This is a genomic window from Flavobacterium johnsoniae (genome assembly GCF_001879205.1).
Lineage (GTDB): Bacteria > Bacteroidota > Bacteroidia > Flavobacteriales > Flavobacteriaceae > Flavobacterium > Flavobacterium johnsoniae_A.
This window is the reverse complement of record NZ_MLFK01000011.1, coordinates 173,015-230,685: the sequence shown is the minus strand read 5'-3', so window position 1 is coordinate 230,685 and position 57,671 is coordinate 173,015. Positions and strand designations below refer to the sequence as shown.

28 protein-coding genes (2 of these 28 running past the window's edge) are annotated in these 57,671 nt (G+C 35.1%); 19 read left to right on the top strand and 9 right to left on the bottom strand.

Annotation, left to right across the window (positions count from 1 at the left end; translation table 11 throughout):
* From BKM63_RS21640 to BKM63_RS21565, 16 genes are all read left to right on the top strand, one after another.
* On the top strand, window positions 1-306 hold the final stretch of the coding sequence (locus tag BKM63_RS21640) for an HlyD family secretion protein (RefSeq protein WP_071638666.1). 741 nt of this gene lie to the left of the window's left edge; only the last 306 of its 1,047 coding nucleotides appear in the window; its start codon lies beyond the left edge, outside the window; the stop codon is at window positions 304-306.
* Window positions 307-308: 2 nt separating this feature from the next.
* Entirely contained in the window at window positions 309-1,898 is a 1,590-nt protein-coding gene (locus BKM63_RS21635; protein ID WP_071638717.1) for an MFS transporter, read from the top strand.
* A 335-nt stretch (window positions 1,899-2,233) separates the two neighbouring features.
* Window positions 2,234-3,265: a LacI family DNA-binding transcriptional regulator gene (locus tag BKM63_RS21630; protein WP_071638665.1), complete on the top strand. Its 1,032-nt coding sequence runs from the start codon at window positions 2,234-2,236 to the stop codon at window positions 3,263-3,265.
* Between the two features lie 590 nt (window positions 3,266-3,855).
* Window positions 3,856-6,945: a SusC/RagA family TonB-linked outer membrane protein gene (locus BKM63_RS21625; RefSeq protein ID WP_071638664.1), complete on the top strand. Its 3,090-nt coding sequence runs from the start codon at window positions 3,856-3,858 to the stop codon at window positions 6,943-6,945.
* 12 nt (window positions 6,946-6,957) lie between these two features.
* Window positions 6,958-8,901 carry a RagB/SusD family nutrient uptake outer membrane protein gene (locus tag BKM63_RS21620; RefSeq protein ID WP_071638663.1) on the top strand — a complete coding sequence of 648 codons (1,944 nt, stop codon included), beginning with the start codon at window positions 6,958-6,960 and terminating at the stop codon, window positions 8,899-8,901.
* A 146-nt stretch (window positions 8,902-9,047) separates the two neighbouring features.
* The gene (locus BKM63_RS21615) at window positions 9,048-10,766 is read left to right on the top strand and encodes a glycoside hydrolase family 43 protein (protein WP_071638662.1); all 1,719 of its coding nucleotides are present in this window, start codon (window positions 9,048-9,050) and stop codon (window positions 10,764-10,766) included.
* A 51-nt stretch (window positions 10,767-10,817) separates the two neighbouring features.
* A complete protein-coding gene (locus BKM63_RS21610; RefSeq protein ID WP_071638661.1) occupies window positions 10,818-12,050 on the top strand; it encodes an SGNH/GDSL hydrolase family protein in 1,233 nt (410 codons plus the stop codon).
* Window positions 12,051-12,126: 76 nt separating this feature from the next.
* Window positions 12,127-14,844 (top strand): alpha/beta hydrolase-fold protein, encoded by a 2,718-nt coding sequence (locus BKM63_RS21605; protein ID WP_071638660.1) that lies wholly within the window; start codon window positions 12,127-12,129, stop codon window positions 14,842-14,844.
* A gap of 6 nt (window positions 14,845-14,850) precedes the next feature.
* Window positions 14,851-17,388, top strand: coding sequence for a glycosyl hydrolase 115 family protein (locus tag BKM63_RS21600; RefSeq protein WP_071638659.1), 2,538 nt, complete (start codon window positions 14,851-14,853; stop codon window positions 17,386-17,388).
* Window positions 17,389-17,414: 26 nt separating this feature from the next.
* Window positions 17,415-19,712, top strand: coding sequence for a glycoside hydrolase family 127 protein (locus BKM63_RS21595; protein WP_071638658.1), 2,298 nt, complete (start codon window positions 17,415-17,417; stop codon window positions 19,710-19,712).
* A 33-nt stretch (window positions 19,713-19,745) separates the two neighbouring features.
* The gene (locus BKM63_RS21590) at window positions 19,746-21,314 is read left to right on the top strand and encodes a glycoside hydrolase family 43 protein (protein ID WP_071638657.1); all 1,569 of its coding nucleotides are present in this window, start codon (window positions 19,746-19,748) and stop codon (window positions 21,312-21,314) included.
* A gap of 43 nt (window positions 21,315-21,357) precedes the next feature.
* Window positions 21,358-23,952 (top strand): xylan 1,4-beta-xylosidase, encoded by a 2,595-nt coding sequence (gene xyl3A / locus BKM63_RS21585; RefSeq protein WP_071638716.1) that lies wholly within the window; start codon window positions 21,358-21,360, stop codon window positions 23,950-23,952.
* A gap of 49 nt (window positions 23,953-24,001) precedes the next feature.
* Window positions 24,002-25,948 (top strand): glycoside hydrolase family 97 protein, encoded by a 1,947-nt coding sequence (locus tag BKM63_RS21580; RefSeq protein WP_071638656.1) that lies wholly within the window; start codon window positions 24,002-24,004, stop codon window positions 25,946-25,948.
* 60 nt (window positions 25,949-26,008) lie between these two features.
* Window positions 26,009-30,145: a hybrid sensor histidine kinase/response regulator transcription factor gene (locus BKM63_RS21575; protein ID WP_071638655.1), complete on the top strand. Its 4,137-nt coding sequence runs from the start codon at window positions 26,009-26,011 to the stop codon at window positions 30,143-30,145.
* A 618-nt stretch (window positions 30,146-30,763) separates the two neighbouring features.
* Entirely contained in the window at window positions 30,764-33,772 is a 3,009-nt protein-coding gene (locus BKM63_RS21570) for a SusC/RagA family TonB-linked outer membrane protein (protein ID WP_071638654.1), read from the top strand.
* Window positions 33,773-33,785: 13 nt separating this feature from the next.
* A complete protein-coding gene (locus BKM63_RS21565; protein ID WP_071638653.1) occupies window positions 33,786-35,279 on the top strand; it encodes a RagB/SusD family nutrient uptake outer membrane protein in 1,494 nt (497 codons plus the stop codon).
* A gap of 271 nt (window positions 35,280-35,550) precedes the next feature.
* Here BKM63_RS21565 and BKM63_RS21560 read toward each other — a convergent pair whose 3' ends face one another.
* The 8 genes from BKM63_RS21560 to bglX form a co-directional block, all read right to left on the bottom strand.
* Window positions 35,551-37,053: an MFS transporter gene (locus BKM63_RS21560; RefSeq protein WP_071638652.1), complete on the bottom strand. Its 1,503-nt coding sequence runs from the start codon at window positions 37,051-37,053 to the stop codon at window positions 35,551-35,553.
* A gap of 456 nt (window positions 37,054-37,509) precedes the next feature.
* On the bottom strand, window positions 37,510-38,436 hold the full coding sequence (locus BKM63_RS21555) for a glycoside hydrolase family 16 protein (RefSeq protein WP_071638651.1): 927 nt from the start codon (window positions 38,434-38,436) through the stop codon (window positions 37,510-37,512).
* Window positions 38,437-38,492: 56 nt separating this feature from the next.
* On the bottom strand, window positions 38,493-39,884 hold the full coding sequence (locus tag BKM63_RS21550) for an endo-1,4-beta-xylanase (RefSeq protein ID WP_071638715.1): 1,392 nt from the start codon (window positions 39,882-39,884) through the stop codon (window positions 38,493-38,495).
* Window positions 39,885-40,020: 136 nt separating this feature from the next.
* On the bottom strand, window positions 40,021-41,124 hold the full coding sequence (locus tag BKM63_RS21545; RefSeq protein WP_071638650.1) for a hypothetical protein: 1,104 nt from the start codon (window positions 41,122-41,124) through the stop codon (window positions 40,021-40,023).
* An 8-nt stretch (window positions 41,125-41,132) separates the two neighbouring features.
* The gene (locus tag BKM63_RS21540) at window positions 41,133-42,656 is read right to left on the bottom strand and encodes a RagB/SusD family nutrient uptake outer membrane protein (RefSeq protein WP_071638649.1); all 1,524 of its coding nucleotides are present in this window, start codon (window positions 42,654-42,656) and stop codon (window positions 41,133-41,135) included.
* A gap of 60 nt (window positions 42,657-42,716) precedes the next feature.
* The gene (locus BKM63_RS21535) at window positions 42,717-45,776 is read right to left on the bottom strand and encodes a SusC/RagA family TonB-linked outer membrane protein (RefSeq protein WP_242661211.1); all 3,060 of its coding nucleotides are present in this window, start codon (window positions 45,774-45,776) and stop codon (window positions 42,717-42,719) included.
* Between the two features lie 485 nt (window positions 45,777-46,261).
* On the bottom strand, window positions 46,262-50,416 hold the full coding sequence (locus BKM63_RS21530; protein WP_071638647.1) for a two-component regulator propeller domain-containing protein: 4,155 nt from the start codon (window positions 50,414-50,416) through the stop codon (window positions 46,262-46,264).
* A 216-nt stretch (window positions 50,417-50,632) separates the two neighbouring features.
* Complete coding sequence (gene bglX / locus BKM63_RS21520) at window positions 50,633-52,924, bottom strand: beta-glucosidase BglX (protein WP_071638645.1); 2,292 nt, start codon at window positions 52,922-52,924, stop codon at window positions 50,633-50,635.
* A gap of 694 nt (window positions 52,925-53,618) precedes the next feature.
* Between bglX and BKM63_RS24005 the strand changes: the two genes are divergently transcribed.
* Window positions 53,619-53,762, top strand: coding sequence for a DDE-type integrase/transposase/recombinase (locus BKM63_RS24005; protein WP_083572307.1), 144 nt, complete (start codon window positions 53,619-53,621; stop codon window positions 53,760-53,762).
* Window positions 53,763-53,967: 205 nt separating this feature from the next.
* Here BKM63_RS24005 and BKM63_RS21510 read toward each other — a convergent pair whose 3' ends face one another.
* On the bottom strand, window positions 53,968-55,545 hold the full coding sequence (locus BKM63_RS21510; RefSeq protein WP_071638644.1) for a helix-turn-helix domain-containing protein: 1,578 nt from the start codon (window positions 55,543-55,545) through the stop codon (window positions 53,968-53,970).
* 335 nt (window positions 55,546-55,880) lie between these two features.
* Between BKM63_RS21510 and BKM63_RS21505 the strand changes: the two genes are divergently transcribed.
* Together BKM63_RS21505 and BKM63_RS21500 are read left to right on the top strand one after the other, a co-directional pair.
* Window positions 55,881-56,372, top strand: a complete 492-nt coding sequence (locus BKM63_RS21505; RefSeq protein ID WP_123907107.1) for a hypothetical protein — start codon at window positions 55,881-55,883, stop codon at window positions 56,370-56,372.
* Window positions 56,373-56,682: 310 nt separating this feature from the next.
* Window positions 56,683-57,671 carry the 5' portion of a collagen-like triple helix repeat-containing protein gene (locus BKM63_RS21500; protein ID WP_242661210.1) on the top strand. Its footprint extends 862 nt past the window's final position, so only the first 989 of its 1,851 coding nucleotides appear in the window; it begins with the start codon at window positions 56,683-56,685; its stop codon lies beyond the right edge, outside the window.

Below are 57,671 nucleotides of genomic sequence, written 5' to 3'. Positions count from 1 at the left end.
AGCAAAGCCGAAGAGAAATGGGTAATCGCAAACTTTAAGGAAACACAAATTAGCTGTTTTAAGACAGGGCAGACCGTATTCATAGAAGTTGATGCTTTTCCAAAAGAAACATTCAGCGGCATTATTGAATCGCTTTCTCCAGCAACTGGTTCCCGTTATTCATTACTTCCGCCTGATAATGCTACGGGTAATTTCGTTAAAATCATCCAGCGTATTCCTGTTAGAATTAAACTTACCGATGTTCCTGAAAAATTAGCGAAACTATCTGCAGGAATGAATGCGAATGTTTATGTTGTAAAAGAGTAATGATGCAGGCACATAAAATATCGGTTTTTAAAGCCTGGGTATCCGAATGGATGGCAAGGTCAGTCATATCTGCCATTTTAATGACCTGTCTGTTTAGCTTTGCTTTTTACGGCAGTCCGGCAGCAACGATGGGCTTCTATGGTATACAGCCTTCGGATGTTCAGTTCGGCATGGTGGTTATTTATGGATCTACGGTCGCCTTTTTGGCGCTTGATTTTCGCATTGTAAAGTATTTTGCACCACGTAAGTACTTGCTCACAGCACTCACTGTAAATGCAGCCTGTTCGATTATTTGTTTTCATTTCAAAGATTGGACACTGTTTCTTATCAGTCAGTTTTTACAGGGCATTACCTGCGCATTGATGTCAGGTATCGTCTTACAGCTTATTTTTCCGAGATTACATTCTGTACGTGCTCGTGTTATTGCTTACAGTTTACTTTACGGAAGTATACAAATTGCAGTACCATTTTATTCCATCTATTCCAGCGTAATACTTCATTTCTTTGATTTTAACTGGCTATTCTATAGTTTCAATATCATACTGATCATTCTAACTTTTGTAGTGTTACTCACGATGAGCGATAAAGCAAGATTTACCAAAAAAATACCGCTTTATCAGGTGGATTGGACCGGCTATCTGTTTTATGTCTTATTTATTTTAATATTAGGATACATCCTGGTTTATGGACGCCAATTGGGATGGCTTGACAGTCCATTAATACTTATTTGCAGTTTAGGTAATCTGGTCATTCTTTTGCTTTTCATAATTAGAGAAAAAAAGCTCAAAAGACCATTAATCAACCTGCAGATTTTTAAGACAGAAAATTTTGTTATTGGACTGTTGCTCCTTTTTACATTCTACATTTTCAAGGGAAGTACGGGACTGGCTTACGGTTATCTTGATGTTATTTTAGGTAATGACCCGCTCAGTACTATTCCGATATGGACTGCGGTGATTTTAGGAACCATAGTAAGTATGTTTGTCACTTCCCGATTTGTCTTGATGGGTTTTAACCTGATAAGAATTATTATGGTTGGTTTTGGGATTATGGCCATATTCTATACCTATATGATACTATTTGTTTCGATACAGGGTGAAACAATTGATTTTATATTTCCTATGTTTATCTATGGTGTTGCAACAGGTGTTTTATTTGTTCCAATTGTTTCGTTTACTTCCTCATCAGCTCCTTCTAAACTTGCTGTTAACGCATCACTTATTGGAATATTTGCCAGATTCACCGGATTTACCGCCAGTCTTGCATTTAGTAACGAACTTCAATTAATTGCAAAATCATCAGTAAGGGAAAAGGTTCGGGAAACACTCACTGAAATTAACCCTCAATTACAAGTTACTTTACTGGATATCCAAAACCAATATATGAATGCAGGCAGTGATATCTATACTTCAAAAAGCGTATCGACAGGTTATTTCAATCAAATGACAGCTCACCAAATATTGGCTCGTGCAACCCGGGATTATTATGAGCTGATGTTAACAGGTGTGATTTTCGTAATCGTTATTTTACTGCTCCTGCCTCATATTCAAAACGTTGTTTTGAAATTAAGAAAATGTATAATTCCATATTAAAATTTTATTATGGCGCAAAATATCGGTTCTGTATTATTTCATATTTTTAAAATGTCGAATTATTTCATTCGTTCGTTTTACAATTTATCTAATTTAAAAAGTAAAACGTATTTTATAAAACCGCCTAGCTGAATTCTGATTTATTCCTATAATCTAAAAACAACCGATTGTGTAAAGTGTAGATTTTTTTTAAAGTAAAAAATAATGTTAGCAAAAATTGTTAAAGAATATTTTACCATAATATTCCCAATGTAAGTATCCAGGAGGCTTAGTTCTTAAAGAATTTTCTATTGTTCGTTAAAATAATTACATTTACTAATTATAGATTTTAATTTATGGAAGAGCACAAGCATGTAACGATTTATGATATTGCCAAGAAACTTAATCTGGCAACATCAACAATTTCAAGAGCTCTAAAAGATCACCATAGTCTAAGTGATAAGACAATAAAAAAAGTAAAGCAAACTGCTAGGGAAATGGGGTTTGTTCCTAATACTTTAGCGGCTGGTCTGCGCGGTAATAAGTCTAGAACTATTGGTATTTTAATTCCAACAGTTACACAGCCTTTTTTATCTTCTCTAATCAGCGGTATTGAGATTGCGGCACGCAAATCAGAATATTCGGTTATTATTATGCAGTCGCATGACTCTTATGAGGTAGAAGTAGACCTGGCTAAATCATTATATAGTAACCGTGTAAGCGGGGTTATTTGTTCTCTGGCAATGGAGACAAAAGATACTTCGCATTTTAAGCAGTTTTCAAATAATAATATTCCGCTTGTATTTGTTGACAGAGTTCCCAGGGATTATGACACTTTTAGGGTCGTAATTAACAACCATCTGGCTGGTTACAAGGCAACTAAACATTTAATAGAACAAGGATGTAAGAGAATAGCCTACTTAACTGCCAAGTCAGAATTTGGTACTCTTTATAATGAAAGAAAAAGAGGGTATGTTGATGCTTTGCTAGAGCATGATCTGCCTGTCGATGAAAATTTAATCATAAGCTTAAAAGAAATGACTTATGAAGAAGGTGTAAAGGCCTGTAATCATTTATTTGATCTGAAAGAAAGACCGGACGGCCTATTTGCTCCGGGAGACATTCTAGCGGTAAGTGCCGTTCAGACTGCTAAAAAAAGAGGTATTAAAGTACCTGAAGAGTTTGCGGTCATAGGATTTAATAATGACCCAATCTCAGAAATAATTGAACCTAACATTTCTACTATAACCCATCCTGCAGAAAAAATGGGAAAGGCTGCTGCTGAGTTAATTATTAAAAATCTAAAATCTCTTAAGGAAGAGGATGCAAAAGAAATTACTTTTTTGAATACACAAGTATTAATTCGTGAGTCCTCAAGGAAGATTTAACGAGCAGCATTTTAAATTTAAATAAGAGCTGTTAATATAATTTATCAGCAGTTTTTTTTGAAACTTCTTACTGCAGATATTGGTTTAATGATTATATAATTTTTTATAAAAAAAGAGTATAATTATCCCAGAAAAATTCCCTTTCAAATACTTACCAAAGGATTTTTAAAGTATTAAACGAGCAACCGATTGCTTTTTTCTGCTTAATTTTTGCTTTGCTTTTAAAAACCTCGTTAGCTGTTGTCTACTTAAGCAACCAGTTGTATTTTTTGTTTTTTAACAATATTTATATTTCACTAATGCCAATTATGCTAAAAAATAATGGGCTTTGTGCTGTTTTATGATTTTTTTAATAAATAGCCACTTACCTCTTTAACTTTTTAATTTTTAGGTCAAAACAACTCGTTTGAATATTTATAATCTATTTTTTTAGTATAAAAAATAGATATAATGTTTTTTAATATGCTTTTTTTTTGGTAATTCGTAAATAAAAATTTAAACAACCGATTGTGTATTGATTGTTTTTTTTATATTTGTTTTCAATACACTTATTAACTAAACCAAAATTTTAACTATCTAAATCAATTTTTATGACTAACTTTTTTGTTACAAGTAAATCAAAGCATCTATTATGCTTTTGTTTTTTGATCTTTACGCTTTTGCTGTCGCTCCAATCGAGAGCTCAGACAAAAGTCACAGGAATAATATCGGATGCAGGTGGTCCAATTCCTGGAGCAAATGTGAATTTAAAAGGCACCAAAAATGGGGTAAGTACCGGTTTTGATGGTACTTATACTATTGACGTACCTTCCAATGGTATTCTTGTTTTTAGTTTTATAGGTTTAAAAAGCAAAGAAGTAGCTGTAAATGGACAAACCAAAATTAATGTAACCCTTGAAGAAGATTCGGCTCAATTAAAAGAAGTAGTTGTTATTGGGTACGGAACGCAGAGAAAAGAAGCAGTAACAGGATCTGTTGCTTCTATTGGAGGCAGTGAATTAAATGAGGTGCCCGCTGCCAATGTAACTCAGGCATTGCAGGGAAGACTGGCAGGTGTCGATTTAACCCAGACTTCTACAAAACCGGGAGCAGCTATGCAGATACGTATACGCGGAACGCGATCTTTAACAGGAAGCAATGACCCTCTAATTGTTTTGGACGGAGTTCCGTTTGCAGGTTCTATAGGCGATATAAATCCTGTTGATATCAAATCTGTAGATGTTTTAAAAGATGCTTCTGCAACGGCTATTTATGGTTCGCGTGGAGCAAATGGAGTAATATTAATTACAAGTAATAAAGGACGCAAAAATCAGAAAGCAACATTTAATTATAATGGATTTAGCGGTATCAAACAAGTTTTTGGTAAATACGATATGATGGACGGAACCAAGTTTGCCGCACTTCGTGATTATTCGACTCTATATACAGACGGAGTTGATGAATCAAGAAATACAAATACAGACTGGCAGGATTCACTTTATGGAGCTGGTGAAATGATCAGCCATGATGTGAGTGTTTCGGGAGGTACCGAACACGGTGCTTATAATGCAGGTTTAGGTTATTATAAAGAAGAATCGGTTCTTCCGGGCCAGCGATACGAACGTTTTAGTCTTAGAGCAGGTTTAGATCAGCAGCTGAGCGGGGCTATTCGTATGGGATTCAATACAAATAGTAACTATTCTGTTACTAATGGAGATAATATTGGTACAGGTACAATCTTAGCAACCTCTCCTTTATCTAACCCATATAATCCGGACGGGTCTTTGAAAAGAACAGTTAAAATGGGAGCAGATGAAAATTGGGTTTACACGAGAGAATCGATTAATAATCTGGGAGAATCTTATGTTAATCAGACAAGAGCTTTTAGTTCGTACAATAATATTTTTGCCGAAGTGAAAATACCAGGCGTTGATGGTTTAAAATATCGTATGAATACTGGATTAAATTTACGTCTGTCTAATAGTGGTTACTATGAAGGACAAGGAGTCTTTGATGTAAATCCAACTACTATCTCAAATGCATCTATCACTAATACATTATCTACACAATGGCTTATAGAAAACCTGATCACATATGATAAGACTTTTGCTCAAAAACATACTGTAAATTTTGTTGGATTATATTCAAATGAGCAGTTTACAGGAAATACTTCGCAGATATCAAGAAACGGGATAACTTCTGATGCATTTCAGTTTTATAACCTGGGACAGAGTGAAGAAGAAGCTGTTATAAATCCTGCAAATCAAGATTATACACAGTGGGGTTTAAGCTCATATATGGCCAGAGCGATGTATTCTTACGATAATAAATATTTTATTTCTGGAACAATTCGTTCAGATGGTTCATCAAGATTAGCCAAAGGAAATAAATGGGTAACTTATCCGGCTGTTTCTGCAGGATGGACAATTTCAAATGAATCTTTCATGAAAAAACTTTCTTGGGTTAATTTATTGAAATTCCGTGCAGGATATGGAGAAACTTCTAATCAGGCGGTAGATCCGTATCAGACTTTGGGAGCTTTAAGTACAAGACCTTATAATTTTGGAAATACAAATTCTACAGGTGTATACGTGACAACATTACCTAATCCTGATTTAGGATGGGAATATTCAACAACATGGAATTACGGATTGGATTTTGCATTTTTTAATAATCGTTTATCAGGAACAATCGAGTATTACAAAACAAATACAAAAGATTTGCTGCAAAGAGTAAATCTTCCGGCAACATCAGGAGTTAGCAGCTACGTTGGTAATGTTGGTGAAACTGAAAACAAAGGTTATGAAATAGCCTTAAACGGAGTTATTCTTGACAATCCAAAAGGGTTGAGCTGGACTGTTGGGGTTAATTTATATGCCAACCAAAATAAGTTAGTTAAACTTGCTTCTGGAGCGCAAAGAGATGAGAGTAATTCATGGTTTGTGGGGTATAATATTAATTCTATCTACGATTATGAAAAGGTTGGTATCTGGCAGGAAGGCGATCCTTATATGTCTGTATTAGAACCAGGGCCAACAGGTATCGGCCAGCAGGGAACTGTAGTAGGATCTATCAAAGTTAAATATACAGGAGATTTTAACCCAGATGGTTCACCAACTCGCGCCATTAACGCAAGTGACAGACAAATAATAGAAACTGACCCGGATTTTCAGGGAGGTTTCAACACCAATTTAACTTATAAAGGTTTCGATTTTTCTGCTGTTGGAGCATTTAAAAGCGGGGGTGTTTTAATTAGTACACTTTATGGCGGCAACAGTTACTTAAACCTTTTAAATGGTAGAAGAAGTAATGTTGATGTAGATTACTGGACACCGGATAACAGAGATGCTGAGTTTCCAAATCCAAGAGGAATCAGAAGTGGTGATAACCCAAAATACATGTCAACAATGGGTTATTTTGATGCCTCTTATGTAAAAATCAGAGCCTTAACACTTGGATATACTTTAGATCAGGAATTTATGAGAAACTTAGGGATTGAAAAATTGAGACTTTATTTTACAGCTCAAAACCCTTTTGTACTTTTTTCTCCTTATAACAAAAAGTCTGGAATGGATCCTGAAACAAATTCTTATGGAGATGAAAATCAGGCAGTAAATTCATACCAACGCAGGTTCTTGGTTATTGGAACAAATACACCTTCGACCAGAAACTTTTTATTCGGACTTAATTTAACATTTTAATCAAGAAGAACTATGAAACGATATATTTTTAAAAATTTAATTATAGGATCAGTAGTACTGTTCTCCTTTGCGGGCTGCTCTGATATTTTAGAAGAAAAACCACATGATTTTTATGAGCCTGGCTATTTTAAAACAGAACAGGGAGTAATACAAGGACTGACATCGCATTATGCCCATTTACGCTGGATTTACGGACAAGCATACTATTACAATTCTGTGCAAACCGGTACAGATGAAAACACTTATGGGCAGCAAGCCGACGGAAATTTCAAAGATCATGATTTATCCGGAGTGGGGGTAATTAATGCCACCTCGAGCAGGGCCGATGTTGTATGGAATAATTCATACAATGATATCAATACTGCAAGCGGTATTATCGAAAATGCTGCAGCCGTGGGTATAGCAAGCAGTTTAATTGCAGAGTCTAAATTCTTCAGAGCTTTTGATTACTTTTTATTAGTGCAGACTTTTGGAGGTGTGCCTTTAGATTTAGGAGCAGGTGAACTGAAATTTAACAGTAAACCCTCAAGATCTTCAAAACGAAATACGGTAACAGAAGTATATACCAAAGCTATTTTTCCGGATTTAGTAGCAGCAGTAAAAGAATTGCCTGATGCGCCAAGATTAACAGGTACAGCAACTAAAACTTTAGCCCGTTTAATGTTATCAAAAGCTTATCTAACATATGCATGGTGGTTAGAAAATCCAAATAATATTCCTACCTATCCTGATACGCCAAGAACAGATCCTGACGGACACAATGCGCAATGGTATTTTCAAGAGGCTTATAATATAGCTTTGGAGGGAATTAATAACCCGGGATCTTATGGATTACTGCCTTATTATTATGACGTAAACTTAGGATCTAATGATCGTAATAAAGAATTAATGCTTTATGCAGATCATACAGAAGCCAGCGAATATTATAATGGAGCAAGTCTTACTTACGGCAGCGGAGGATCACCTGATAATTTTGCAGGCTGGATGGGAACATGGAATTATACTTCTATAAGAAGTAAAAATGCTTCCGGTGCTGCTGTTTCTACTGTGCAGCGTGCAGCTGATCAATTCTTAGGACGTCCGTGGGTAAGAATGGTACCGCCTATTGAAGTTTTTACAAAAACTTTTGCGGATAAAACAAATGATTCAAGATACGACGGAACGTTTGCGGCTGTTTATCGTGGAAACTGGAATTTACTTGGAACAGGATTAACCGACGTAGCAACATTATACAATGCTAACGGATTACCGGTAAAACCGGGAGATGCTATTTTAAGTTTCCTTAATGATGAACCTGTTACTCCAATTGCATATCCTGCCGGAGCAGGTGATAATGGTGTTGGGGCAGGAGTTTTACCAGGCAGATCTGATTATGTAATTTCTCCATTAGGAATAAGCAGAATTGTATATCCGGGCTTATGGAAACTGGGTCCATATCGTACTGATAACGCAGGTGGATTAGGACAGCCGAATGCAGGAAGTACAAGACCCTATCCAGTAGCTAAATTTTCAGAACTTTATTTTGTTGCCGCGGAAGCTGCAGTAAAAGGAGCAACAGGTTCAATGAGTGCCAGAGATCTTATCAATGTAATTAGAGCACGCGCAGGAAAATGGCGATGGGATAATAACGGTAAAGTAGCAAAAACAGCTGACAACAGTGTTTTATTAACAAGTGCAACTCCTGCAGTAATTGATATTAATTACATCCTTGCAGAACGTTCTCGTGAATACTACGGAGAAGGATATCGCTGGTATGATTTAGTAAGAACTCAAAAATGGAATGAAATTGCTGGTAAATATTCAATTGGAGGATCAAATTATGGCCAGCATACACCAGAAATTATTACAAGAACTATAGAAAAATATCATTATCTGCGCCCAATACCACAAGGACAATTAGATGGTATGGAAATGAGTGCCGATGAAAAAGCGGCATATCAAAATCCGGGTTACTGATTTTAAGTTTTTCAGCAAGATTTAGATCTTAATTATGAGAGTTGATTTTACGGTTAATTTATAATGATCTTAATCTTGCTTGCTAGAAGCCGAGGGGCATTCTCTCGGCTTTTTATATTTTTTGAATAAATAAAATAGTATAACAAATGATTAAAAGAAATATCTTTTTTTTACTGTCGGTAGTGCTTGTATGTTTTTATACGGGTAATGCCCAGCAAAAAAAACAATCCAAAAATACCGCTGTTTTTTCCAATGTCATTTACAATGGCAATGATCAGATTTATAAAAACAGTCCATTAAATCAGGATGAATTTTACACACCAATTTTGCAGGGTTGTTATCCTGATCCGGCCATTACCAGAAAAGGAGATGATTATTACATGGTCTGTTCTTCATTTGCCATGTTTCCCGGTGTGCCTATTTTTCACTCCAAAGATTTAGTAAATTGGACAGATTTAGGAGGAGTTTTAAATAATGCAGCAGAATTTAACCCTCATGATACAGGGATCAGTGCAGGAGTATATGCACCCGGAATTACATATAATCCCCACAATGATACCTTTTACATGATTGTTACCGCATTTTCCGGTGGTCTTGGAAATATCATTGTTAAGACAAAAGATCCGATGAAAGGATGGGGGAGCCCTATTAAATTGGATTTCGGCGGAATCGATCCTTCTATATTTTTTGATGAAAATGGCAAAGGGTATATTGTTCATAATGACGCACCGGATAAAGGAAAAGAATTATATGAAGGTCATCGCGTAATTAAAATTTGGGAATATGATCTTAATACAGATAAGGTAATTCCCGGTACAGATAAAATTATTGTTGATGGAGGCGTAGACCTTTCTAAAAAACCAATATGGATTGAAGCCCCGCATTTATATAAAAAAAATGGAAAATATTATTTAATGTGTGCAGAAGGCGGTACAGGAGGAAATCACAGCGAAGTTATTTTTAGCAGTGACAATCCGAAGGGACCTTTTAAACCAGCATCAAATAATCCAATTTTAACCCAGCGCTATTTTCCAAAAGACAGAGTCAATAAAGTAGACTGGGCGGGTCATGCAGATTTAATCCAGGGGCCGGATAATAAATATTATGGCGTTTTCTTAGGCATTCGCCCTAATGAAAAAGACAGGGTAAACATAGGAAGAGAAACTTTTATACTGCCTGTAGATTGGTCTGGTGAGTTTCCAGTTTTTGAAAACGGATTGATTCCCATGCAGCCAAAATTAAAAATGCCTGCCGGAGCTACAAATAAAACGGGCAAAGACGGATTTTTTCCGAATGGTAATTTTACGTTTACTGAAAACTTTACTTCCGATAAATTAGATTACAGATGGATAGGACTCAGAGGACCACGAGAAAATTTTATTGCTGTAACCAAAAAAGGACTTCAGATTAATCCTTTCGAAGTAAATATTAAAGAAGTTAAACCTACTTCGACACTTTTTTACAGACAAATGCACAACACGTTTTCTTTCGCAGCAACAATAGATTATAAACCTCAATCGGAGAAAGATCTGGCCGGAATTGTATGCCTGCAGAATGAGCGTTTTAATTATGTTTTTGGAATAACAAAAAAAGGAAAAGATACTTACATCTTGCTTGAAAGAACAGAAAAAGGAGAGTCAAAAATTATGGCAAGCACTAAAATTGAGATCAAAAAACCATTGCGTCTGCAGGTAAAAGCAGCAGGAGACAGTTACGAATTTAGTTATGCGACAAACGGCGATGATTTTAAAAATTTAGGAGAAAGCGTTTCAGGAGACATTTTGTCAACAAATAAGGCAGGAGGTTTTACCGGAGCACTGGTAGGATTGTATGCAACGGCAGCAAATGATGCCCGTCCACAATAATAAACTACAGCAAAAAGTACCAAATAGATAATAACCTTTAAAACGTTAAACATGCAAAAGGAATATTTAAAATGGCTGTTATTTCTGCATCTCTTTTTTTTAGGATGTATATCAAATCAATCATCTTTAATAGCACAAAACAAAGCAAATAATGAGAATTGGGTTGGTACGTGGGCTTGCGCACAGATGCAGGTAGAACCAAATAATATGCCTCCTGCTCCGGGGCTTTCAGAAAATACGCTTCGGCAGATTATTAGAGTTTCTATAGGAGGAAAGCGTATGAGATTGCGTTTCTCTAACATTTTCAGCGATCAGCCCACAGTTTTAAAATCTGTAAGTATTGCAAATGTTATCAACGCACCCATTATCGATCTAAAAACTCAAAAAGTACTCAGCTTTAATGGAAATTCTAAAATAACAATAAGCCCGGAGCAGGAAGTATTTTCAGATGCTTTTGATTTTGAATTACAGCCGGGTCAGCTTCTTGCCATTACCATTCATTATGGAGCAACTTCGGTAAAAACATCCGGACATCCGGGTTCACGCACCACTTCTTACATTCTTGAAGGAGATAATATCCAAAATGCATCTTTTGAGGGAGCCATAAAAACAGATCACTGGTATTCGATTATGGGATTAGATGTCATTGCCAATAAATCTGCTGCAGCAATAGTTTGTTTAGGAAATTCTATTACAGACGGACGCGGATCAGGCACCAACAAACAAAATCGATGGACAGATATTTTATCCGCTAGATTACTGGAAAATAAAAAAACACAAAATATAGGAGTCTTGAACTTAGGAATAGGAGGAAATTGTGTCATTAAAGGCGGGTTAGGACCTACTGCATTAAATCGTTTTGATCGGGATGTACTTTCACAAAAAGGCACAAAATGGCTCGTAATTCTGGAAGGTATTAACGATATCGGAGGAATTAAAAATCCTGAAGATGCCTCTGTTAAAGCTCAGGAACTTATTGAAGCTTACAAAGTGATGATTGATAAAGCGCATGCCAAAGGAATTAAAGTATACGGTTGCACTATTTTGCCTTTTGCGAAGTCATTTTATGACGCACCACACAAACAAGAAGCACGCGATATTGTAAATGACTGGATTAGAAACAGTAAAGCCTTTGATGCTGTTATTGATTTTGATAAAGCAATGGCTTCAGAAGAAGGTTCAAAAACCATTTTGTCTAACATGCATGATGGTGATTTTTTGCATCCAAACCAAGCAGGTTATCTGAGAATGGGAGAAGCGATAGATCTGAATTTGTTTAAATAGCAGCTTCTCTATTTTAATTATTTCCCTGTTTCAATTCACAATTAAAGTGATTTTTTGATCATAAAACAGCTATAAAATGAAATCAATAATTAAGTTTTTCGTATTTATTTTTCTTTTTTCAATAGTACAAAAAGGGTATTCTCAAGATGCTGATTTTCATATTTATTTGAGCCTTGGCCAATCAAATATGGAAGGATATGCTAAAATAGAGGCACAAGATAAAGTGGGTGTCGACGATCGGTTTCAGGTTTTGCAGGCAGTTAATTGTCCGGAACTTAATCGCACGATGGGAAACTGGTATACCGCCATACCACCCTTATGCCGTTGCAATACCGGATTAACACCTGTAGATTATTTTGGGCGAAATATGGCTGCCAATCTTCCTAAAAATATAAAAGTAGGCGTTATCAATGTAGCTGTTGGAGGCTGTAAAATTGAACTTTTTGATAAAGACAAGTCGGCAGATTATATTGCTGCAGCCCCAGACTGGATGAAAGGCATGATTAAGGAATATGATGGAAATCCGTATCAGCGACTGGTGGAATTGGCTAAAACAGCCCAAAAGAAAGGAATTAAAGGTATCCTGCTTCATCAGGGAGAATCGAATACGGGTGATACACTTTGGCCGAAAAAAGTAAAAATTGTCTACGATAACTTAATGAAAGATCTGAATCTAGATCCTGAAAAAGTGCCTTTACTTTCAGGCGAAACCGTAAATGAAGACCAAAACGGCAAATGTGGAAGCATGAATAAAATTATTGCCACACTGCCAAAAACTATAGCTAATTCCTATGTAATTTCATCTAAAGGATGTACTGCTGAAGCTGATTTTTTGCATTTTAATGCCGCAGGTTACAGAGAATTAGGAAGACGTTATGCCGATAAAATGCTTTCATTATTGGGATATAAATTATCAGAAGGCAAAGTACCTTTCATAGTTCAGGCGCCGCTTGGTTTTGATCAGATAAATACAACTATACCAACGGGTAAAATTGAAAGCATCAGTTACGAATCCAAAACTGTTGGGTCTATTAGAAAAGCTGCCGTTTACACACCTCCGGGATTCAATAAAAAGAAAAAATATCCTGTGTTATACCTTTTACACGGAATAGGCGGAGATGAAAAAGAATGGCTCAATGGAGGAAGTCCGCAGATTATATTAGATAATCTTTATGCCGAAGGAAAAATCGAACCCATGATCGTCGTAATGCCAAACGGAAGAGCTATGAAAGATGACAGTGCAACCGGAAATATAATGGCACCGGATAAAGTACAGGCATTTGCTGCTTTCGAAAAAGACTTATTAAACGACCTGATTCCTTTTATCGAAAAAAAATATCCAACTTACAAAGACAGGGAACACCGTGCTATTGCAGGTTTGTCTATGGGCGGAGGACAATCCCTAAATTTTGGATTGGGGAATCTGGATAAATTTGCCTGGGTAGGCGCTTTCTCAGCGGCACCAAATACTAAAGTACCGCAAGAACTGCTTCCTAATTCCGAAGAAGCAAAAAAGAAATTAAAACTGCTTTGGATTTCCTGTGGTGATAATGACTGGCTTATAGAGAATAGTAAAAGAACTCACGATTATTTATACAAAAATGATGTGCCGCATATCTATTATATCGAGCCTGGAGTCCACGATTTTAAAGTGTGGAAAAACGGCTTATATATGTTTTCACAGTTTTTGTTTAAACCAGTCGATCAGTCGGTTTTTTCAGCATATACCATTTTAGGCAATCCCGCACAAACCAATATCCGTAATGCAAAATATCCTCAAATATTACCGGATAACAGGGTGATTTTTAAGATCGCGGCTCCCCAAGCTTCAAAAGTACAAATCGATTTAGGAAGAAAATATGATCTGACAAGAGACTCAGAAGGATTTTGGACTGTAACGACAGATGTTATAAACAAAGGATTTAATTATTATTCCCTGCTGATTGATGGCGTGGCTGTTGCCGATCCTGCCAGCCAGACTTTTTATGGAATGGGTCGTATGGCAAGCGGTATCGAAATTCCAAATAAAGAAGGAGATTTTTATGCTTTAAAAGAGGTTCCGCACGGTGAGATTCGAATAAATAATTATTTTTCAAAAGCAACTAATTCTTGGCGTGAAATGTATGTTTACACACCGCCGGGTTATGAAAATTCTACAGAAAAATATCCGGTTTTATATCTGTTACATGGCGGAGGCGAAGATCAAACCGGCTGGACAGCACAAGGTAAGGCTAATTTAATTTTAGATAATTTAATTGCCGAAAATAAAGCAAAGCCAATGATAATTGCCATGCTTGACGGTAATATGGGAAACACAGGAGGAATTGCAGGTTTTAATGAAAGTGCACTTAAAGCTTTTGAAAATGAATTAAAAACAGGAGCAATACCTTTTGTAGAAAACCATTTTAAAACTGCGAAAGACTCTAAAAACAGAGCTTTGGCTGGATTATCAATGGGAGGATTGCAAACACTTTATGCGGGTGTCAAAAATTCAGACCTTTTTTCTTATATAGGCGTATTTAGTTCAGGCTGGTGGGCAAATAATACCACCTTGTCAGAACCTCAGTACGAGTTTATGAAAAATAATGCCCAGAAGATCAATTCTAATATCAAAGAATTTTGGATTTCTATGGGAGGCAAAGAAGATATTGCGTTTGAAAATTGTAAAATAATGAGAAGCAAGTTTGACCAGTTTGGAATAAAATACAAATACAGTGAATATTCAGGTGGACATACCTGGCCGGTTTGGAGACACGATTTATTTATGTTCGCGCCATTATTATTTAATAAATAAAGTATAATGAATAGATTTTCAATACATATCCTAATATTTTTTATCACCTTTAGTTTTAATAGCTTAAAGGCCGCGCAGCCGTTTATAACAACTCAAAAAGTTGGAGATGTTGTCGTACTGAAAGAGAAATCTTTACCTCTTTCGTTTTTTGTTAGTAACGGAACAGATGCAGGTATTTTACGTGCGATTGGTAATTTACAAGTTGATTTTGAAAAAGTAACGGGCGAAAAGCCTGCCGTTTTTAGTCAGAAGCCAAATTCTTCGGCACCGTTAATTATCATTGGAACAATAGGAACCAATTCTATAATTGATGATTTAATTAAAGAAAATAAAATCGATGGAAAATTGCTTAAAGGCAAAAATGAAAAGTTTATTATTCAGAACATAAAAAATCCATTTAAAGGAGTAGAAGAAGCTATTGTTATTGCCGGCAGTGACAAACGCGGCACAATTTACGGAATTTACGAATTGTCCGCACAAATTGGTGTTTCGCCCTGGTATTACTGGGCTGATGTTCCAGTAGAGAAAAAAGAGACTCTTTATTTTATAAAAGGAACCTATAGTGATGGAGAACCTGCCGTGCAATACAGGGGAATTTTTATCAATGATGAAGCTCCTGCATTAAGCGGTTGGGCAAAAGCAACATTTGGAGGTTTTAATAGTAAATTTTATGAAAAAGTTTTCGAATTACTGCTTCGGCTAAAAGCCAATTATATGTGGCCGGCCATGTGGGGAAATGCTTTTTATGATGATGATTCGGCAAGCGGACCTTTGGCCAGTGAAATGGGAATTATCATGGGTACCTCACATCACGAACCAATGGCTTTGGCACAGACAGACTGGCATCGGTACATTAAAAAAAATAATCTCCCAAATGTTTGGGATTATTCTAAAAATAAAACCGTTTTAGATGAATTCTGGAAAAGCGGCATAGAACGCAGTAAAAATTGGGAAAAAGTCGTAACCGTAGGAATGCGTGGAGACGGTGATGAAGCAATGAGCGAAGGAACCAACATAAGTTTACTGGAAAATATCGTAAAAGAACAACGTAAAATTATTGCTGAGGTGACTCAAAAAAAAGCAGAAAAAATACCTCAGGTTTGGGCTTTATACAAAGAAGTTCAAGACTATTACGATCAGGGAATGCGTGTTCCTGATGACGTTGTTTTACTATTTTGTGATGATAACTGGGGCAATGTACGTAAACTTCCCGATCTCACTAAACCACTGCATAAAGGAGGATATGGGATGTACTATCACTTTGATTACGTTGGCGGTCCAAGAAATTCAAAGTGGATTAATATAAGTCCGATACAAAGAGTTTGGGAACAGATGAATCTGAGCTACGAACACAGTGTCGATAAAATCTGGATAGTTAATGTGGGAGATCTTAAACCAATGGAATTTCCAATCAGCTTTTTTTTAGAAATGGCATGGAATCCCAAAAAGTTCAACTCGCAGAATCTTTTTGAGTTTACCCAGAAATGGGCAGCGGATCAATTTGGAACAAAACACGCCAAAGAGATTGCGAGTCTGTTAAATACCTATCCAAAATATAACCGAAGAGTGACTCCCGAAATGCTGGACAGCAAAACCTACAGTCTTGAAAATTATAATGAATTTCAAACCGTAGTTAATGACTACAAGAATCTGGCACTTGATGCTTACAGAATTTACAATGACATTCCAGAACAATACAAGGATGCCTATTTTCAACTGGTTTTATATCCTATAGACGCCTGCAGCAATCTTTATGAAATGTATTTTGCACAGGCGAAAAACAGAAAACTGGCTTCAGAAAAAAATATTTTAGCCAATGGTTTTGCTGATCAGGTAAAAAGGAATTTTGCAAGAGATTCTATTCTTCAAAATAAATACAATAATGAAATTGCCGGCGGAAAATGGACTCATATAATGGATCAGATGAGAATTGGCTACAAAAGCTGGCACGACGGCCCTAAAAACATTTTACCGGAAATTAGTTACGTATCAGAAAAAGAGCAGATCATTAGAAAAACATTCGCAGAAAAAGAAGGTTATGTCGCTATCGAAGCAGAACATTTTTCTAAGTTAAATAACTCAAAAAATATGCATTGGGAAGTGATTCCAGATTTTGGAAAAACCAAAAGCGGTATCACCACTTTTCCACAAAATAAATATCCAAACCAGAATGAGAATGTTTTTGTTGAGTATGAAATTGATTTTATTTCTACCGGAGAATTTGATGTAGAAATGCTTTTGGCTCCTACACTTAACTTTAACAGTAACAATGGACTTCGTTATGAAATTTCTTTTGATGAAGAAAAACCGCAGACCATAAATTTTAACGGACAATATCGTGGAGAATTAGGGAAATGGCAGGCAAAACACCTGATACATTCGACAACTAAACATACGATCTCGAAAGCAGGAAAACATATTTTACGTTTCCGTGTCTTAGATCCCGGAATTGTCCTGCAAAAGATTCTGATTAATACCGGCGGCTTAAAACCGTCCTATCTTGGTGCGCCCGAAAGCGACAGAGTTTCTAAGGATGGTCTGTAAGTTTTTAGATTTAATGAAATAAAATTATGACAAATCTCTTAGTGAAATATAAGGCATTAAGATGCTTGATTGCATTATTTATTGGATTTTCGGCGGCTGCTCAAATGAAAACATTTCCGTTGCAGGAAGTGAGATTAGGTGGCGGTCCTTTTAAAAATGCACAAGATATTGATCTTAAATACATGCTGGCACTTAATCCGGATAAACTTCTTGCGCCTTATTTAATAGATTCTAATCTGCCTTTAAAATCAGATCGTTACGGAAATTGGGAAAGTTTAGGTCTTGACGGCCATATTGCAGGACATTATTTATCGGCTCTGTCCATGATGTATGCTTCTACTGCAAATAAGGAGCTTAAAAACAGATTAGAATATATGATTTCTGAATTGGCCAGATGTCAGGAAAAAAACGGAAATGGTTATGTAGGCGGGATTCCGCAGGGAAAAGTTTTTTGGGACCGAATCCATAACGGAGACATAGACGGAAGCAGTTTTGGATTAAATAATACCTGGGTTCCCATTTATAATATTCATAAACTTTTTGCCGGCTTAAACGACGCATATCAATATACAGGTAATGAAGAAGCTAAAGCGATTTTAATAAAACTGGCAGACTGGTTTATTGAGATGATTAAGCCCCTGCGTGATGAGCAGATCCAGCAAATTTTAAAAACAGAACACGGAGGCATCAACGAATCTTTTGCAGATTTATATCTTATTACTAAAGATAAAAAATATCTCGAAACAGCTCAAAAACTATCTCAAAAAGCTTTTTTGGAATCGCTGTTACAAAAAGAAGACAAACTTACAGGACTTCATGCCAACACACAGATTCCTAAAGTTATTGGTTTTGAAAAAATTGCCTCTATATCAGGAGACAAGGAATGGACGGATGGAGTACTCTTTTTTTGGGACAACGTTACTCAGAAACGAAGTGTGGCTTTTGGAGGAAACAGTGTTGCAGAGCATTTTAATCCGGTAGATGATTTCAGCGGTATGCTCAAGTCAAATCAGGGTCCGGAAACCTGTAATTCCTATAATATGGAACGTCTAAGCAAAGCCTTGTTCCTGGATAAAAAAGATATGACTTATCTGGATTTCTACGAACGTACACTTTACAATCATATACTTTCAAGCCAGCATCCGGAAAAAGGAGGTTTTGTTTATTTTACGCCTATCAGGCCCAGTCATTATCGTGTGTATTCGCAGCCCGAAACCAGTATGTGGTGCTGTGTAGGGTCTGGATTAGAAAATCATTCCAAATATGGAGAATTAATTTACACCCATTTTGATGAGGCTGTTTTTGTGAATCTTTTTATAGCATCGACCCTAAGTTGGATTGAAAAAGGAATTGTCATAGAGCAGAAGACAAAATTTCCTTATGAAAACAGTGCAGAAATTATTCTAAACCTTAAAAAAGCGAAGACTTTTGATTTGAATATCCGCCGTCCAAAATGGGCAGAAAATTTTAAGGTATTTATAAACGGAACAGAACAGCAAACAGAATTAAAATCATCGGGCTATATCAGTCTCAAAAGAAAATGGAAATCGGCAGATCATGTACGTATTGAATTCGAAACGAAAACCCATTTAGAGCAATTGCCTGATGGTTCTAATTGGAGCGCTTTTGTAAACGGGCCTATAGTCTTAGCAGCAAAAACTTCTACAGAAGCATTAGACGGGTTATTTGCCGATGACAGTCGTATGGGACATGCAGCTTCAGGAAAATATATGCCAATGGATAAAGCGTATGCCCTTGTAGGAGATAAGGCGGGTTATGTTTCAAGACTTAAGGAACTAGGCAATATGCATTTTGCTTTAGATTCATTAGAATTAGAGCCTTTTTTTGAACTGCATGATGCACGTTATCAAATGTATTTTCAAACCTTTTCTCAAGAGAAATATAAAGAAAAACTGGAAGTATTACGACAACAGGAAATACAAGAAAGGACACTTGAAGCCAATACGGTAGATAAAATTAACTGTGGAGAACAACAACCGGAAGCAGATCATCTGTACAGGGGAGAAAAAAGCAATTCGGGATATGATGACGGCCGCTTCTGGAGAAATACACAGTCTTATATTTCCTATCAAATGATCAATAAAAATGCATCAGGAAAATATCTTGATATAAGTACTCTGGATAAAATTGACCCAGATAAGATTAGCATAACAGTAAATAATAAACCAGCTGAAATAATTTCTTTAGAAGATAAAAAAATCAGGCTGGATGTTGCAAAACAAGAAGCTGCAACTATTAAAATTACAGCAAAAGAGGGAAAAGTAAGTCCTAAATTTTATCAATTGAGAATTGTAAAAAATTAAACAGCTTTCTTAAAATATCAGAAAATAAAAACAATGAAAATTCTATATAATCTATTAGTATTTTTTTTAAGTCTAACCGTATTAAACGCTCAGGATAATAAAGCGCAAAATCCAATAATTTTTGCAGACGTTCCTGATATGTCCGTCATTCGGGTTAATGATAGTTATTACATGAGCAGTACGACAATGCACATGAATCCGGGTGTCCCAATAATGAAATCTAAAGATTTAATAAATTGGGAAATCATCAATTATGCCTATCAAACATTAGAAGATGATAATGAGAAACTAAATCTGGACAATGATAAAAATGATTACGGAAGAGGTTCATGGGCCAGTAGTCTTCGTTATCATAATGGTATTTATTATATAAGCACTTTTTCAGGCACAACGAACAAAACTTATATTTTTTCTACAAAAGATATTGAAAAAGGTCCCTGGAAGCGAACCGTTTTAAACAATTCTTATCACGATCATTCTATTTTTTTTGATGATGACGGAAAGGTTTACATCGTTTGGGGAGCAGGAAAACTACAGATTGCAGAGTTAAAAACAGACTTATCAGATGTAAAAGAAGAAACAAAAAAAGTTTTAATAGAAAATGCCAGTGCTCCTGCCGGAAACAATATCATGCTGCAAGCAGAAGGTTCACAGCTTTTTAAAATTAAGGGAAAATATTATCTGTTTAATATCGTCTGGCCAAAAGACGGAATGCGCACCGTAATAATACACCGGGCAGATAAAATTTCAGGCCCGTGGGAAGGAAAAGTTGGATTGCAGGATTTGGGTGTGGCACAAGGAGGATTAATTGACACGCCAGACGGAAAATGGTTTTCTTATCTGTTCAGGGATTTTGACGGTGTAGGACGGATTCCTTATTTAATTCCCGTTAAATGGGAAGAGGACTGGCCAATATTAGGTGAAAATGGTAAAGTACCGCAATATCTCGATTTACCTGTAAGTAAAGGTGTAATCCCGGGAATTGTAAACTCAGATGATTTTAATCGAAAAAAAAACGAGCCGGATTTGCCTTTAGTCTGGCAATGGAATCACAATCCTGATAATTCGCTTTGGTCCTTAAAAGAAAGAAAAGGTTATTTAAGATTAAAGACCGGAAGAACAGACAGCAGTTTTCTTCAGGCTAAAAACACTTTAACGCAAAGAACCTTTGGCCCTGAAAGTACAGGAACTATTCTGATGGAAGTTTCTAAAATGAAAGAAGGCGACTTTGCAGGACTTTCTTTATTACAAAAAGAGTATGGACTTGTGGGCATAAAAGTTGAAAAAGATTCCAAAAAAATAATAATGATGGAAGTTCTTAAAGATATTCCAACAGAAATAGAAAGTACTCCTCTAAAGCAGGGTAAAGTATATCTCAGGGCAGCATGCAATTTTAAAGACAAAGCTGATACCGGAAGTTTTTTTTACAGCCTTGATGGTAAAAAATGGAATAAAATAGGAAATGCAATAAAACTGCCCTATACACTTCCGCATTTTATGGGGTATCGATTTGGCTTGTTCAATTATGCTGAAAAAAATGTGGGCGGATTTGTTGATTTCGATTATTTCCATATTTCAGATCAAATTTCAAAAAACAATTAGTTTAAGATTTAACCAAAGTAAAATTAATTCTAATAAAATAATCATGAAAAATACATATCTGTTTGTCTTAAGTTTAGTTTTTATATTGAATGTCAACGCACAGCAATATCGTTTTAAAGATGCATCTCTGAGTTCAAAAGAACGTGCTGAAGATTTAATTTCACGATTAACACTTGAAGAAAAGGCAGCATTAATGTGTGACCAAAGTGACGCCATACCCAGATTTGGTGTTAAAAAATTCAACTGGTGGAGTGAAGCTCTGCATGGTTATGCCAACAACGATAATGTGACTGTTTTTCCCGAACCCATAGGCATGGCAGCATCATTTGACGATCAGTTGTTGTATACTGTATTTAATGCTGTTTCTGATGAAGCCCGGGCAAAATACAATCAATGGATTCAAAACGGCAATGAAAATAAACGTTTTTTGAGCCTTTCGGTCTGGACGCCTAACGTTAATATTTTTAGGGATCCGCGCTGGGGCCGTGGTCAGGAAACTTATGGCGAAGATCCTTACCTTACTTCGCGAATGGGAGTTTCGGTTGTAAAAGGACTTCAGGGACCTGCTGATGCAAAATACCGAAAGCTTTTGGCCTGTGCGAAACATTTTGCCGTTCATTCAGGACCGGAATGGAGCAGACACGAACTGAATTTGAATAATGTAGATCCACGTGAATTATACGAAACTTATCTGCCGGCTTTTAAAGCATTAGTACAGGATGCCGATGTGCGTCAGGTAATGTGTGCTTATCAACGATTGGATGATGAACCTTGCTGCAGTAATACGCGTTTATTGCAGCGCATTTTGCGTGATGAGTGGGGGTATAAATACATGGTGGTTTCCGATTGTGGAGCTGTTACAGATTTTTATACCACACATAAAGTTTCATCAGATGCAACACATGCAGCATCAAAAGCCGTACTTGCAGGAACTGATGTAGAATGTGTTTGGGAAAAATATCCTTTTAAAAATTTACCGGAGGCCGTTGAAAAAGACCTGATAAAAGAAGCCGATATTAATAAAAGCCTGCTTCGTGTTTTAACAGGTCGCTTTGATTTAGGCGAAATGGATGACGACGCCATTGTGCCTTGGGCTCAAATTCCGGCATCGGTGCTTAATAGTAAAGAACATCAGCAATTGGCACTCGAAATGGCGCAAAAATCAATGACACTTTTGCAAAATAAAAACAACATTCTTCCTTTAAATAAAAACATAAACAAAGTAGCAGTTATAGGCCCAAATGCAGATAATGAACCGATGTTATGGGGAAATTATAATGGCACACCAGTTAAAACTATTACAATTAAAAGCGGTATAGAATCAAAAATTGCTGCTAATAAAATGGTTTATGATAAAGCCTGCGATTTGGTAGAAGACAAAGTAAATCAGAGTTATTTTGACCAAATTTCATTTGAAGGCAAAAAAGGAATGAAAGCGACGTATTGGAACAATCCAAACAGAGAAGGGAATAGTGTTGTATCGCAGCAAATTGTAAATCCGATAAAAATGACGACTGCCGGACAGCATGAGTTTGCTTCGGGGGTTAAGTTAGAAGGATTTTCGGCAAAATATGAAACGGAATTTGTGGCCAAAGAAAGTGACAATCTTGTTTTTAATACCGGGGCGACCGGAGCTTTTGAATTATTTGTTAATGGAGTATCCATAGCAAAATATACCAACTGGCGCACGGTTCCCGGAAAAATTGCCTTTGCAGTAGAGGCGGGTAAAAAATACAAAATCGAAATTCTGTATGCCCAGTCCAACAATTGGCAGGCTAATCTTGAATTTGATTTTGGAAAAGAACACGATATAGATTTCGGAGCCTTAATTCAAAAATTAAAAGGCATCGATACGGTAATTTTCGTAGGCGGACTTTCGACACTTCTTGAGGGAGAAGAAATGCCGGTTTCTTTTCCAGGTTTTAAAGGCGGCGACAGAACCAATATTGAACTTCCGGCAGTGCAGCGAAAATGTTTACAGGAACTGAAAGCTGCCGGTAAAAAAGTAGTTTTTGTAAATTGCTCTGGTTCTGCAATTGCTTTTACACCAGAAACAGCAAGTTGTGACGCTATTTTGCAAGCTTGGTATCCGGGAGAATCAGGTGGTCAGGCTGTCGCCGATGTTCTTTTTGGAGATTATAATCCTTCGGGAAAATTGCCGGTTTCATTTTATAAAAATTCAGACATCTTAGGAGATTTTGAAGATTATTCGATGAAAGGACGTACTTATAGATACACGACAAATGTTTTGTTTCCGTTTGGTTTTGGTTTAAGTTATTCTAAATTCCAAATTGGTACTGCAAATCTTAGTAAGACAAAGATAAAAGCAAATGAAAATACACAGCTGAGTTTTTCAATAAAGAATAGCAGTAAACGTGAAGGAACAGAGATTGTTCAGGTGTATGTTCGAAAAGTTAATGATAAAGACGGGCCTTTAAAATCGTTGAAAGCTTTTAAACGAATCAATTTAAAAGCCGGCGAAAAGCAAAATGCAGTTATTGATTTACCTGCCGCTTCATTTGAATTTTATGATGCTGGCACCAGAGGAATAAATATAACTTCAGGTGAATATGAAGTGTATTATGGTACCAGTTCTGATGTAAAAGATTTAAAAATGACAAAAGTATTTGTACAATAACTGTTTCATCTTTTAGAAATAAAAATAAACCAATTAATCTAAGGCTGTTATGAATTTTAAATATGTTATATGTTTATGTCTGTTTAGTTTTTTTAAATTAAATGCACAATCAATTGTAATTAGTCCTGATGGAAAACTTAAAGTTTCTGTTTCAGTCTCAGGCGGAATGCCTTTCTACAGTATTTCATACAATGATAAAAAGTTCCTTGAAAATTCGCCGCTTGGTTTAAAAACGAATGCCGGTGATTTTACAGCAGGATTAAATTTAAAACCTGATGCAGTTCAAAATAAAATTGAGGAACAATACGAGCTGCCCAATATCAAGCAGCGAAAGGTGCATTATGAGGCTAATGAAACCGTATTTTCTTTCACTAAAGAAAATAAATCTGCTATTGATGTAGTATTTAGGGTGAGCAATAACAATGTCGCTTTTAAATATAAAATACATCCACAAAATGAAACCCGCTCTTGTGTAGTACAGGAAGAAGCATCTGGTTTTATTCTGCCAGAAGGAACAACTACATTTCTTTGTCCGCAAAGCAAGCCAATGACAGGATTTGCCAGAACGGCCCCAAGCTATGAAACATCCTATACATTAGATGCTCCAATGGGGAAAAATGGTTTGGGAGAAGGCTATACATTTCCCTGTCTTTTTAAAGTAAAAAATAATGGCTGGGTTTTAATATCAGAAACAGGGGTAGATGGTAATTATTGTGGCAGCAGACTGATTGGTCATGAAAAGGGATTATATACGATTGGTTTTCCAATGGCGGGAGAAAATAACGGAAACGGAACAACTGCTCCCGGAATATCACTTCCCGGCGAAACACCATGGCGGACTATTACGGTTGGCGAAACGCTGGCTCCGGTTGTAGCAACCACAATTCCGTTTGATTTGGTTAAACCACAATTCAAGGCTTCACAAGAATATAAATATACCAAAGGTTCCTGGAGCTGGATTATAAAAATGGACAACAACACTACTTTTCCGGTACAAAAACAATACATCGATTTTAGTGCTGCAATGGGATATGAAACTATTTTAATTGATGCACTTTGGGATACACAAATAGGCAAAGATAAAATTGCAGAACTGGCTCAATATGGAGCGGCAAAAGGCGTTGGTTTGTATTTGTGGTACAATTCTAATGGCTACTGGAATGATGCGCCTCAGGGTCCGAGAGGAATGATGGACAATTCAACAATTCGTCGTCAGGAAATGGCGTGGATGAAAAGTATTGGTGTAAAAGGGATAAAAGTAGATTTTTTTGGAGGAGACAAACAAGTCACCATGAAGTTGTATGAAGATATCCTGACAGATGCGAATGATTTTGGTTTAATGGTTATTTTTCACGGTTGTACATTACCCAGAGGATGGGAGCGTATGTATCCAAATTTTGCTGCTAGTGAGGCTGTTTTGGCAAGCGAAAATCTGCATTTCGGGCAAGGAAGCTGTGACAAGGAAGCTGCTAATGCTGCTACACATACTTTTATTAGAAACGCGGTAGGAAGTATGGATTTTGGCGGAAGCGCCTTAAATAAATTTTATAATAGTGATAATATTCCCAATAAAGGTTCAAAACGAATGACCTCTGATGTTTTTGCTTTAGCGACAGCGGTACTTTTTCAAAGCGGCGTTCAGCATTTTGCATTGGCACCCAATAATTTAACCGATGCTCCGGCCTGGGCGATCGATTTTATGAAAAAAGTTCCAACTACCTGGGATGAGGTTCGGTTTTTAGAAGGTTATCCGGGTAAATATGCAGTAATTGCCCGCCGAAAAGGAACAAAATGGTATATAGCAGGCGTTAATGCTCAAAAAGAAACACTGAAAATTAAAACGAAACTGTCAATGATTGCTTCGGGAACAGTATTAAAATGGTACTCTGATGATGAACAATTAAACGGAAAAACAGAACAAATAAAACTTAAAAATAACCAGGAGATTGAAATTAAAATTCCCTGTAACGGCGGCATAGTTTTATTGAATGAATAGCAAATAATAAGTTTCGACTAAAAGAGCATATATTTATTTTAATTTACTAACCATTGTATAATGTCCCAAAAAAAATATTTTAGAGTTCTTGTTATCTTATTTTTTACAATAAATAGTCTGTTTTCTCAAAATACATTTGAAGACTATCAATTTCGGTTATTAAATAAGGAAACTTCAAAAAGCGGTATATATGCCATTACACAGGATCAGTCAGGTTTTTTGTGGATTGGTACCAATGGTGCAGGTTTATTTAAATATGATGGGATAAGTTATGTGGCTTATGAGCAAAACTCTAAATTGCCTAATACTATCAATAGTAATCTTATTTATGTTACTTATGTAGATGCTCACAATAGGTTATGGATCGGTACAGATGAAGGATTATGTCTCTATAATCGAAATTTAAATACTTTTGAAAGTATTGATATTCAAAAAAAAATAAAAAAAGAAACTGTAATTTCTGTAAAGAGTATTGTAGAAGACAACAATGGGAATCTTTTTTTGGGAACGCTTAACAGTGATTTACTGAAGCTAAATATTAAATCCCGCGAAATTACCAAGATTAAGACAAATGTTTCAAATACTGAAAATTACCTTATCAACTGCCTGGTAAAAGATAAAAAAGGGACTATTTATCTAGGGACTAACTTTGGTTTAAAAACAGTTGACCCTATAACAAATGAGTTTAAAGAATTAAACATTGGCAAGAACAATGAAATGCTTTCTTTAAATATTATTTCCATGTTTATAGACAGCAGGCAGAACCTCTGGATTGGCAATGGATTTAAAGGACTTGTAAAGGTCGATTTAAATTCTAAAGTTAAAGACGCTGCTTATTATCCTATTACCAGAAAAAGAATTATGTCAATACTGGCAACAGATTCCAATACAATTCTTTGTGCCACAGAAAATGATGGTTTAATCATTGTAAACGATCAGGGTATTGTTCAAAAAAAATACGTAAACAGTAAATACAATAATCGAAGTTTAGGTTCAAATTCTGTTTGGTCTTTATTTTTAGATAAAGAAAATAGAATCTGGCTGGGATATTACAATAAAGGCTTAGGTGTTTTTGATAAAATAAACAGTAAGGTAAGTATTATTGAAAGTTTGCCCGGAAATTCACAGTCCTTACAAACCAATTGTGTTACCGGCATTGCCAAAGATCATCAGGATCAATTATGGATTTCTATGGAAGGCGGAGGAGTTGATGTTTACAATACAATAACTAAGAGTTTTAAGCATATTACCAAATCTGACCGAAGTTTTTATTCTGGATTAACCAATGACAATATAACGAATGTATTTATTGATAAAAAGCAAAACATCTGGTTATCAAGCTGGAATGAAGGTGTTTTTGTTTTAAAAAAAGGAAGCAATAAGTTTATTAACTACAGCACAAAAAACACTCCCGGTTTGGCATCAGACAATATCATGAGTATTGCTGAAGATTCCAGAGGTGTAATCTGGATCGGAACCTTTTCAAAAGGACTGCATTATTACACTCCTTCAGATGGTCAGTTTCATCATTGTAATACTAAACCATTTTATGCAAGCGGTATAATAAATTCAGACATTAGAAAGATAATGACAGATTCAGATGATGCTGTCTGGGTGGGGTCAACAACAGGTTTGTACAAGGTTAGTACAAATGATTTTCATTCTTTTTCAGTAACTTCTTTTCGGGATAAAATGTCTGAAAAGCTTAAAAATCATAAAAGCATACATACTATCAATACCTTATATGAGGCCAAAAACAAAGAAATTTGGATTGGTACTGATGGAGCCGGATTATTTAGATATGATAAAAAAACAGACAACATAAAATGGTATATAAACTTCAATGGTCTGAACGAAAAGTCAATTTCGTCTATTGTAGAATCAAATGACGGGTGTATTTGGCTAAGCGGAAAAAAAGGAATTACAAAACTTGATTTAAAAAACAACATTACTGCTAATTACTCTATCTATGACGGTTTACTGGGAAATGATTTTAATAACAATGCTGTCCTGAAAGACGAAAAAGGATTGCTTTATTTCGGGAGCTATGAAGGTTTAAATTATTTTAATCCTGCCAGTTTAGTTAAAAGTAAAAAACAGCTTCCGGTTTACTTAACAGATTTGAAACTTTTTAATAAGTCAGTAGGTCCGCTTGAAAAAAACTCCCCCTTAATAAAAGTAATATCGCAGACAAAAAAGATCATTCTTAAGCATGATCAATCTGTATTTACGATTGATTTTATTGCTGTAAATTATTCTTTTCCTGCCAGAAACGAATTTGCGTATTATTTAGAAGGATTTGAAGATTCATGGAATTACGTGGGCAGTAAACGCTCGGCAACCTATACTAACTTGGCACCTGGAAAGTATGTCTTTAAGGTGAAAGCTTCAGAAAAAAATGGAGTTTGGAATCAAAATCCGCTCGAATTAGAAATTGAAATTTTACCGCCTTGGTGGAAAACACCTTTTGCTTATCTATTTTATTCCCTGTTACTATTGGCGGCAATTTATTTTGCCAATCAGTACTATCAAAATCGTTTTAAACAAAAACAAATGATAGAATTTGAACAGAAAAAAGCAATTCAAATAGAAAAATTAAACAATAAGAAATTACAATTTTTCACCAATATCTCGCACGAATTTAGAACACCGCTTACTTTAATTTTAAATCCGTTAGGCGATATATTGAAGAATAATAACCTGGATTTACCAGCGAATGTATTGAGTAAATTACAGACTATCCAGAAAAGTTCGGACAGACTTTCAAGATTAATCAATGAGCTGATGGATTTCAATCAGCTCCAGTTTAATAAAATGCCTTTAAAGGTGCAGCTGGTTGAAATAGTAAGTTTTACAAAGGAAATTGTGAGTTATTTTAATGAAGAAGCCTTAAGCAGGGGAATTCAATTGCATTATCAATCCAGTGAGAAAACATTAAAGGATTGGGTAGACCCTAAAATGTTTGAGAAAATTATTTTTAATGTAATTTCAAATGCCTTTAAGGTTACTCCCGATAATGGAAAAATCACAATAAAAATAGTGGTCAGTGAAGAGTTAGTTCATTTTCCTTTGATAAATTCCACCAATACCAATCCTTCTTTTGAGGTTATTGTTGAAGATACAGGTGCAGGATTGGATAAAAAAGATATTAAGAGAATTTTTGACCGTTTTTATCAGGTAAATAATTTGAATAAAGCCTATTATGGAAGCACAGGAATAGGACTGGAGGTTGTTCGCGGATTTGTAGAATTGCATAAAGGAAAAATTGAAGTAGAAAGCAAATTGGGTTTTGGCACAACTTTTAAACTGCTATTTCCACTGGGAAAAGAATTCTTTAATGAAAACGAAGTGATGCCGGAGGAATTTAAAAAGGAGAAAAAAATAAGTTTCACACCTATTGCCGAAAAATCTGTTGTTGAACTATCAGATGATGATGAGAAAGAGGATCGAGTTTATACCATTTTGATTGTTGAAGATAATGCTGAACTGCGAAATTATTTAAAAAATGAGCTCAAAAAAGAGTACAAAGTTATAACAGCAGAAAATGGTCAGGTCGGTTTGGAATTAGCTTTGCAAAAACTACCCGATTTGATTTTAACAGATGTTATCATGCCTGTTATGAATGGTTTAGAACTGTGTTCCAGTATTAAAGCAGATTTAAAAACCAGTCATATTCCGTTGATGATGTTGTCTGCAAAGGCATTGGTTAAAGACAAATTAGAGGGCATTGATTCTGGTGCAGATATGTATTTGAGCAAACCTTTTGATATGGATATTCTACGATCCAGCTTAATTCAGCTCATCAAAAGCAGACAAATTATGTTTAATAAATTCTATAACGGAATTACTCCAAAAGCAAAAGAAAAAACAACCACTTTGGATAATGAATTTATAAAAAATGTCCTGAATTACATTAATCAAAACATTAGCGAGTATGAGTTGAGTGTTGAGGTTCTGGCCTCGAAAGTGTTTTTAAGCAGAAGTCAATTATACCGGAAAATAAAAACTCTAACAGGCGTAACCGTAAATGAATTTATACGGAATGTTCGTTTAGAAAAAGCAAAAGAGTTAATAGAGCTGGGTAATGATAATATGTCTGAGATTAGTATTAAAGTTGGTTTTAGTTCTCCTTCTTATTTTACAAAATGCTATAAAGAAAAATTTGGATATCTGCCCACGCATAATAAGAAGCAATAGTGCTATTGAAAAGTCCTTGAGCATTAAATATTTTTAGAGTTTCGGGTTGAGAGACTCTGACCCAAAAAACAGAAAAAGAGACTGTTTCACTTAATTGTGAGACAGTCTCTTTTTTTATTTAATAAATAACCGATTTCAGAAATACAATCAGGATCAATTTGTGGAAAACAGAATGAATTAACACTAAAAATCATTTTTAAATAATTATTGAAAAACTATAAAACCTATATTTTTTTATTTCATACTCAAAAAAAAGATAACAATATTAGGAATGCCTTATTTGGGCGCTTTGTATTTAAATATTTGATAAATAGATGATTATGCGTTTTTTGAAGGTTTCGTGCTACAAATTTGATAGTTTTTGCAACATTTTTAATAGATGAAATGTATGTTAACCTTATATTTTTGGATTCAAAGAAAATCAAACAATTTAACAAGTAAGTATTAACATTTTTAAAAAATTACAGTATGAAATGAAAACCAAAATTATTTATTGTCAGCCTTTTTTTAGTCAATTTAAAAGGATCGAAAATAGCTTATAAGCTAATATCATAATCAAAACAATAAATAAGCTTTACAACCAAACAACTATTTAAACTAATCAAAAAACCACTAAAAATGATTTTAAAATTCAGAATTGCAATAATTACATTGCTAATAATTGGCAGTCAGAATCTGATTGCACAATCAAAGACGGTACAGGGGGTAATTACCGATCCATCAGGATTTCCTTTGCCTGGTGCCAGTGTTAATGTAGAAGGTTCAAAAAATAGCGCATCAACAGATTTTGATGGTAAATACACCCTTAAAGACGTTAGCCCGACAGACAAAATAACGTATTCTTATGTAGGTTTGATTTCGCAAACCATAACTGTCGGTACAAGAAGTACAATTGATGTTGTATTAGCATTATCCACACAAAACTTAAACGAAGTTGTGGTAGCTTATGGTACTCAAAAAAGAGCTAAGGTTACCGGAGCAATCTCAACAGTAGGTTCAAAAGATATTGCCGCTGTGCCTATAACTAATGCTGAGTCTGCTTTGCAAGGACGTGCGGCAGGTGTTACTGTTGTAAATGGTGCGCCGGGTTCAAATCCTACTGTTAGTATTCGTGGTTTATCCACAATGGGAAACAGTGCTCCATTGTATGTAATTGATGGAGTTTTAACAGGTAACCTCTCAGGTTTAAGTCCTAATGATATTGAGAGTATGTCGGTTTTAAAGGATGCCTCTACTACTGCTTTATATGGTTCAAAAGCTTTTAACGGGGTAATTGTGGTTACTACTAAAAAAGGTAAAAAAGGTCCCGGGCAACTAAGTTTTAGTACTTATGTAGGTGGACAGGCGGTTACAAAAAGATATGATGTATTAAATACACAGCAATATCTGCAATATGCCAAAGATTTAGGAAGTGATTTAACAGCAAGAGCTGCTGAATTCGGAAATATAAATACCAACTGGCAAGACCAGATTTTTCAAACTGGTTTGATGCAGGATTATAATCTTAGTTTTTCAAATGGTACTGAGACTTCAACAAGTCGTTATTCTGCCGAATATATGAAACAAGAAGGTGCTATTATTAACACTGGTTTTGAACGTTATTCTTTTAGAGCTAATAATACACAGGATATTGGAAAACTTAAAGTAGGAAGCAATATCGGTGTATCTTTTGGTACAATTAATCCAGAACGTAGTGCAGGAGGTAGAACTTTATTAGAGCATGCTATTAAAATGGCGCCTTATTTTCCTATCTACAATGCAAATAATTTAGGAGGATATCAAGGTCCCAGCGCAATTGACGGCAATGATGCCGAAAATCCGGTACGTGTAGCAAATTTGGGATATCAAAAAATTAATAATTTATCTATAATAGGGAATATCTACGCCGAATTAGAAATTTTCAAAGGCTTAAAATTCAGATCACAAGTTTCCCTAGATTATTATACAAGTAAGGATCACACTTTTGTGCCTAGTTTTCAAGATGGTTCTTATCATAAACAAGCATTTTCTACAACAAATGAAACAAATGGACAAGGTCAGACTATTGTTTTTGATAACAGCTTAACTTATAAAACTACAATTGCAGGAAAACATAATCTTGAAGTATTAGGAGTTATTACTAAAATTGATGGAAAATCGCAAACTTTAGCAGCAGGAAGCCGTTACAGTATTTCGGATGAAATTGATCAGTTAAGATATAATGAAGGAAGTTTAACTTCTGCCAATTATGTAGAAAAAAATATTGGTTACATCGCCCGTATCAATTATGATTATAATGATAAATACATACTTGCCGTTTCAGGACGTAGAGACGCTTCATCTCGTTTTGGAGCCAATAACCGCTGGGGTAACTTCTACTCAGTTGCCGCAGGGTGGAATATAGCTAAAGAAAGTTTTATGGAAAATTCTATTTTCAGCACATTGAAACTTAGAGCCAGTACCGGTACAACAGGAAATGACAGAATAGACAATTATCAGTACGCCGCTACATTACTTACTACTTATAATTATCCAATTAATGGTGGAAATGCACAAGGTGTTTCTATGGGAGTTGCTTCTAATCCTAACTTGAAATGGGAGTCTAAAACAGATAGAAATATAGGTTTGGATTTTGGTTTGTTTGACGATAAATTCACGGCATCTTTAGAATATTTCAACAATAAAAGCAGTGATATTCTTTTTGCAGTGCCCCTTCCTGCTTCTGTAGGATCTGCGGGTGGTGGAACTCAAATTCAAAATGTTGCCGATGTGAAAGTAAGCGGATTTGAAATATCATTAGGTTATAATGACAGAAAAGGAGATTTTACATGGTCTGCTGTAGCTAATTTAGGAACAAGTAAAAACGAAGTAACCGGCTTAGCGCCAGGAGTAACTAGTGTATTAGGTGGTCCGGCGGCCAGAGCTGGTCTTGAAAACTTTTCCAGACTGGAAGTAGGTCAGCCGTTATTCTATTTTTATGGATATCAAACCAATGGAATTTATCAAAATCAGGCAGAAGTAGATGCTGTTTTCGGACCAGGTCAAACCACGATCCAGCCAGGAGATATTAAAATTGTTGACCGCGATGGTAATAAAATAATTAATTCTAATGACAAAACAAATATCGGGAATCCATATCCGGATTTTACTTACGGTTTAAACCTTACTGCAGCTTACAAAAATTTCGATTTTAACTGCTTTATATCAGGAGTTCAGGGGAATGATATTTTCAATGCAAATACTTTTGACCTAAAAGGAATGAATCGTTTGTTTAATGCAAGTACTGATGTATTAGACAGAGCAATTGTTGTAAATGGCGTTGTCACAAATCCATCTGCTAGTCTGCCAAGAGCACAGGGGGCAGATATCAACTGGTCTTCTGCAAATCAGCGCTATGTTGAAGATGGATCGTATACAAGACTAAAAAATATAGCCATAGGATACACCTTTTCCGGAGATGCATTTAAGGCTTATTTTTCAAAAATAAGATTCTATGTAAGCGGGCAAAACTTAATTACAGTTACAAAATATAGCGGTTTAGACCCTGAGATCGCACGTGCAGACGCCAATGCAAATTCTGCTGGTATTGATTTAGGAAGATATCCACAGCCAAAATCTGTGATTTTTGGACTTGATGTTACATTTTAATATATAAAAGAAAATGAGAAAAATAAAATATATACTTATAGTTCTGACAGGAGTTTTAACTATAACTTCATGTGACTCTGGTGAATTAGAATTAACTAATCCTAACACTTTAGCACCAGAAACCTTTTTTATAAATGAAGCACAGGTGCAGTCATCTGTAAATGCATCTTATGCAAATCTGCAGACAAGAGGGCTTTATGGCAGAAATTTTTCTTTTGCTATGGATCTTATGGCTCAGGATGCTTTAGGAAACCCGCAGTTAGAAGGAAACAAAAAACCTTTTCAGGATTTTTCTTTTAATGCAGGAAATGATATTATTCAATATTATTGGGAATCCTGTTATAAAGGGATATCCAGAGCTAATTTTGTACTGGATAATGAGGCGAAAATAAATGCTCTTCCCAGTTCGGATTTTTCACAAGAGAAAAAGAACAAATATTTAGGAGAAGCTCATTTTTTAAGAGCCTATTATTATTTTCTGTTAGTGAAACGATTTGGAGATTTACCAATTTACAAAACAGGCACTATTATTGGCAATGCTAGAAGTCCTAAGGCAGAAGTTTATGCCTTGATAGAAGAAGATCTTGTATTTGCGTCTAAAAATCTTTTACCAAGAGGAACAGAAGTGGCGGGAAGAGCTAATAAAGAAGCTGCTTATGCCTATCTGGGAAAAGTATTGTTATATGAAAAAAAATACGATGAAGCGTTGGCGGCATTGAATAATGTTACAGGATTCAGCCTTGAAGATAAGGGCAGTTTTTACAACAACTTTATGGCAGAGACAGAACACGGTAAAGAGTCAATTTTTGAGATTGAGTTTGACGAGAAAAATGGAACAGGTGATCAATGGGGAGCTGTTGGTGACAGCGAGGGAACTGGTTTTGAAGAGTCTACACTTAGAGGACAGGAATATGGGAACCTAAGCTGGTACAATGTGTATCCGTCAGACGATCTGTTAGATTCGTATGAAGCAGGAGATTTACGTTTTGGAGATACTTTTTATGTACCAGGCTCAACCTATTTGAAAGGAACCAAGGTAATGCTGGCAAGTAATTTTACTACCTCTGCAGGTATTAGAAGAGCGGGCTGGAAAAAATATCAAAACTATTACGAAAGAGAAGATGAAGCGACACGCTCAAGTATTAACTTCAAAGTTATGCGTTATGCAGATGTATTGCTTATGAAAGCAGAATGTGAAAATCAAAGAGCAGGAGGTTCACAAACAGCGGCCATTGCCTATATTAAAGAAGTGAGAGATCGTGCAGGTTTAACAACTTCCATTGCACCCACAAAAGATGCAGTTTTCGCAGCTATTGTGCATGAGCGCAAAGTAGAGTTTGCCGGCGAGCAAAGCCGTTTTGATGATATTATGAGATGGGGTAACGCGAGTACTGAATTGGCTGGTACTGGTTTTCAGGCTGGTAAGAACGAGTTATGGCCGATACCAAATAGAGAAACATCTTCTAATCCTAATATAAAACCAAGTGATAATAATCCTGGTTACTAAAAAAATTAAATTTTTGGTAGTTTGAGTTAAGTTAGTAATTTGGCAAACAGCGCATTTTAATGCGCTGTTTGTTGTTTTAGTAAGTACAGAATCACTTTCTTTTTGACAAGTCATTCTAGAGTATAAATTCCAAAGTCTAAATTCCAAAGTTTAAAATCTACAATCTACAATCAAAAGTCTACAATCAAAAGTCTACAATCAAAAGTCTGCAATCAAAAGTCTGCAATCAAAAATCTAAAACCTAAAATCTAAAGTCTAAAATCAAAAATCCTCAATATTCTCTTCTTTGCTTTAAATCTGTTTCAATCTGAATTTCCATTTTTTTATCTATACTGTAAAAACACAACAAGACTGCACTAATAATAAATATAAAGCCAGGATAAATACTTACCGAAAGTTTAATTCCTTCTACAGCTGCCGGTATTTGATTGACTTCTTCGGCTACGTAACCATATTTAGATAAAAAAGCAGCACCTAATGCCCCGCCAATGCTTATCCCTATTTTTAGCCCAAAAATCATTACCGAAAAAACAGTAGCAGTCGCTCTTCGGTTGTTTATCCATTCACTGTAATCAGCCACATCAGCAATCATAGTCCACAATAAAGGAATTGTTATCCCGTAAATAAACCCATGTAGTAATTGGGTTAAAAAAACCATTGCAATAGCTGTTCTATTATAAAAATTAAATAGGAGCAGACTAAGAGCGGATAAAAAAATAAAAGTGATATAAATGTTTCTTTTACCAAAGGAATCTGCAAGAAGTTTTGAAAACATAATTCCAAAAATCATAAAAATAATACCTCCGGCATTGAAAAGACTAAAAGCTGAAGTAGGAGCATCTTTTGGCCATTGGAAACTGACAAATCCCATAGATGTCAACGAACTATTCAAATGGTCAATAAATGCAGTAAAACCAATATCATTCAAAAAAATAGTTTGTGCAACAGGATCTAAATAATATTTAAAATAGAAAACATACATCCCTCCTTTTAAAGACAAGGTGATAAATACCAAAACGGTAACCAGCAGCATAACCAGCCAGGGCTTGTTTTTCGACAAATCAATAAAATCCTGTTTAATGGAAGATTCCTGATTCTTTGCGGGTATAATTCTTTCCTTTGTAGTAAAAAAAGTGATTAACAAACAAATAATCCCCGTAATAGCAAATAAGATCATAGTATTTTGAAATCCAACTGCTTTATCGCCATGTCCCAGTATGGAAACAAATGGCAATAAAAGTGATTGAATTATAAACTGGGCAATCATTACCGCTACAAAACGATAGGAGGAAAGACTGTTTCTTTCCTTCATGTCGCCTGTTAAAACACCGCTTAAAGCAACATAAGGCAAATTGTTTGCTGAATAAATCAGCACCAGAAAAAAGTAAGTCAGCAAAGCATAAATTATTTTGCCGTTCTGGCTAAAGTTTGGAGTTAAAAAAGAGAGAACAGCAGCAATTCCAAAAGGCAGGGCCGTCCATAATATCCATGGCCTGAATTTCCCCCATTTGGTTTGGGTTCGGTCAGCAATTATCCCCATAATAATATTAAAAAAGGCTCCGATAAAACCACCGGTAAAGATAATGATACTTGCTGTGCCGGCAGGAATTTTATAAACATCGGTGTAAAAGAAAGCAAGGAAAGTCAGCAGAGTCTGAAAAATTAGGTTCGCGGCAAAATCACCTAAGCCATAACCTGTTTTTTCTATTATAGAAAGCTTTTGCGATGTATTACTCCTAAATATACCTGCTGTTTTTTCTTTGCTTTTTAACATTGTGCTTATTGAGAATTATTTGATTGAAATTTTTTATCAAAAAGCGGATACTTCTTTTAGCTTCCTGTTTTTAATAAAAATACTAAAGGTAAAAATAGCTGGAAAGTTGAAATAAAGATTGTCAATTTTTAAGCTATTAATAACATATTTGAAGCATCATTTTTGTTTCAATTACTGTGAAGAGAAGTTTTCTTGTCTTAAAAGAAGCTTTTGTTTTTTTATGTTTCTACTTAGTTTGATATATAGTTAAGTAGATTATTACAATTAGTTATAAATTGCTGTAAAATAATCCGCATTTTCCATCAAATTAGCTTGTTAAGGGGGTCTCTAATGAATACTATACCTTTTTACGTTCGCTTAAAGAAAAAAAGCTCCAGATTTCTCTGAAGCTTTTGTCGTTGCAGCCGTAACAAGACTTGAGCCTGTTAACGAAAATAAAATCAATTTTAATATAAATTAAATTGGTCTTTTGTAAACCGTTACATCATCTACCCACATCATTACAGTCGAAAACAAATTGATTTTATTAGGGTCTATAAAATTGGAATCTTTTGATCCAACATTTAGATTAAATATAATCGAATGCGGCCCGAAATTATTTAAGTTAAGATTGCCTGCACTACCGTTTGTATAAGTTGAGACCGTTACATTATCCACCTTTATAGTTACTGTTACTACATTGTCTTTCATTTTCCAAAAGGATTCATATAAATGCCATCCGCCATTTCCGTTAATATCAAAATTCCCCGGATAGTTTCTTTCTGCAGAATTTCCTAATTGGTTTGCTCCGCTGGAAGTTCCATAAAAAAGATTTGACGTAAAGCGGCTTGAATTTGGGGCAAAAGAATAACCTTCCATGATATCAATTTCCCCTTTGGTTGGCCAGCCATTTTGCTGTACAGACCAGAAGGCCGGCCAGGCACCATAAGTTTGTGTGAATGACTTGTAAGTTCCGCCATCCATCGCTACTAATTTAATATTGGCAGAAAGCATATATTCTGTATTATTTTCAGGCTTATATTGGTAATTAGAAGAAATAAAACCGGATTGATATTTGTACGTGCTCAATTTTGTAGTCTTGATTTCCAAACATTGTTTTCCGTCTCTCCATTGCGTTGTTGGCACTGAACTGGCATAGTCGCAATACCACGAATTATAATCGGCTCGCTGCTCCTTTGTCCATTGCGACAGATTGGAACCTACATCAAAAGTATCTTCAAATTGTTTGACCCACGGCGCACTGGCTGCTTTGCTTGTACTGGTTTTTGTACCCGCATTTGCAGATTGGTCTTTTGCTGCTGGGGTTACGTCATCTCCGCAGGAAGTAAATCCTAAACCTAATACACATGTAACTGTTAATGCTAACAAATTTAATTTTTTCATAATTTAATTTTTTGGTTTATTAATAGTTGAAGTAAAGTATTATAGTTTTAAAAAATTTAATCTAAGCCTTCCAGAAATCCTGTATGAGAGCTTTTAACTGCAAAATTTGAATCGTACAATAAAGGCCAGTCATTTCCAGGGTGGTTTAGTTCTGTACTAAAAGGAATCCAGGATTCATTATCCTTCATTCCCCAAATTGTTAAGGCATATTTATTGGCTGCAGGAAGTGCATTATAGAGCTGCACAATTTCTTTGTATTTTTCTTTTTGAGCCAGTCTTCTTTCATTTGTGAAAGTTGAAATGTCATTGGACTGATTTACCTGTATATCCAATTCCGAAACATGGATTTTCAGGCCTTTTGCAGTTGCTTTGTTAAAATCAGTCTGGATTTGAGCTTTTGTTGGGCTTAAGTAATTATTATGCATCTGAAAACCAAGACCATCAATAAGATTGCTTGTTTTTAAATCATCTACAATGCTAAAAACTTTATCTTGTTTTGGAATATTCGTTGAGGTTGCATAATCATTATAAAATAATAATAAAGAGTTGTCACCAGCTGCTTTTGCGGCATCTCTTGCCCATTGAAAACAATCCTTTACATAGTTAGCACCCATTCGCTGAAGAAAAATTGTATTTCTCATGGCTCCGCCATTGTCATCTACTGCTTCATTAACTACGTCCCACGATTTTACTTTCCCTGCATAATGGGTAACTACATCCGTAATGTATTTTTTTACTTCTGCTTTAAATTCGGCATCGGTACCAGAAAAATCTTTTAACCATTGTGGCACGGAATTATGCCAAACCAAAGCATGACCGTGAACGTTGATACCATTGGAATTTCCGTAAGCCACAATTTTATCAGCTGTAGTCCAGTTGTAAACACCGCTTGCAGTAGAAATTTGATCCATTTTCATTTCGTATTCGGCAGAAATACTGCTGAATTCATTTTTCAAAATAACATCATAAGGACTTCCGGTAGTTAATTGAGAAGCTTTTACTGCCATACCCACAAAAAATGGATTAGCTAGTTTATTTGCTTTTACTTTTAAAAATGTTGGGTCTTCAGGAATGTTGCTCGAACCCGTAGTTACAACACTAATAACATTTGAGTAACCAGAAGTCTCGGTCTCATTTTTTGCTCTGACTCTGTAATAATATTGTGTACCTCCGTTTAAACCTGCGACCACTTCGTTTAGATCTGTAACTTCTTTTGCATTGTAATTTGGAACAAAAGTGGAGAAATTCTCGCTTGTTGAAACATCCAGAAGATAGCTTTTTGCATGGGAAACGTACATCCATTTTGCTCTAAACCCTGCATCATTCACGTCTTTTGGTGCGTTTGCAACAGGTATTTCTAAAGTATTAGCCGTTATATTGTCATCTTTTGAACAAGAATTCAAAAAGAACAAGATACCAGTCAGCATTAGTAAAAATTTAATTTTCATACTGTTTTTTATTATAGAATATCCTTTTGTGATTTGAATACTCTTATTTATAGTTTCTGTTTTTAGTTGTAAAAGAGGTTGTTTTTTGGTCACAACCTCTTTTTTAATTTTAAAGATTAAAACACAAGACCTGTAATTATTGGTAGCGAATTTTAATATTATCAAATTTTATTGCACTTGGGTTTGGTGTATCTCCCTGAGCAATTCCGACTTTAATTTCGTTGATTTTAGAGGGATCTAATGTTGCAGCTGTATTCGAACCAAATCCGTAGTTATCTTTAAAGTCACTTAATAATATGGTTTTTGTAGTCCAGTTTACATCGGTTACTTTAAAATTGTAGCCGTAGTTCACGCCATCAATAGTATTTAACTGAATTGCAAATTGAGCACCCACAACATTGGCACTTACATCAATATCTATGAAAGTTTTTGAAGCATCATTATTTGAAGCACTTAAGAAACCAGCTCCACCTCCGGCACTGCTTCCGTTATAACCATTAGCTGTAGAACCAGCCCAGACTAATGTTGCATAATTACCTGTTGCACCGCCTGGAGTATTAGCGTTAAAACTATCTATATCCCCATAAGCACTCCAATCACGTCTGGAGCCGTTTCCGTCAAAATCAGACACAAGAACTACGGTCGCAAAATTGATTGTCTTTTTTGCAGCACCTCCCGGAGTCGTAACTACCAGCTCTGATCCTGAAACGGCATCTGAAGGTAAACCGATGATAATGGAAGAAGACGATTTTAGCGTATAACTCAGTGTTTTTCCTCCTAATGTGATCGAAGAAACATTATAAAACCATGTTCCTTCTATTTCCAATGGAAATCCCGGAGTTGCAACAGCCGGAGTTGTTTTTGTAATTGTTGGAACAGGCTGTAAAATCTCAATATTTTTGGTAACCGAACCTGATGCTGTTACAAAGGTAATAGGCTGTACACCAAATCGGCTTCCCAGTTTTTCATCAAAGGGAATGGTAAAAATAAACGCTTTATCTGAATTATGGTTTGGATTGAAACTGATATCAATTTTGTTATCCAGCGTAATTCTTTTTAATCCTTTTAAACCTTCACCTTCAACTCTGACTTTATTCAATGGAAAAGCCTGATTCAATAGATCTCCCGGTTCCGCAACCATTGCATCTATATTTGCACTAGCCGCATCGTCATTTTGGCAAGCTGTAAAAGACGCCACTGCCAAAAGAATTATAATTCTATATGTTATTTTCTTAATCATAGTAAAGGTTAGTTAAAGTTAAAAGGAACCGGAGGCTCTAATAATGATGGATTAGTATCAATAGCAGATTGCGGTAATGGCAATTCAAAATAATTGCTTCCCGGAGTGATCTTTCTCGAAACCAATTCGGTTCTGGCATCATCAGAATAAAAACCAACTTCTTGCTGCGAAATAATGGCTGTTGCTTCTGCCAGACCACGACGTTTTAAATCAAAGAAATATTGCCCTTCAAGTGCAAATTCAATTCTTCTTTCGTTGAATAAATCGTCTCTTGTAAGTACTGTTTTGGCTGGTAATCCGGCTCTGGCTCTTACTTCATTGAAAGAACTTAAAGCAGCTGCAGAAGTTGTTGAACCGGCTCCTGCTAAAAGCGCCTCAGAATTCATTAATAAAACATCAGAATATCTTAGTATAATTGTATTTTGTGACGTTCTCATAAAAAACACATCGTTTCTTTCGGCAGCAGAACCTACAATGTATTTTCTGAAATTGGCAGCCGTAGAAGAGTATATTTTTTTATATCTGAAGCCTCCCTGATTTTTTAATAACTCAGGATAAAAGTCACCATCTGTCATGATTGTGCTCTTTTTTCTGGTATCATTTGGTTCAAAGCCGCTTTGCAGGGAAATAGAAGGCAGGTAAACTCCCCAGCCATCTCCACCGCCAGTAATTCCTGTGCCTCCCGGAACTATATAAGCCTGATTTGTATTTTGTGTTCCCCATTCTGTAGCAACAGCTTTCCATTGCAGGGCAAACATACTTTCGGCGCTATTGTTATTCTCCGGACTGCTGAATAGGTTTCCGTAATCAGAAATCAAAGTATATTGATTTCCGATAATTTTCTGGGTTAATGCAGCACATTCAGGGTATTCGTTTAATGTTAAATGCACTTTTGCAAGAATTCCCATTGCGGCAAATTTGGTAACATATCCTTTTTTTACCGAAGCTGCAGGCAGATTTTCGATAGCATATTCTAAATCTTGTTTTATGAATTTGTAAACATCTGTAACAAGATTTCTTTTTGGCTGAGCAGCCGTTCCTGCTTTATTAATAATTGGTACCGCTCCAAAACTTCTTACCAAATAGAAATAGGCATTGGCTCTCATAAATCTTGAAATTGCGATGGCATTTTTATAAGAGGCTTCAGGCAATTCGCTTTTTCTGTCTTCGACTAAACTCATTAAATTATTGGATTGATCGATAACCGAAAATAAAGAAGTGTATCCTTCTGTCAGGATTGGGTTTTGTGAGGTTACCTGAGCATCTTTAAATTGTGCATAAGCGCCATCAAACGTAAAAGCGTTGCCGGCATACATATCTCCAACGGCAATCAGGAATTTATCATTAAAAGTAAACCAGGGCTTAAAATATAAACTCTCAGCGATTCCGTCAAAAGCAGTAACTCCTTCGGGTAAATCGCCCGGCGTTAATTGATTTTCAGATGGTGCATCCAAAAAATCATCAGAACAGGAAAACAAAGACAGCAATGGTATTAGCATTCCCATCATAAAAAGTTTAAAAAGTTTTTTCATGACTATTATTTTTTATTTTAATGACTATGAATCATTAAGTTAATTGTGTTTTTATCAATTTTAGAATTCTAAATTTAAACCCATAGAAGTAGTTCTTGGCACTGGATATCGTCCTAAATCAATACCGCTAAGCGTTATATTTTGATCTAAATTTCCTAAAGCAGGATCAAAACCGGAGTATTTTGTCCAGGTATATAAGTTTTGAACATTGACATACAATCTCACTTTAGATATAATTGAATTTTTGAATATATCCCTTGGTAAATCGTAACTCAAAGAAACATTCTGGATTCTTAAGTAAGAACCGTCTTCAACAAATCTGTTTGAGATTCTTCCATTCCCATTTGGATCATTAAGGGTAATTCTTGGTTCATTTGTGTTTTCGTTTACTCCAGGCTCAAAAGTATTTATGGCTCTTGTGCTCACGTTTGCAAATCGATCTCCAAATCCGGGATAAATTCCATCAGTATAATGACGTGTAAAATTGTAGATTTCGTTGCCCTGACTTCCGGTTAAAACAATAGATAAACTAAGGTTTTTATATTTAAAATTATTGGTAAATGAATAGGTAAAATCCGGAATTGCGCTTCCGATAGCTTTTTGATCTTTAGCATCAATTTTTCCGTCACCATTAAGATCTTTAAAACGAATATCACCAATTCCTGTTCCTGTTTCCTGAGTTGGTCCTGCCGCTAATTCTGCCGCATTTTTGAATAATCCGTCCGTAACATATCCGTAGAATTGTCCAACAGGCTCACCTTCTGTAGTTCTGGTCACGTTGTATAAGTCGAATTGTACTTGTCCTAACAAAGATTTCCCCGCACCTTGAAAACTGGTTAGTTCATTGTTGTATTTTGAAAAAATAATGGTACTGTCCCATGTAAAGTTTTCTGTAATAATATTTCTGGTATTCAGGGTAAGTTCGACCCCTTTAGTTTCAATTTCACCCGTATTCAAATAATAATTAAGTGCACTTTGATTCGATTCGTCATTGATTTGTTTGGTCAGGAAATTAGAAGAATGTTTCACATAATAATCAAAGTCTAATTTTACTCTGTTATTAAGCATTCCTAATTCAAAGCCAACATCAAAAGACTTAAGAGATTCCCATTTAATATTTGGATTTCCTAAATTATCAATTGTTGGAGATACGCCTCCAAATGGAGATGCAGTCAGGGAAAGAATGGTTTGGTATCTGTTTGCCGGAATATTTTGATTTCCAACAGAACCGTAACCTGCTCTAAATTTCAAATAATTTACTGTAGAAGATAATGGCTCAAAAAACTTTTCGTTACTAACCGTCCAGCCTGCAGCAAATGAAGGGAAATAACCCCATTTATTATTAGGTCCAAAGTTCGAAGATGCATCGGCTCTTAGAGACGCCGAAAATGAATAGCGATCAGAAAAACTATAATTTAATCTCGAAATATAAGAAGTCATAGACCATCTGCCAGAACCGTTTCCGTTAACTGCAGTATCTATGTCGCCAATATTTAAGTTGGTAAAATCTTTACTTAGGAAATCACCAGATCTGTAGCCGCTTAGATATTCGTATTGACTTTCCTGCGCTTCCTGACCTAACAAGAAGGTAAAATTGTGTTTCTCGTTAAAGGTTTTATTATAAGTTAAATAGTTTTTTAAACTCCAATAAAAGCTTTGATCCTGCTGTTTGAATGATTTGTTTAAAAGTTCAGACACGTTGCCTAAAGTATAGGCAGGTGCAAAAGAGCTGCTTTTTGCAAAATTTAAATCATATCCCAATTCCGTTCTAAAAACCAAACCTTTGGTAAGAGTGAAATCAGCAAATACATTTCCATTGACTTTATATCGATCTGTTTTTGCGTTGTTGTATTCTGATAAAGCAATAGGATTCGTCGCCTCATTTGCCGAAGAACCTAAACCACTTGTAGGACCGGCATAAGAACCATCAGCATATCTAACCGGTAATTCCGGAGATTGTCTTAAAGTATTCATTACTAAACCACCTCTGTCATCGTTTCGCACTACTTGCTGAGATGATTTACTGATTGACATATTGTTACCAATTTTCAGCCATGATTTTACAGTTGAATCTATGTTTAATCGCATAGACATTCTGTTGAAATCGGAGTTTAAAACAATTCCTTCCTGATTAAAATAATTCAGAGAGGTATAATATCTTGTTCCTTCTTTTTCACCTGAAAATGATATTTGATGGTTGTACATCGCAGCAGTTCTAAAAAGTTCGTCCTGCCAGTTTGTTCCATTTCCTAATAAATCAGGTTTTTGATATTGATACGGAACCGGTTCACCATTTAGTTTGAAAATTTTAGCCTGATAAGCCGCATATTGAGGCAGGTTTAAAACATCAACTGAATTTGTTACTTGCTGCGTTCCCATATACGTTTCATACGTAAATGTCGATTTTCCTTTTTTCCCTTTTTTAGTGGTAATCAAAACAACACCATTCGCGCCATTTGCACCATATATTGCCGTTGATGAAGCATCTTTTAAGATGTCAATAGTTTCAATATCTGAAATATTCAATCCTGATAAAGCCGAGTTTTTAGTTTGTCCGTTTCCTCCGCCTAATGCGCTGAATGAAAATGAATCATTGTTTTTGTCTGCAAAGACAGGAGTTCCGTCAATTACATACAAAGGTTCATTTCCGTTAATAGAAGTAATTCCCCTAATTTGTACCGAAATTCCTCCTCCTGGTGTACCGGAATTTTGAGTCACATTTACACCCGCAGCTTTACCCACAAGTGCCTGATCGATAGAAGTAAAAGGCTTATCCTGAATCTCCGAAGCTTTGATGGAAGAAATAGCTCCGTTTACATCTTTTCTTTTTGAAGTTCCGTAACCAATCACGACTACTTCATTTAATTTTTCAAGGTCATTAACCATATTGATTTTCATCACTGATTTTGTATCTGCCGGCACAGATACATTTTTGTAACCGATATAACTAAAGATCAGTGTACTTTTTGGATCTACATTGTTTAAGATAAAACCTCCGTCAAAATCGGTGGTAGCTGCATTTTTTGTTCCTTCTACTATTACACTAACACCTGGTAAGCCGAGTCCTCCTGATGTTACTTTTCCTTTAACAGTTTGAGCAAAGAAAAAATTTCCCCACATACATACTATTAAGCACAATAGTTTTTTTAATGTTCTTTTCTGCATAAAAATTGGTTAATTAAGTTAGTTAGTTTTTTATTGGAAAATATTTAATAGAAAGGGCTTTTTGCATGCTTCAAAACCGGAGTTAAGAGAAGAAAACTTTTTCTTAAATATTTCTTAACGAAAGTAAAATGTAGTGGGGCGCTATTGTAGAACAGATGAAGCATTTTCTGCAACAAATGATGCAAAAAAAACATCTGACACCCTGAAATCATTGAAAAAGAGACTTAAACAAGAAAAAGCTGCTTGAGGTATTGCTAAAATTTTTGGTTAAAATATATTGTATGTTTAAAAAAAGAGATAATATTTTTTATATATGGATTTTTATAAAGGCTTAAAATTGTCTTTTTTTGGAGAAAATTGACTGATAAAAAAAGAGCTTCGACTTTAAAATCGAAGCTCTTTTAATAGCATTTTATATTTAAGCAATTATTTTTATTGCTTTATTCTTTTGTCCTTTTTTCATGTGTAGGCAAATGTCCGTATTTAATTTTATAACACTTGGAGAAATAGGAGGGAGAAGTAAAACCTACTTTATAGCTAATTTCGTTGATATTATTATTTCCTTTCTCGATGAGTTGTTTTGCTTTTTCTAATCGAACATTTCTAATAAACTCATTCACTGAAACGCCTGTTAAAGTTTTTATTTTTCGATACAGCTGACTTCTGCTCAGGAAAATTTTAGAAGACAATAACTCTACGGTTAATTCAGGTTCACTAATGTTTTCATTAATAAATGCAAGAATCTTTTGCATGAAATCATTATCAAGTGATGTCGTTTTTTCTTTGCCATCTTTTGTGATGCCGCTATAAAACTTTTTGAACATGATTTGCCTGCTTGTAATAAGCTGTGCCAGACTCGATTTTAGAATATCCAATTCAAACGGTTTGCTTAAATACATATCAGCGCCGGAATCTATCCCTTCCAATCGGTCTTTTACCATTGCTTTTGCCGAGAGCATTAATAAAGGAATATGGCTGGTTTTTAAATCGCCTTTTATGTTTTTACACAATTGCAATCCATCCATTACAGGCATAATAACGTCTGTAATGATCAAATCAGGTAATTTCTGAACCGCAAGTTCATAACCTTTCTGACCATTTTCGGCCGCAATAACCTTATATAATTTGCTTAGTTCCTGCTTGAGATAATTTCTTAATTCGGGATTGTCCTCAACAATTAAAACAGTGTAGGGTTTTGCAGTTTCGGCAGCAGTATTTTCCGGAGTTTGATCCGTGTCATCATCGTCATCGAAAGAATGATTAACAGATTCAGACAGAAATTGGTTTTTAGCTTTTTCTGTTTTAAAAACCTCGTCGATCATTTCGCTTTTCTTATACAAAGATTTCCCTAAAGGAAAGGTTACCGTAAATTTTGTGCCTTGTCCTATCTGACTTTCAACATCAATTCTTCCTTTATGAAGCTCAACAAATTCTTTGACAACCTCTAAACCAATTCCTGTACTGCCGTAATAATCTTTGTTTACATTATTAACCTGATAAAAGCGGTCGAATATTCTTTTTAAATCTTTTTTGTGAATTCCCGAACCGGTATCAGTAATTGTGATCGAAAAAGAAGGAACGCTATTACCTTTAATTAACAATGAATTATCAGTATTTGATTTGTCTATAGCAATGGTAATAGAACCATTATCGGGAGTAAATTTAAATGCGTTTGAAATAATATTAAAGAGTATTTTTTCCAGCATTTTAGAGTCCAGCCAGTCTTCAAGCTCATCAAACGCAGACTCAAAATTAATTTTGATGTTTCTGGCCGCAGCTTCTTCATCAAAATAGCCAATGATTCCTTGTGTAAATGCTACGACCTCGATTTTTTTGGCCTGAAGGAAAATTTTGTTAAACTCTAATTTATTAAAATCCATAAGCTCATTGATTAGTCTCGAAAGCCTATCCGAACTTTTGTGTACGATTTTTAATTTATTATGTATTTCCGGAGATAAATTTTTGCTTCTTAAAATATCTTCCAAAGGATTAATAATCAACGTTAATGGAGTTCTGAATTCGTGCGAAATATTAGTGAAGAATTGTAACTTCTTGCGGTTTAATTTCTCTGACTGAATGTTTTTTTCTTTTTCTAGAATTATGGCTTGTTTGGCCTTGAAACGGTTTTGATAAATTTTATTCAGATATATAATCAGGAAAACCAAAATAGAAGTGTACAATAAATAAGCCCACAATGTTTTCCACCACGGAGGAAGAATTTTTATTTTTAATTCTAATGGCGTATTGCTCCAGGAACCATCTGCATTTGCCGATTTTACTTTAAAAACATAATCGCCCGGTGCCAGATTGGTATAAGTTGCGGTTCTGTTATTCCCTACATAGTTCCAATCTTTTTCAAAGCCTTGCAGATAATAGGCATATTGGTTTTTTTTGGAATAATTATAATTAATTCCCACATATTCAATCGTAAAAACAGATTGTGTGTAGTTCAGAATAATTTCTTTAGTCTGCGCAATTACTTTGCTTAACGGCGACGCATCTTCATTTGGTTTTACAGATTTATTAAACAATTTGAAATCGCTGAAATACAATTTTGGCGCCTTCTCTGTTTTTTTGATCTCGTTAGGATTAAAATAATTTACTCCTTCATAACTGCCAAAATACAATTCTCCATTTCCATCTTTAAATACAGCATTATTGCTGAAATCGTTATCAACAAGACCATCATCTTTATTAAAATTGGTGCTTTTTTTATTTTTGAAATCAAGTTTAGTTAATCCCGATCCGCCGCTTATCCATAAAGAACCATTGTTGTCAGAAATTATGGCACGGACAGATTTTTCATTAAAACCCGGAAAGTTATTATAGTTAGAAAATTTCTTGTCTTTTTTATTGTAATTAAATAATCCTTCACCATCTGTTCCTATCCATATCGTTTTATCATTAGATTCGTAAATCGATAAAATAGTCTGAATACTATTGTACTTGGTTTTGTCTTTGAACATGGCATCACGCATATTGGTGACTTTAAAATCAGAGTCGTCTTTTAAACTTACCTGATATAACCCTAAAATTGTTCCTACCCATAGAACATTATCAGAATCTACAAAAACTTTGCGAATGAAAGCGTTGTCTAAAGCGTTTTTTGTAAATGATTTTGAGTTACAATGAATAAATGTGTTGCTCTTGTTATCATAATAATGCAGTCCTTTTATAAAAGTTCCAATCCAGATTCGGCCTTTTGAATCTTCCGAAAAACTAAAAATCCGGTTCGATTTTAATCCTGCAGTATTTGCTGTGTTGTAGTTTATGAATCGGGTAGTGCCATTTTTCAAAAAGTAAATGCCGCGATCCCAGCTTCCTATCCAGATATTTTGTTTACTGTCTATAAATATGGTCTGAATATCAGCTGCATCCAAACCCGAATAATAGCTTTGATTGTTTTGGTTTACGTGAATGTAACTTTTATTGGTAAGATTATAAATATCGAGACCTCCGCCTTCATTACTGATTAACAGGTTTCCTTTTTTATCTTTTATAACAGAAGTTACGTAGCTGGTTTGTAGTGAATTATTGTTGTTTACTTGTGATTCAAGGGAATTGAATTTGTTATTGGGTTTGTCAAATACACCAAGTCCTTTATTAAAATAGCCTAACCAAAGTCGTTTTTCTTTATCTTCATATAAGGACCAAACCGAATTAGATTTTAAACTAAAGTCATTGTACTTGCTATGCAAATATTTTTGGAGGACTTGCCCTTTGTAATTTACCACCAATAACCCGTCATTTTCAGTACCGCAAATTATGTAGTCCTGACTGCTTTCGATAATTGATAAGATTTTGTTTTTGGTAATAGAATAATTTTCAAATTGGTAATTATCTGTTTCGGGTTTAATTTTTATCAGACCTTTTTCAGTTGTTCCCAGCCATATATATCCATATTTATCTATAACAAGATTTTCGATATCCTCTACTAAAGGTTCTCTTTTAAATTTGTCTTTATAAACCTGCTTAAGTTTTCCGTTTAAATCAAGTTCTAAAAGCCCATAACTCGTTCCTAAATAAATGATTCCGTGTTTATTTTTTACTGAAGATTTTATTAGAAAATTAAATTTCTCCAAAACCTTTGACGAAATCAGAGTAGTTTTTAAAGTTTTTATATTGAGTTTGAATAATCCAAAACCATAAGTACCCAGAATTAAATTGCCATTATTATCCTGGATAATTGTTTTTACGGTAATGGGTTCGTCATAACCAATTCTAATAACATCTTCTATATTGATTTTGGTAAAATTGTCTAAATCTCTATTGTACAAGCATAAACCGTCATCGGTGCCAACCCATAAATTATTATCAGAATCAATAAAAGTTGCATAAATAAAATTGCTGTTTAGTGAGCCCGGCTTTTTATTGTATTCATATCCAAAATAGTTTACTCCATCATATCGATATAAACCCTTGCCGTTTGTACCTATCCAAATAAAGCCATTTTTATCTTGAATAATTGAAGAAATGGCTCTTTTTGAAGTAGTTTCCTCTATACTTCTAAATTGGTAGTTGTCAAATTTATCTTGAGAAAACAGGCAATTTAGACCTATAAAGAAGCATACAAGAATATATTTAATATTTTTCATTTAATAGTATTATTGATCAATTCCCACAGAAAGTTTCCTTTTGTTTTTAAGTCTAATAAAAACAATATTAATAAAACTAAATATGAAATATACTTTTTAAGTGTAAATTTTATCATATTGCCAAAAACCTGAGTGCGATTATTAACTAATCGTACCCAGGTTATTAGATTGTTTAAGACATTGTCTTTAGACAAAGAATTATGAAGTTCTTTCTAATTATTTTAATTCAAATTTGGTGGTAAGCCCTTCATTAGAATTCCAGCCAACCATGATATTGAACAAACCAGATTCTACTAAATATTTGCCTTCATTGTCATAAAAACCAAGTTCCTTCTCTGTCAATGTAAATTGGATTGTTTTAGTTTCTCCCTTTTTTAAAGTAACAAGTTCAAATCCTTTTAGTTCTTTAATAGGTCTTACTATACTGGCTGCAGGATCATTTAGGTATAATTGTACTACTTCTTTTCCGTCAAAATTTCCTGTGTTTGTAACGTCAACGCTTACTTGAATTTTTTCTCCTTTTGAAAAAGCAGTTTTATTTATTTTGAGATTTTTATAATCGAAAGTGGTGTAACTCAATCCAAAACCAAAAGGAAACTGAGGTGTTTTTTCGACATCCATATAATGTGACCAAAAAACATTTTTGTCACTGTCAATTGGTCTTCCTGTACTGTATTTGTTATAATAAATAGGAACCTGACCTACATTTCTTGGGAAAGATATTGGCAGTTTCCCGCTTGGGTTGTAGTCTCCATATAAAACCTGAGCAATCGCATTTCCGGCCTGAGTTCCTAAATGCCAGGCTTCTACAATTGCCGGAACATTTTGCGCAGCCCATGGAATACTCAACGGACGTCCATTATTTAAAACTAAAACGATATTAGGATTTACCTTGTAGATTTCTTCTAATAATTCCTGTTGAACTCCCGGTAAATTTAGATCGGTTCTGCTTCTTGCTTCTCCGCTTTGAAAACCATATTCACCTAAAACCATTACCACAACATCGGCATTTTTTGCAGCTGTTTTTGCCGTTTCAAATCCGCTTTTATCAGTTGTATTGAAAACTGTTTCTGTAAGGAAAGTAGCTTTCTGTGAAAGTAAATCTGCGCCTTTTTCAAAAGTGAGCTGATTGTCTTTGTATTGCTGCATTCCTTCGAGAACAGAGACAGCCGTATTATCATCGGCTGCAATTCTCCAGCTTCCAAGCGGACTGTTTTTATCATTGGCCAAAGCGCCAATCAAAGCAATTTTTTGTCCTGATTTCTTTAGAGGAAGCAATTTTTTATCATTCTTCAACAATACAATGGATTTTTTCGCCATATCCAAAACGCCGTCATTATTGGCTTTACTTCCAATAACTGCTTTTTCACGCTTTTCGTCGCAATATCGGTACGGATCGTCAAATAAACCCAATTCAAATTTTACACGCAAAATCCTGCGAACAGCATCGTCAACAAGGGATTCTTTTACTTTTCCTTCTTTTACAAGTGCAGCTAATTTGGCTACATATAAATACGATTCCATGTCCATATCAGAACCTGCAATTACCGCTTTTGCAGTAGCATCAGCTTCATCTGTGGCATATCCGTGCGCGATCATTTCGCGAATAGAAGCATAATCCGAAACCACAAATCCGTCAAAATTCCATTTTCCTTTTAGGATATCTCTTTGTAAAAATGCATTTCCCGTTGCAGGAATACCGTTTAAAGTATTGAATGAATTCATAAACGTGCGAATTCCTGCATCAATTGTTGCCTTAAAAGGAGGCAAAACCGAGTTGTATAATTTAGAATTACTGATGTCTACCATATTATATTCTAATCCTGCTTCAACAAAACCGTATGCTGCAAAGTGTTTTGCACAAGCCGCAATCGTATTTACTTTAGCCAGATCGGCAATGGTTTCTCCCTGAAAACCTTTTACTCTTGCATATCCTATTTTACTTCCTAAATAAGGATCTTCACCGGCACCTTCCATCACACGTCCCCAGCGTGCATCATCTGTAACATCGACATTGGGAGCAAAAGTCCAGTTTATACCAGATGCGGAGGCCTCATCTGCCGCAATTGCTGCCGATTTTTTAATAGCTTCCAAATCCCAGCTTGCTGCTTCTGCCAGCGGAATTGGACTTAAGGTTTTATAGCCATGAATGACATCAAAACCAATAATGAGCGGAATTCCCAAACGTGTTTCTTCTACCGCGATTTTCTGCACGGCGCGAACTTCTTTAACACCTCGAACAGTAAGCATTGATCCCACCAAGCCCTTTCGCAAATGTTCGTATTTTAATTGAGCGCTTCCGCCTTTTGGAGCTGGTCCCGTAACATCCCAAAAACCATTGTACTGATTCATTTGGCCTACTTTTTCTTCTAATGTCATTTCTTGCATCAAAAGTGTAATTCGCTCGTCAATTGATTTTTTAGTATCCATATGTTTTTTGGTTTGAGCATAACCGTTGCCAAAAACGATTAAGAGTAAAAAGGCATATCTTTTAATTTGTTTTTTCATTATTGTGGTTTTTAGTTTTATGGTAAAGTTGTTTAAATTCTCTCTTTTATTTGAATAATGATTTTATAGGTTTATTTAGATGAAATCAATAAAATATAAAATTGTAAATGTAGTTTTACACTGTCAATCATAGTAGTAAATTTGATGCATTAAGTAATACAAATGATGCATTTATGACATTTAAACCAAAGAAAATGTGGTTTGAAACTTTAGGCGAGGGAATGATGAGGGTATAATTTACGATGTAGATCTTTTATTGGCATCCCATTGACTTTTACTTCTAAAGTGGAATTTTATCGTTACTTTTCTGAATCTTAAAATACAACCTTCAGTGATGTTGATAATCTAACTTTATTGTAAATTGGAGCAGGTTTCCTGAATTAGTTTTTCGGAATTTCTTTAAAAAGATCTGATTTTTGAGATTATAAAATTTCGAATCCAAACGTTTCAGCTCTTGTAGATAGTGAATTTAAATATCGCAAAATAGAATGCGAATAGTTTGAATTTTGAGCATAAAAAGTCCTAATTTTTTGGTGGGGAGAGCAGGATTCGAACCTTAGGCCTAAACCCGCATATTTCCTTTATCTTTAATTTTTAAAGCCTTTATTTACAAGATGTTGCGGACGCCGGTTTTATAAGTTTAAGTCTTTGCTTGATGCAGAGATGAAGAAGAGAAAGGTAGAGTGGGGACGGGCTGGAGTGGGATGAGACTTATATCAAATTAAAAGGTATTTTGTGTTATTTATATAGAGCAGTAGATAAATTAGGCAATACTGTAGAGTTTCTTTTCACCAGAAAAACCAATAATGAGCGCTCAGCCTATGCTGAGAAGGAATGATGCTTAGACCAGAGCAGCTATGTTTAAATCATTCTGTAAGTCGGCGGGCTGACTGTTAAATTCTTATATTTGATTTTGACAGATGCGACAGGACCAAAATGGGATTGTATAAATTTTAAAATTAACCATAAAAATAATGGGGTTTCAAAACCCATTATTTTTATGATTTGACAGTCATTGAGATATTACTTTTAAGAAATAAAAGTTATATTTCGGATGCTTTTCTCAGATTCTCGATAAAATAAGAAGGTGTAATGCCGGTTTCTTTTTTAAATACAATAGCAAATACCTCTCGAGAGGAAAATCCGGTCATGTCTGCCAGGTAACTTATTTTATATTCTCTTACTCTAGGATCCGAATAAAGTTGCTTTACAATAAACTGAATTCGTAGCCCGTTGATGTAATTGTTATATGATTTTCCTTTGTATAATTTTATAATTTCAGAAAGATATTTAGTGTTGGTGCCAATACTGTTGGCTAGATAAGTCAGACTGATTTCTTTCTTTAAATATTTATCAGACTTTTCGAATTTTTCAATTTTTAATAATAGGCTTTTTAATGTTTCATCAGTAATATTGGTTACAGATTTACTATTTTCGTCTTTGATGTTTTTTAGAGATTTTTCCGAGTTATTTTCATCCCTTAATCTAACAATTAGCTTTTCATATTTTTGGTGTATTATTTTGTTTTTTCTTTTCCAGTAAAACCATAAAATAAAAGTTAGAAGCAAAATAATGGTGCCTGAAATTAAAAATATAGTTTTTAAATTAGATGAGTATTCATTGTCTCTTTTTGTGACAAGCCTGTTAAACTCTTTGCCAACTTCTTTTTTAGCTGTATTATTAATACTGTCTCCGAGTTTTGCATATAATAATGTAAACTTTGCCTGTTCCGGGGAATTTTTTAATTTTTCATTTGCGTCAGCAAGAAGTTGGTATGCATATAGTCTATAAGTGGCGTTTTTTTTATTCCTTTCTCTTTGTAAAACTTCATTTGCAAGTAGAATTGTTTTTTTATAATTTCCTTTTTCTAGATAAAACCGGCCTGTACCACATAGTATAGGCATATCATTTGCTTCAAAAATATCTGGCTTTGTAGTTTTATACTCATAGACATTAAGGTAATAGTGTTCTGCAAGGTCCAAGCGTGCCGGTTTAACTACTCCTAAGTAAAAATTTCCAATATTGATATTGTTAAGAGCAATTGAGTTATATTTTTTTGATTTTAATTTTTTGTTTTTGTCACTTATCTGTTCAAGCTCTTTCAATTGTTTTTTCAAATAATAGACTAAAGAGTCGGGAGACTTATAATCATAATACATTGAGAACATATTGTACGCAACTGAGGTTCGAAGATGTCTTTCGTCGGGATTTTTAATTTGTTTGGCATATTGTAGTGCATCTTTTAAATTCTGAAACTCTTCTTTCTGAATTCCAAGTGCCCTATTTACATAGAACTTGTAAATGTAGAGTGTCGATATTTGGCTATTGTCGTTTAATTCTAGTGATTCTATTTCACTGATTAGCTCCAACATTTTTTTATAATCGAGTCGCTTATTGAGAATATTTAAAATTCCCATTTTTCCCTTTGCGATTCCCTCTTTATAACCGATTTTTTTTGATGACTCAATCAATAGCTCATATTTTTCAAGATCCTTGTCAGAGCTAGGATTGTTGATTTGTTCAAATTGTTTATCTAACTCTTGTTTTGTAGAAAGATTGGTTTGTGAATAAATAAATTGAATAGAAAAGAATAAAAGAATCAGGTAGTGAAATTTCTTCATAGTAAAGATAAATAAGTGTTGGTTTTAGCTTAATCAATATTGGTTTGGATTTAAATTCAATTGTAAGTTATTGGCTCTAAAAATAGTTAAAACTTTGAACTTGTAAAATTAATCGTCAGAATCTTCTTAAATGACTTCTGAATAAAATAAACATTAAATCATGCTTTTTTTATGTGTAATGTATTGGTTTATAGTGTTTTAAGGTTGTTTTTTTGATGTGTTTTTTTCTGAATTTATCACATGTATTGAAGAAATGTTAAGGTTATTTTGTAGTAGTTTTGCTTCAAAGTATAACCTCTGTTTGATAAAAAACAAATAATTTAAAGCATAAAACTATGGCTAGGTATTTTTCACTTTTCATCTTACTTGCTATGAATTTTGTGTCCGCCGCACAAAACAAAATTGATAACCTAAATTATGGCAGCAGAACTGACGCGGAGCAATTCTATAAAGTAATTTCAATTGGTGATAAAATTGATTTTGGAAGCATCGATGCTTCAGTAAGATGGGCAATCACTAATTCTAAAAAGGGTATTAATGATTTATTATGTTTGTTTTTCATATTTGGCCATAAATCAAATGAGCAATGGGGTGCCCCTCCGGTAGGATACCCAAATATCAATTTGAAAAACTTTGGGGCAGATTCTAATAATGATGCCGCTGCAATTGAATACGATAACTTTATTTCAAGTTTTCATACTACAATTTTAAGAACAGCTGATGGTTCTTTTCAAACCTGGGCTGAAGGTGCTGGTTATAATGATGTCGCAAATATTTTGACTCTAATAACAATTAATACAACAAATTTTCCAGCATTAGGCACATGAGTTCCATTAAAAGCTGCTCTAGGGAGTAGTGGAGGAAGTGGTGATGCTTAAGGTGTGCTTTTAGCAACCGATGATCTGTATGCTTGGTCAAAGGAAGAAATAGTATTAGATTATTTTTTAAGATAAATACTGCTTTTATTAATTCTTGATTTATAAAAAATATTTTTAAAACAATTTGCTTATGAAAAAATATTACTCATTACTCCTTTTTCTGGGAGCAGGCTTTTGTTGTTACGGACAAGTAGGTGTGGGAACTCTCCTGCCCAATGCATCATCACAATTAGATATCGTTGCCGAAAATAAGGGAATCTTGATACCAAGAATTTCTTTGACCAGTACAATAGATACTACGACTATTATTAGTGGTAATGTAAATAGTTTGTTAGTTTTTAATACCCAAACTATTGCTGATATCACACCAGGTTATTACTATTGGTATGTTAACAAATGGTATCGAATGGGGTCTGGTACGGAAACAATTACGACGCTGGTAGATAATGGAAATGGTACTATTACGTATACGAATGAAAGTGGTGTTCCAGTGACTGTAAAAGTGCCAAAAGGAGACAAGGGAGATGCCGGAGTAGTTGGAGTGGAAGGTATGCCGGGTACATCAGGTATGCCAGGCATACCAGGATCTGGTGCAGCAGGCGACCCAGGAGCAGGCACTACCATTGTAACCAACGATAGCGGAACCTGGGTATACAACCCCACAGCCAATACATGGACCAATATCAAGGGGCCGAAAGGAGATACAGGTGTTGCAGGTCCACAAGGTATTCAGGGTATCCAAGGATTAAAAGGGGACGTAGGTGAGGCAGGTCCTACTGGAGCGCCTGGAGTTGCAGGAGATACAGGACCTACTGGAGTGCCTGGAATTGCAGGACAGACAGGTCCACAGGGTCCAGCAGGTCCGCAGGGTATCCAAGGATTAACCGGACCTATTGGTCCAATTGGTCCAGCAGGAACTTCTACACCTCAAACCATCACACACACATTAAACTCTAGTGGTAATATACTTACCAGTACTGTTAATAGCGAAAGCCCTACAGCTAGCATTATTAATACAAATGTTTTAAGTCTTAATAGTAATAATGAATTAGTATCTACCATAAATGGCGTGGCTTCAACAGGAACCGTAAGTTTAACAGCTACAGAAGTAGATGGTGTTATCGGCAACGAGGTAACCAATGCAACTATTAATGGCGGATTGATAAGAGCAGGAACAGGAACTTTAGCTAACCCTTATACTTTGGGGTTTACACCAGGAATTTCTAATGGAGACATGATGATATGGGA

What these genes read in the sequence shown, in the direction of transcription:
- BKM63_RS21535 (WP_242661211.1), bottom strand. Translation starts at nt 45,776, where the DNA reads ATGTGGGGAAATTTTTTCTTTGCTCAAACTGTTAAAGGAAAAGTAACA.
- bglX (WP_071638645.1), bottom strand. Translation starts at nt 52,924, where the DNA reads ATGAAAAAACAAATTAAAAGATATGCCTTTTTACTCTTAATCGTTTTT.
- BKM63_RS21610 (WP_071638661.1), top strand. Translation starts at nt 10,818, where the DNA reads ATGCAAAAGGAATATTTAAAATGGCTGTTATTTCTGCATCTCTTTTTT.
- BKM63_RS21580 (WP_071638656.1), top strand. Translation starts at nt 24,002, where the DNA reads ATGAATTTTAAATATGTTATATGTTTATGTCTGTTTAGTTTTTTTAAA.
- xyl3A (WP_071638716.1), top strand. Translation starts at nt 21,358, where the DNA reads ATGAAAAATACATATCTGTTTGTCTTAAGTTTAGTTTTTATATTGAAT.
- BKM63_RS21570 (WP_071638654.1), top strand. Translation starts at nt 30,764, where the DNA reads ATGATTTTAAAATTCAGAATTGCAATAATTACATTGCTAATAATTGGC.
- BKM63_RS21615 (WP_071638662.1), top strand. Translation starts at nt 9,048, where the DNA reads ATGATTAAAAGAAATATCTTTTTTTTACTGTCGGTAGTGCTTGTATGT.
- BKM63_RS21600 (WP_071638659.1), top strand. Translation starts at nt 14,851, where the DNA reads ATGAATAGATTTTCAATACATATCCTAATATTTTTTATCACCTTTAGT.
- BKM63_RS21505 (WP_123907107.1), top strand. Translation starts at nt 55,881, where the DNA reads ATGGCTAGGTATTTTTCACTTTTCATCTTACTTGCTATGAATTTTGTG.
- BKM63_RS21575 (WP_071638655.1), top strand. Translation starts at nt 26,009, where the DNA reads ATGTCCCAAAAAAAATATTTTAGAGTTCTTGTTATCTTATTTTTTACA.
- BKM63_RS21550 (WP_071638715.1), bottom strand. Translation starts at nt 39,884, where the DNA reads ATGAAAATTAAATTTTTACTAATGCTGACTGGTATCTTGTTCTTTTTG.
- BKM63_RS21595 (WP_071638658.1), top strand. Translation starts at nt 17,415, where the DNA reads ATGACAAATCTCTTAGTGAAATATAAGGCATTAAGATGCTTGATTGCA.
- BKM63_RS21560 (WP_071638652.1), bottom strand. Translation starts at nt 37,053, where the DNA reads ATGTTAAAAAGCAAAGAAAAAACAGCAGGTATATTTAGGAGTAATACA.
- BKM63_RS21545 (WP_071638650.1), bottom strand. Translation starts at nt 41,124, where the DNA reads ATGATTAAGAAAATAACATATAGAATTATAATTCTTTTGGCAGTGGCG.
- BKM63_RS21530 (WP_071638647.1), bottom strand. Translation starts at nt 50,416, where the DNA reads ATGAAAAATATTAAATATATTCTTGTATGCTTCTTTATAGGTCTAAAT.
- BKM63_RS21625 (WP_071638664.1), top strand. Translation starts at nt 3,856, where the DNA reads ATGACTAACTTTTTTGTTACAAGTAAATCAAAGCATCTATTATGCTTT.
- BKM63_RS21605 (WP_071638660.1), top strand. Translation starts at nt 12,127, where the DNA reads ATGAAATCAATAATTAAGTTTTTCGTATTTATTTTTCTTTTTTCAATA.
- BKM63_RS21635 (WP_071638717.1), top strand. Translation starts at nt 309, where the DNA reads ATGCAGGCACATAAAATATCGGTTTTTAAAGCCTGGGTATCCGAATGG.
- BKM63_RS21555 (WP_071638651.1), bottom strand. Translation starts at nt 38,436, where the DNA reads ATGAAAAAATTAAATTTGTTAGCATTAACAGTTACATGTGTATTAGGT.
- BKM63_RS21540 (WP_071638649.1), bottom strand. Translation starts at nt 42,656, where the DNA reads ATGAAAAAACTTTTTAAACTTTTTATGATGGGAATGCTAATACCATTG.
- BKM63_RS21630 (WP_071638665.1), top strand. Translation starts at nt 2,234, where the DNA reads ATGGAAGAGCACAAGCATGTAACGATTTATGATATTGCCAAGAAACTT.
- BKM63_RS21590 (WP_071638657.1), top strand. Translation starts at nt 19,746, where the DNA reads ATGAAAATTCTATATAATCTATTAGTATTTTTTTTAAGTCTAACCGTA.
- BKM63_RS21565 (WP_071638653.1), top strand. Translation starts at nt 33,786, where the DNA reads ATGAGAAAAATAAAATATATACTTATAGTTCTGACAGGAGTTTTAACT.
- BKM63_RS21620 (WP_071638663.1), top strand. Translation starts at nt 6,958, where the DNA reads ATGAAACGATATATTTTTAAAAATTTAATTATAGGATCAGTAGTACTG.
- BKM63_RS21510 (WP_071638644.1), bottom strand. Translation starts at nt 55,545, where the DNA reads ATGAAGAAATTTCACTACCTGATTCTTTTATTCTTTTCTATTCAATTT.